Source organism: Phyllobacterium sp. P30BS-XVII (assembly GCF_014138335.1).
GTDB lineage: Bacteria > Pseudomonadota > Alphaproteobacteria > Rhizobiales > Rhizobiaceae > Phyllobacterium > Phyllobacterium meliloti.
Map to the genome: position 1 here is coordinate 628,940 of NZ_JACGXO010000002.1, position 45,584 is coordinate 674,523.

Consider the following 45,584-nt stretch of genomic DNA (forward strand, 5'->3'; position numbering starts at 1 on the left):
AACAGGCCGGCTGGAAGGTAAGTCTGTGCGATAATGTGGATGCTATTGCGCATACGGCAAAAGTGGCTGTCATCGTTAATCCGAACAATCCCGATGGCCGTACTGTTGCGAAAGATGCGCTGGTTAATCTTGCCGAGACGTTGCGCATGCGTGGAGGGTTTCTGATTGTCGATGAAGCCTTTGCCGATCCACACCCCGAAACCAGTATTGCGTTCCATTGCGGTGGAGATGGATTGATCGTGCTCAAATCCTTCGGTAAGTTTTTCGGGCTGGCGGGACTGCGGCTCGGCTTTGCCCTGACAAGCCCCGATATCGGGGCGCGGCTGACAAGGCGGATGGGTCCATGGGCGGTGTCGGGCCCCGCACTTGCCGTCGCCAAACACGCGTTCACGGACAAGGCTGGTCTGCGTGCCTTCACCGACCGGTTGACACATCGTCGTGGACTGCTGAGTGCGGTTTTCACCAAGTTGGGTTTGAAGGAAATTGGTGGCACGCACCTGTTTGCACTGGTCGAGCATGAGCGTGCCCATGCGCTGTTTGAAGCGCTGTGCGCGCAGCATCTATTGGTGCGAAAGTTTGCCTATGCGCCGCATTGGTTGCGTTTTGGTCTTTCATTGGATGAGAATGATGCAGAGACTTTTCGGCAGCGCACCCTTATAGCTCTGGATGTTATCCGAAGCTGATATTTTGATTCAACGGGATCGAATAATCCATGGAAATCAACCTTTTGATTCTGTTTCTTGCCTTGCTCGCAGACCGCTATGTCGGCGATCCGGATTGGCTTTGGCAAAGAATCCCCCATCCCGTCGTGCTGTTCGGCAAGGCAATTTCCTTTATCGACAAGCGTTTCAACAAGGCTGGCAATACGGAGCAGGACAAGCGGCGTGACGGCTTTTTTAGCGTGCTTGCGCTGCTGCTGCTCGCGGCTGGTATCGGCGCGCTCATCCATTGGCTGCTGACGATGATCCCGCCCTTTGGCGGCCTGATCGAAGCTTTGATCGTGGCGGTATTCCTTGCGCAAAAGAGCCTTGGTGAGCATGTGGCGCGGGTTGCAGATGCCTTGCGCAATGACGGGCTGGTGGGCGCGCGCCGTGCGGTGTCGATGATTGTAGGGCGCGATCCGCAGGTGCTTGATGAACCGGCGATTACACGCGCTGCGATTGAAAGCCTTGCCGAGAACACGTCTGACGGGATTATCGCGCCCGCCTTCTGGTATGCGCTGCTCGGGCTACCGGGGCTGCTTGCTTACAAAATGCTGAATACGGCGGATTCGATGATCGGCCATCTCAATGATCGCCACCGCGATTTTGGCCGGTTTGCCGCCCGGCTCGATGATGTTGCCAACTGGATTCCCGCACGGCTGACTGGCCTCCTGATTGCTGCTGCGGCATGGATTTTGCGTGGCGGCAAAGCGGCAAGCCGTTCGTTCAATGTGATGATGCGCGATGCACGGTTGCATCGCTCGCCCAATGCGGGCTGGCCTGAGGCGGCCATGGCAGGAGCTATCGACGTTGCCCTTGCCGGTCCGCGCATCTATGGCGGTGTGATCGCCAATGAACCGATGCTCAATGGTGCCGGGCGCCGTGATGCGGGTGGTGAAGATATCGATGCGGCGCTGCGGGTTTACAGTGTTGCGACGGCGCTTTTCATGGGCGTATTGCTGGTGTTCTTCTTCCTGGGATTATTTTAGCCCTGTTCGCCGATACGGCGGGCGAGGGCCTTGTGCAAATCCGGTGACGCCTTCACCAGCGCCCGTCCTGCCTCGGATCGCGGGTGAAGCAGAATTTCTTCGGTCTTGCCATGCTCAACAATCTTGCCTTCCGACATGACCATGACCGTATCGGTGATCGCCCGCGCGACGGCGAGATCATGGGTGATGAACAGATAGGCGATGCCAAGCCGGTCATTCAGATCGGCGAAAAGGTCAAGGATCTGCGCGCGGATTGATACATCAAGCGCCGAAACCGGCTCGTCGGCGACAATGAGTTTCGGTTCGGTGATGATGGCCCGCGCGATGGCAAGCCGTTGGCGCTGGCCGCCCGAGAATTCATGCGGATATTTGTCCCTGTCGGCAGTCGGGATGCCGACGCGTTCCAATGCGCGGTTTACCCGGTCGCGCTTTTCCTTTTCGCTGAGTTCCCGATCAATCAAAAACAACGGTTCGGAAACCAGCCGCTCGGCCTTGTGCCGGGGATTGAACGAGCCATAGGGATCCTGAAAGACCACCTGCATATTCTGCCTGACCGGGCGCAGATCGTCTTGCGCAAGCTGATCAATCCGCCGCCCGGCGAAATGGATCTGGCCTGATGTGGGCCGGTCGAGCGCAAGCACCATGCGGGCGAGGGTGGATTTGCCGCAACCGGAGCGCCCGACCAGCGCCGTCGATTGCCCCGGCTTGATATCAAAGCTGACGTCAGTCACGGCCTTGAATTCCGCGTCACGGCCAAACAGGCCGATGCGGCGGCCGGGATAGGTGCGCGACAGGTTACGGATGGCGAGCAAAGGCCCGTTATTGCCAGCGTGATGCGGATGTTCAGGCGAACGCTCCGGCACATGCATGGAAGCCTGCGCCAGCTGGCGGGTATAGGGATGTGTCTGTTCGGTGAGGATTTGCGTGGTTTCGCCATTGTCCATCACCTCGCCGTGGCGCAGGACTGTGATGGAGTGGGCCATGTCAGCAACAACAGCCAGATCATGGCTGATCAGCAGCAGGCCCATGCGTTCCTCATCGACGAGGCTTTGCAGAAGCGCAAGAATCTGCGCCTGCAGAACGACATCAAGCGCGGTTGTCGGCTCATCGGCGATCAGCAAACGGGGTTTGAGCGCGCAGGCAATGGCAATCACCACACGCTGGCGCTGACCGCCGGAAAGTTCGTGCGGATAGCGGCTGAGCGGGAATTTTGCGGAGGGCAGGCCAACGCGATCGAGAATGGCGCGGGTCTGCTCCTCGGCAATGGCGCGGGTTGCGCCCGTATGCAGCCTTATGCCTTCGGCCACCTGCTCGCCGATTGTTTTGACCGGGTTGAGCGCTGTCATCGGCTCCTGAAACACCATGCCGATCTCATTGCCGCGCAGGCGGCACATATCGGCTTCGCTGGTGGCAAGCAGGTCCTTGCCGTCGAAACGGATTTGCCCTTCGGTTCGCGCGCCTGTTGGCAACAGCTTCATGATGCTGAGTGCGGTCATGGATTTGCCCGAGCCCGACTCGCCGACAAGCGCGCGGATTTCGCCCACATTGACAGAAAGATCGACGCCTTTCAGTGCTTCGACAGCACCGATCCGCAGCAATAGCTTGTTGATTTCAAGCAGGTTCATGAACGCTCCCGCCGCATTTTCGGGTCGAGAACGTCGCGCAGACCATCGCCGAGAAGGTTGAGGCCGAGCACGGTGATAACGATGGCAAGGCCAGGGTAAAGCGCCATATGCGGGGCCATGTTGATCATTGTCTGTGCTTCGAACAGCATCCGCCCCCAGCTTGGCATGGGCGGCTGGGAACCAAGGCCAACATAGGAAAGGCCAGCCTCCGCCAGAATGCCAAGGGAAAACTGGATGGTGCCCTGTACCACAAGGATGTTCATCATATTGGGCAGAATGTGCTCGACGGTGATGCGCGCACTGCCTTTGCCTGAAGCGCGGGCCGCCAGAATATATTCACGCGGCCAAAGCGACAGCGCCGAGCCGCGCGCGACACGGGCGAACACCGGAATGTTGAAAATGCCGATAGCGATGATGGCGTTGATGGCACCCGGCCCAAACACGGCGGTGATCATCACGGCTGAGAGCAGCGCGGGAAAGGCAAAGACCAGATCGTTGAAACGCATCAGGGCTTCATCAATGATGCCGCCTCTTGCCGCTGCCCACAGGCCGAGCGGCACGCCGACACCCGCACCGATGACGACCGAGACGAAGGCAACGGCGATGGAGTTGCGGCTGCCAACCATGATCATCGACAGGATATCGCGGCCAAAATGGTCGGTGCCGAGCCAATGGGCCGATGATGAGCCTTTCAGCTTGCCGAGAATATCGAACGAACCGACGGCATAGGGCGTCCAGAAAAGCGAAAGCATTGCCATCAGAACAAACAGGACGGTGATGATCAGACCGATCACAAAAGAGCGGTTGGAAAAGGCTTTCGAGATATTGGCTTGCCATTCGGTCGGTGCGTTCATGACCGGCCTCGCAGCCGCGGATCGACAAGCGCATAGGAAAGGTCAACAAGCAGATTGACCAGAATGACCGTGGCCACCAGCAGCATGACCACGCCTTCAACCACGATCAGATCGCGCTGGGTGATCGCCTGAAACACCAGGCGGCCCAGGCCGGGTAGGTAAAACACATTCTCGATGATGATTGTACCGGCCAGCAGAAATGCAAATTGCAGGCCGAGAATGGTGAGTACAGGAATAAGGGCGTTGCGCAGCGCATGGCGGTAAAGCACCTTGCGGCGGGAAAGCCCCTTGGCGCGGGCGGTGCGGATATAGTCCTCGCCGAGGACATCGAGCAGGGCGGAGCGGGTAACACGGGCAAGAATGGCGGCCTGCGGCAGGCCAAGCGCGATGGAGGGCAGGATCAGCGATTTGAACCCGGCCCATAGTCCCGCATTCCATCCCGGAAATCCTCCGGCAGGAACAAGCCGCAAGGTGACGGCAAAGACGTAGACCAAAAGCAGCGCGAACCAGAAATTGGGTATGGCAACGCCGATCTGCGCAATGCCCATCGTGCCGCTATCGGCAAGCGTGCCGCGCCGCGCGGCGGCAAACAGGCCGACCGGAATGGCAATGATGGTGGAGAGAAACAGCGAGATCAGCGCCAGCGGCAGGGAAACGGCGATACGTTCGGTGATGAGATTGAGAACAGGGACTGAATAGGTGTAGGACTTGCCGAAATCTCCAACAAGAAGTCCGCCGATCCAGCTGAAATAACGGGTCAGCAGGGGCTGATCGAGGCCCATCCGCTGTTGCAGCGCCTGAACAGCATCCTCCGTCGCATTCATGCCGAGCATCAACCGTGCCGGATCACCCGGCACGATTTCAAGCATGATGAAAACAACGATAGAAGCGGCTAGCAGCGTGAGAATGCCGATCAGAACGCGCTTTGAGATGTAGTTCAGCATATGGGGCGGGGATATCGGTGCTCACCCCCCTCTGTCCTGTCGGACTCCGGGGCGAGCCACGGGTCTCGCCCGTCCTTCGGACCCCCCACAAGGGGGGAGATCACATTGGCATCAACGCCTTTGCACAACCGGAAATGTTTCAAATTTTGCAAGGACAGTAATGTAGGCTGATCTCCCCCCTTGTGGGGGAGATGTCCGACAGGACAGAGGGGGGTGAATGCCTCGCGTCCAACCATCAATCGATCACTCTGCCCATTTCACCGCTGTCAGATCATTGGCGGGGATTGGTCCATTTTCCCAGAGTCCTTCGACCTTGGCATCCCATATCCCGGTTTTGGGAAGCTGGAACAAAAACGCAGCCGGAACATCGGCGGCGAGGATTTTTTGTGCCTGCTGATAGAGTTCAGTCCGTTTGGCCGTATCAGACGTTGCCTCGATCTGTTTGATCACATCGCGGAAGGCCGGGCTGTTATAGTTGAAGTAGTAATTGTCCCGGGCGAAGATATTAAGATCGTTTGGCTCCGTATGGGACACGATGGTCATGTCGTAATCGCGGCCCTTGAACACCTGTTCCAGCCACTGCGCCCATTCAACCGGAATGATCTCGGCTTCAATGCCGATTTCGCGTAGTTCGGCGGCAATGATCTCACCGCCACGGCGGGCATAGACGGGTGGTGGCAGTTTCAGCGTGGTCTTGAAGCCATCGGGGTGGCCAGCCTCGGCCAGAAGCTTTTTGGCCAGTGCCGGATCGTAGGCGGACTCTCCGGTCAGGTCGATATAGGCAGGGTGATGCGGCGGGAAGAACGAGCCGATCGGCGTCCCCAAGCCAAACAGGGCGCCATCAATCAACGCTTTGCGGTCAATGGCGTGGGTGATTGCCTGCCGGACCTTGAGATTGTCAAAAGGCGGTTTCTGGTTGTTCATGCCAAGAACGGTCTCGCCCTCGGTCGTGCCGATGACCACCTTGAAACGCGGATCGGCCTGAAATTGCGGCACGGCCTCATAGCTCGGAAAGACGGGGAAGGCCTGCACATCGCCCGCAAGCAGCGCGGCGGTGGCGGCTGCCGGATCAGGAATGATGCGGAAGGTTGCCTTGTCGAGGGGAGCGGGTGTGCCCCAATAGGCAGGGCTTTTGGAGATGGTGATCTGCGAGCCCTTAGCCCAGTTGTCGAGCTTGAAGGGGCCGGTTCCAACCGGCTTTTCCTTGTTGGTGTCAGCACTCTCAGGCGCAACGATAACCGCAGCGGCCCAGCCCATATTGTAGAGGAAGTCGCCATTCGGCTGTTTGAGCGTGACCTTGACCGTCAGCGGATCGACAACCTCTATGGTATCGATGGATGCAAAGAGTGGCTTTTGCGGATTGGTGGATTTCTCATCGCGCGCCCGGTCGAGCGAGAATTTGACATCCTGCGCATCAAAAGCCGTACCATCGTGAAATTTCACATCCTTGTGCAAGTTGAAGGTATAGGTCTTGCCATCCTCGGAGACGGTCCAGCTTTCCGCGAGTGCAGGCAGAACCGCGCCCTTGGAGTCAATCCGTGTCAGCCCCTCGAAAACATTGGCATAGACGACTTCGCCAATGGCTGTCGCAGCGCCAGCGGTCGGGTCAAGATGCGGAGGTTCCAGCACGATGCCCAGCACCAGATCGGTTTTCGAGGCAAAGGACGCGGTGGTGGAAAGCAGGACAATTGCACTCGCCGCGAAGGCCGACTTCCAGAATCTGTTCATTCACCATCTCCCAAAGACTTTGCCGTAAACCCCATGCAGATCAGCATATTTTTATTGTTCTAGATAGAACCTGATAGCAGAACTTTCAGCCCGAGCGCCATGACCTTCGCTGACTCGATCATGTCTTCAATCCCCACATATTCGTCAGGCCGGTGCGCGAGATCGAGAATACCGGGGCCGTAGGCGATGCAATCATGCAGCAGGCCGATGCGGGCGATGTGCTTTTGATCATAGGTGCCGGGGGAAATGACATATTCCGGTTCCTTGCCAAAAATCTCGCGAATGCCCTGCGCAACCGCTGACACCACTGGCGCATCGCGCTCGGTCATCAGTGGTTGCACTTCCATGATGTCGCGGATGTTATAATGGAATTTCGGCCGCTCCCATTGCAGCCGGTCGAGGATTGATGTCACCTCGCGTTTGACCTCGGCAATATCTTCCTCCAGCAGAAAACGCCGGTCGATGGTCAGGCGGCAGCTATCAGGCACATTGGGCGAGGGCAGGCCGGAATAATCATCGGTCTGGCCGCCATGGATCGAATTGATGTTCATGGTGGAGCGCTTTGCACCCTCCGGCACCACGGGCATACGGGTCTGTTTTTTATCGAGCGCTGGAAACAGCTCTTTCTCAAAGGCATCAAGCACCGCACCCATATGGCGCACAGCGCAATCGCCGAGAAATGGCATGGAGCCATGGGCGATCTCGCCCTTGGTTTCGATCTCCGCCCACCAGACGCCGCGATGGCCAAGGCAAATGCGGTCCTTGTTCAGCGGTTCGGGAATGATGACGTGATCAACGCGTGGTTTGGAGAAAAACCCCTTGCTGGCAAGATAGGCGACACCGCCAAAGCCGCCGGATTCCTCATCCACCGTGCCTGATATTTCAATGGAACCGGCAAAATCCGGATAGACCTCGAGAAAGGCCTCGGCGGCGATGATCGAAGCGGCAAGTCCGCCCTTCATGTCGCAGGCGCCGCGCCCATAGACCTTGCCGTCTTTCACAACACCTTCGAATGGATCAACAGTCCAGCCTTCGCCCGTATCGACCACATCGATATGCGAGTTGAAATGCACGGTCTGGCCATCTGTCCTGCCGTCAAAGCGGGCGATGACATTGGTGCGCGGATAGCGATCCGTATCGCCGGGCGTGCCTTCACCGCGAATCAGTTGCGTTTCGAAACCGCTCTTCTTCAACCGCTGCGCGATATATTCGGCGCAGGGCGTATAGGCCTCACCGGGTGGATTGACGGTGGGAAAACGGATGAGATCACGGGTCAACGCAACCAGGTCGTCACGTCGTTTTTCAATCGCGCGGGAGAGTTTTTCGTCCATTGGTATATCAAATCAGGCGATATCCCGATTTGGCAAGAGGCAAGTTGTTGCTAAATGTGTCGCGGCGATTTGCCTGTGCAATGTCGCTTGTGTGTTTGGCGGATTAGAATTGTTCTTATAAAACAGGCAGGCCTGTTCTCGTAAAACAGGATTCTGTGACGTGACCAGCGAGGCAATCACCCGATGCAATCCGAGCCGCCCATTGCCCTGTCGGAGCCGGTTGGTGATGAGGTTCGCAAGACGACCTGCTATATGTGCGCCTGCCGCTGCGGCATTGATGTGCATCTGAAGGACGGCAAGGTCCGCTATATTGAGGGCAATCGCGATCACCCGATCAATAAGGGTGTGCTGTGCGCCAAGGGGTCGGCGGGAATCATGCAGCATTATTCACCTGCACGGTTGCGCGCGCCGCTTTTGCGCACGGGACCGCGTGGATCAGGAGAATTCAAGGAAATCAGCTGGGAAGAGGCGCTTTCGCTGGCTGTCGACTGGCTGCAGCCTGTTCGTGAGACTGCGCCGCAGAAACTCGCCTTCTTTACCGGACGTGACCAGTCGCAAGCGCTGACCAGTTTCTGGGCACAGAATTTCGGCACGCCCAATTATGCCGCCCATGGCGGGTTCTGCTCGGTGAATATGGCCGCAGCCGGTATTTACACGATTGGCGGGGCATTCTGGGAGTTCGGCGCGCCTGACTGGGACAAAACCAAACTGTTTGTGCTGTTTGGCGTGGCGGAGGATCATGATTCCAACCCGATCAAAATGGGCATCTCAAAGCTGAAAAAGAACGGCGCGCGGTTTGTGTCGGTCAATCCGGTGCGCACGGGCTATTCGGCGGTGGCTGACAACTGGATCGGTATCCGGCCCGGAACCGATGGGCTGTTGATTCTCGCAATCATCCACGAGTTGTTCCGCAACGGGCAGATCGATCTTGATTATCTCCAGCGCTACACCAATGCGCCGTGGCTGGTGATTGATGCGGAGGGCAGTGAGGATCACGGGCTGTTCCTGCGCGATGATCTCGGCAAGGCCTTGGTGCGCGACCGCAAGACGGGTGCGCTGGTACGTTTTGACGAGCCCGGTCACATGGCTGATCTCAATGCGGATTTCACCACGCCAGAAGGCCGGAAAGTGCGCAGCGTGCTCCGGCTGATGGCGGAAAAATATCTCGACCCGCAATATTCACCCGATGCTGTCGCGGCTGAAACGGGCATATCCGCTGCAACAATCCGGGGATTGGCGGCGGAAATAGCGCGGGTGGCGTTTGAAGAGGAGATCATCCTCAACCAGCCATGGACCGATATGAAGGGCGAGCAGCACGAGGTGATGATCGGTCGCCCGGTGACGTTCCATGCGATGCGTGGCATTTCGGCCCATTCCAACGGGTTTCAATCGGCGCGTGCGCTGCATGTGCTGCAAACGATCATTGGCTCCATCGATTGCCCCGGCGGCTATCGCTACAAACCGCCCTATCCGAAGCCCGCCACGGCGCATCCGCGCCCGCACGGGCGGGCGGAGCATGTGACACCGGGCAAGCCACTGGCCGGGCCGCATCTTGGCTATCCCCTTGGGCCGGAAGATTTGCTTGTTGATGCCGATGGAAAGCCGCAGCGCATCGACAAGGCGTTTTCGTGGGAAGCGCCGCTGTCGGCTCACGGCATGATGCATATGGTGATCGCCAATGCCCATGCGGGCGATCCGTATCCGGTTGATGTGCTGTTCCTCTATATGGCGAACATGGCGTGGAATTCGTCAATGAACACGCGCGGCACCATCAAAATGCTGGAGGCGCGGGACGAAGCGACCGGCGCGTACAAAATCCCCAAGATCATCTATTCCGACGCCTATTCCTCGGAAATGGTTGCCTATGCGGATCTGGTCCTGCCGGATACGACTTATCTTGAACGCCACGATTGCATTTCGCTGCTCGACAGACCGATTTCCGAGCCGGAGGCTGCCTGTGATGCCATTCGCTGGCCGGTGCTGGAGCCGGATCGCAATGTGCGCGGCTTCCAGTCGGTGCTGATTGATCTTGGCGCGCGGCTCAAGCTGCCGGGATTTGTCAATGAACAGGGCGGGGCACTCTATAGGGATTATGCCGACTACATCGTCAATCACCAGCGCAAGCCGGGTATCGGTCCGCTATCCGGCTGGCGCGATACGGATGGAACCGGTGAGGGGCGTGGAACGCCAAACCCCGAGCAGCTGAAAAACTATGTCGGCAATGGTGCCTTCTGGATGAAGCACATTCCGGAGGAAGCGCTCTATTTCAAGCATCACAATGCGGCGTACCAGCAATTTGCCATTGATACGGGCTTTTTCGATACGCCGCAGCCGGTGACGATCCAGCTTTATGTGGAGACGCTGCAAAAATTCCGCCTGTCAGCACAAGGTGTACGCAAGCCCGTCGCGCCGGAGCAATATCGCCAGCGGTTGCTCGAGTGTTTTGATCCGCTGCCGCTGTGGTATCGCCCGTTCGAGGAGCAGGGTGTCGATACCGAAGCTTTTCCCTATCACGCAATCACCCAGCGACCGATGGCGATGTACCATTCATGGGGCTCACAAAATGCGTGGCTGCGGCAAATCCACACCAAGAACCCGCTTTATGTCCCCGGCGGCATTTGCGATGAGTTGGGTTTGAGGGACGGCGATTGGGTATGGGTGACTTCCCATCATGGCCGGATCAAATGCGAGATTGCGCGCACGGATGCGGTGAATGGCAAGACCATGTGGACATGGAATGCCATTGGCAAGCGCAGCGGCGCATGGGCGCTCGACAAGAACGCGCCTGAGGCTACCAAGGGTTTTCTGCTCAACCATCTCATCCATGAGTTGTTGCCGCCGAAAGCCGACGGCATGCGCTGGTCGAATTCGGACCCGATTACCGGGCAGGCCGCTTGGTATGATTTGCGTGTGCAAATTGAAAAGGCTGAGGCGGGTGAGGCCATCAGCGAGCCGCATTTTAGCACGCTCAAACGTCCCGGCAGTCAGCCCGCGCCTGTCGATGTATTGCGCTACGGACAGGAGTGGGCGAAATGACCAGCCTTCCGCAAACCCGCAGCACGAAAAAGCTTGGCCTTGTAATTGACCTTGATGTCTGTGTCGGCTGCCATGCCTGTGTTATCAGCTGCAAGGAATGGAACACCGGTGCCTATGGCAATGCGCTATCGGATCAGGACCCCTATGGCGATGATGTTTCCGGGACCTTTCTCAACCGCATTCACAGTTTTGAGGTGGTGCCCGATGGCGGGCAGGTGATTGGCGAGGCTGGCGATGCGCGGGTGGTGCATTTCCCGAAATCCTGCCTGCACTGCGAGGATGCACCCTGTGTTACCGTCTGTCCAACCGGCGCCTCCTACAAGCGCGCCGAGGATGGCATTGTGCTTGTCGATGAGGACAAGTGTATCGGCTGCGGTCTCTGCGCTTGGTCCTGTGCCTATGGCGCGCGCGAGATGGATCTGGCGGCGGGGGTGATGAAGAAGTGTACCCTGTGTGTCGACCGCATCTACAACGAGACCCTGCAAGAGGTGGACCGCGTACCGTCCTGCGTGCGCACATGCCCGGCCAATGCGCGCCATTATGGCGATCTTGGCGATCCATCGTCCGAGGTTTCGATCATGGTTGCCGCGCGGGGTGGTTTTGACCTGATGCCGGAGCAGGAAACCCGGCCGACGAATAAATATCTTCCGCCACGCGCCCGCACCTCATTGGCCAGTGCTGCACCGATGATCCCGCTTGCCGAGAATACAGAAGGCGCACGCGGGTTTTTTGCCTGGCTCGATAAGACACTGGACCGGATTTGAGGATGATGTTGAGTTTGCAGTTGTTCATCCCCTTTGTGGGGAGTCCGAAGGACGGGCGAGACCCGTGGCTTGCCCCGGAGCCCGACAGGGCAGAGGGGGGTGAACGCCCAAGGCTGTCACCAATGCATCCAGCCTCTCAGTTGCATGATAGGCCCGTGGTTCGACAGGCTCACCATGAGGGAGATGGGTGGATGCAATGCTGATCGGCAACCTTGTAGAACATGACTCCCCGCGAGCCACAGTCCTCCCTCATGGTGAGCTTGTCGAACCACGCGTGATGCTTTTGCAGGCTTCACATCTGCCATCCCCAAGGCTGTCATAAATGCATCCAGCCTATTCCATCATCATCTTCACCACCTTGTCAGGGCTTGGCTATGGTCTTGCCGTTATTCTGGGGGTTGGGTTTCTCGATCCATCCGCATTGCCAACCAAAATTGCCTACATCACGGCGCTGGCGCTCATCTGCATTGGCCTTCTGTCATCCCTGTTGCATCTGGGTAATCCGCAGCGGGCGTGGCGGGCACTGAGCCAATGGCGATCAAGCTGGCTATCGCGGGAAGGTGTGATGGCGATTGCCACCTTCGTTCCACTAACGTCAAACGCCGCACTTTGCCTGTTCATGAACCGGCAGGACACGGTTCTAGGCCCGATCACTGTTTTCGGCGCTATCATCACCGTTTACTGCACATCGATGATCTATGCATCGCTCAAAACCGTGGATTCATGGCATACGAAACTGACGCCGCTGTGTTTTTTGCTGTTTTCGCTGGCTGGCGGTTTGCTGCTCGGGGCACTGTTTGCTGGGGGTGGCAATGCCTTGCCGCTGCAATTGCTGGCGGTGCTGTTTTTGTTGCTGGCGCTTGTTGCAAAGATGATCTGGCGCAAGCGTGCAAGGACGCTTGTTTCCCTGTCAACGCCGGAAAGTGCCACGGGCCTGGGCGGCATCGGCAAAGTGCGGCTGCTGGAGCGCCCCCATGCGCTTGATAATTATCTGACGCGGGAAATGGGGTTTCGCGTTGCCCGCAAACACGCGCAAAAGCTTTGGGTCATCGCGTTTGTCAGCGGGATTGTACTGCCAATTCTGGCGGTGCTGCTCGCCATGGCCATTGGCGGCGGTGCATTGAGCACCTGCCTGATGGCCATGGGCGTGCTTGCACATATGCTCGGTCTGTTCGTTGAGCGCTGGCTGTTTTTTGCCGAAGCGAAACATGCGGTGATGAATTATTACTAGGCGTTCCAGCGTTTGTGGAACCACATCCACTGGCCGGGATATTCGCGCACCCAGCTTTCCACCTTGTCATTGACCAGCTGAACCGTGCGGGCAATATCGACGGCGCCGGTTTCATCGCGTGGCAGTTCCATCTTCTCTTCCAGCTCCAGCCTGAAACGGCCACCGGGCAGGCGGACGCAGCGCGCGGGATAGACATCGCAATCATACTGTCGGGCGAGCTTTGCCAGCAGCGGGTTGGTTTTGCATGGGCGATCAAAAAAGGTCGAGGGCAGGCCGCGATGAAATTTCTGGTCAACCAGCATGCCGACATTGCCATTGGTATTCAAAACGCTGGCAAGTGACCATGCGGCGCCGGCTTTTGACGGAACAAGGTGGCCCATATTGGTGCGGCGCGCGCCAAGGATTTTCTTGGCAACATAGGGATTGTTCGGCGGGCGGAACAGCGCTGTGACATTCAGATCAAACGTTGCGGCGCAAATGGGCAGAAGCTCGAAATTGCCGGTATGGGCGGTGAAGAATATATGCGGGCGGTCGCTCTCGTCGCGGATGCGCTCAAAGATTTCGCGGCCCTGAACCTCAATCAGCCCCGGCGTGTCACTGTGCGGATCATAGTCAAAAATCGCGTCGAGGAAGACATATTCGGCGGTAAGGCGCGCCATGCTGCCCCACATATCGCGGGCGATCAGCTGCAATTCCTCCTCCGGTTTTTCCGGATAGGCTTTGCGCAGATTGATCATCGCCACGCGGTGACGCCCCATCAGCGGTCCGATTTTACGTGCCGCAGCGTCGATGAAATTGGTCGCGGCTTCCGCCGGTAGCAACCGGAGGACGCGCAATATGCCGAAAATGACATGAGCCGATAGCCAGTAGTTGAATGTCTTCAACTTCTGGCTCCAGCGGAACAGAGCAAGTTTAAATTTGAGGTTCATGCTCGGCTCAGTTGACGCGCAGGATAATCTTGCCGAAGACGTCCCGGCCTTCCATGCGCTTCAGCGCGGTATCGATATCGTCAAAGCCGACTTCCGTATCGATGACCGGATGCACGAGACCGCGCGCCATTTTCTGCATGGCATCGGCCATGTTCTCCATACGGCAGCCGAAGGAGCCAAGCAGCTTCAGCTGCTGCTGGAACAGCATCATCAGGTTCATGCTGGTGGAAACGCCCGAGGTCGAACCGCAGGTGACGAGCCGTCCGCCGCGCCGCAATGACAGCATGGAACCAGCCCATGTATCCGCGCCGACATGCTCGAAGACCACATCAACGCCCTTTTTCTTGGTCAGCTTGCGCACAACGCCTTCAAAGCGGTCTTCGCGATAGTTGATGACGTGATCGGCACCGAGCGCCTTGGCCTTTTCGATCTTCTCATCGGAACCGACAGTGGTGATGACGGTGCAGCCGATCTTCTTGGCAAGCTGGATGGCCGCCGAGCCAATACCCGAACCGCCGGCATGAACAAGGATGGTTTCACCCGGCTCAAGCTTGGCATTGTCGAACAGCATGTGCTCGACCGTTCCAAAGGTAACGGGCGCAACGGCAGCGCCGATCTCGTCAACGCCGGGAGGTGCCGGAACGAGCAGGCGCGCCTTGAGATTGACCTTCTCCTGCGCAAAACCATCGAGATGGAAACCATATACGCCCGAAACATGCTCGCAAAGATTGTCGCGGCCTTCACGGCAGGGGCGGCATAGACCACAGGTCTGCGCACCATAGATCGACACAAGCTGGCCGGGCAGAAGGTTGGAGACGCCGGGGCCGATCGCATCGACCACACCGGATGCTTCCGCACCGATGGTCAGCGGCAGCTTGCGCTTGGCAAAGGCCATGCCGCGCCAGCCCCAGACGTCGATATGGTTGAGAGCGACAGCCTTGATATTGACAGTTACTTCACCGGGACCGGGTGGGGGTGGGGGAGCAACATCGACAATCTCGAGCTTGCGATCTTCAATCAGCTGTAATGCGCGCATATCCGTTTTCCTTTTCGGAGAGGGATTAGTGCGGTTCTGCCGTCATGACAAGACACGTATTTTGTCCACCGAAGCCAAATGAGCTTGAGAGCACCGATGAAACGCTTGCTTCACGCTTCACATTCGGCACAACGTCAAGGATAATTGCCGGGTCCGGATTGTCATAGTTGATCGTCGGCGGAAGTGTTCCGGTCTCGATCGTCAGCATAGAGAATACGGCTTCAATCGCACCGGCAGCGGTCAGTGTATGCCCGATCATCGACTTGTTGGATGAAACAGGCAGTGATGAAATGCGCTCGCCAAACACGGTCGAGAGCGCGAGATACTCCATCTTGTCGTTCTCGGGTGTCGACGTGCCATGGGCGTTGATGTAATCAATCGCATCTTCCTTGATACCCGCATCGTCAAGCGCTGCACGCACTGCGCCAATGGCGGGCGAACCGTCAGGCTTTGACCGGGTGCGATGGAAATCATCAGCCTTTTCGCCGCAGCCATGCATGATGCCGAGAATTTTTGCGCCGCGTGCGACTGCTGCTTCGAGTGATTCCATGACCAGCGCGCCGGAGCCTTCCGCCATGACAAAACCATCACGGTCCTTGGAGAAGGGCTTTGCCGCCTTATGGGCAGGATTGTTCTGGGTGGAAAGGGCGGAGAGCAGCGAGAAGCGCACGAGGGCTTCGGCGGAAACTGAACCATCGGTGCCGATGGACAGAACCTTGTCGCTTTCGCCGCGCCGGATGGCTTCAACGCCAAGCTGGATCGCGGTGGCGCCGGACGCACAAGCGGTGGAAAGCGTGATCGGCAGGCCGCGCGTGCCGAATGTATCGGCAAGGCGCTCGGCGATATAGCCAAATTCGGTGGTGTGGAACATGGCTTCCTGCGTGCCACGGCGGCATGCGGCGAGAAGCAGATCATAGCCAGGTTCACCCTCGCTCTTTACCAGAGCATCAAGGGCAAAGCGGTTGCGCCATTCCAATTCAACCGGCGGGGCGGCGAGAAACAGCGGGCCGCCAAAATTCTCCGTGTCAAAACCGGCCTGCGCAATGGCTTCTTCGGCGGCGAGCGATGCCAGTTTTTCCGACAGGGCCGAAGCGCCTTCATTGCTCTCCTTGAGGAAATCAACGGTCCCGGCGATCTGCGTGCGCAGATTATCGAGCGCAAAGCGTGTGATCGTGTGAATGCCCGATGTGCCTGAGGTCAGCGCGGCCCAATTGTCCTTCTTGCCCTGTCCGAGCGAGGAGACAACGCCAAGACCGGTGACGGCAACGAGCGGGCGGCCAAGATGGTCAGTGTATTTTGACATGGGCTAGAGCCTTTCCTGCCTAAATAGAACTCGTTCTGTTTCTCGGATGGTGAGACAATCCACGAGGAAGGTAGCGAGGTCGATGTGGTTCATCGGACGAAGCTGCCTGACAAAGTGAGTGTCCGCTAGCCGGAAACCCGAAGGGCCGGATGAATTTGGCCCAAATCCTTCGGGCTTTGGTGTCGCCCGATGGAAAAACATCGGTCTCACCAAACCCCTCGACCTTGAGCCAAATTCCTACCGGCAGAACGATTCTATTCAGGCAGGAAAGGCTCTAATCTCTCAAACTTTGACGAGGCGAGCGACGCCTTCGCCCCGGGTTGCGCCGATTGCGGTCGCCAGTGCCGTATCGAGGCTGCCGGAAGCGGCCTTTTCATTCTTCGCATCAATGGGCGGGAATGCTGTTCCGTGGAACAGGCTGAGCGCAGCCAGACCGACAGCCAGCGGAAACTGTGCTTCGCGCAGATGGCCGATTTTACCCGCAACACCGCGAATAGCGGTGGAAGCGAAGACGTCAAGCGCAGCTTTTTCCGTCGAGGTAACACCATGGGCACCGGTTGCACCCGAAACGATCAAACCGGCTGGCTTATCAGCGCTTGCCGCAGCAACCAGTTTCGCAATGGTTTCCTGCAAATCTTCGCGCTTGCGGCGGATCTGCGCGCTGTAAATGCCGTCAATTGCCGCATAGACGCGGGCACCGCGCTTGGCCGCATGGTCAGCACTCTCCAGCACGAGGAAAGCGCCGCCGGAACCGGTGACAACACCGCCGCCCACCGTGCCTTCGCGCTGCCAGAGCGGTGCCCAGCCATCGGTCTTCAACATGCCGTTCAGCTCATAGCCGAGCAGCATGTCAGGGTGTTCGGAATTGTAGGAGCCGCCGACGAGCGCATGGGTGCTCTGGCCGGAGCGGATGCGCGCTGCGGCTGTATCAAGCGCGGAAATACCCGCGCCTTCTTCGCCCATGAATGTGCGCGACGAGCCAGTGACCTTGTGGACGATCGAGATATTGCCCGCCAGAAGATTGGACAACTGCGCCAGAAACAGGGTCGGGCGCAGTTCGGTCGTCAGCTTCTCATTGAGCATTGTGCCGAGATCATTGCGCACGCGCGCTTCGGCAAGGATTTGCGTGTCAACGGTGACATCACGCTCACCGCCACCGGCAGCAACCACCATGTCCATCGTCGTGCAAAGCGCTTCATCGTCCTTGATCCCGGCGTCCTGCAGGGCAAGACCGGCGGCGTAGGTACCCAGACGCTGCCAGGTCTCCATCTGCCGCTGATCGCCGCGCTTCGGAATCTGGTTGTTCCAGTCAACTTCACCGAGCGGATGAACCGTATAGGGCTTGAAAGTCTCACTATCGATGCGTGGATCGGCTTTGCCATTCAGGGCCTGCCAATGGGCATCGGCGCCTTCACCCAGTGATGAGATCAGTCCGATGCCAGTGATAACGACGGTGTTGTTCTGCATTTTCTCGCAGCACCTTTCATACGGTGCGCCCGGTTAGGTGAAGATGATCAGTCCGGACGTTGCGTCCGGAAATCAGGCTTTTTTGGCGGCGACGAGTTCGTCGATCTTGGCGCAAAGGTTCTTCAGAACGAAGTATTCTTCGGTCGGAGCCTTGCCGTCATTGACTTCCTGCGTCCACTGCTCGAGCGGGATCTTGATACCGAAGGCCTTGTCGATCGCGAAAACGATGTCGAGAAAGTCAAGACTATCGATGCCGAGATCGTCGATCGTGTGGCTTTCCGGCGTGATGGAATCGCGGTCGATTTCGCTGGTTTCAGCGATGATATCGGCGACCTTGTCGAATGTTGAGGTCAATTCAGTTTCCTTTTGCTTCCGGTGCCTCCGTAAAGGCACTGATGTCTAATGAGCCGGTATCTAGCGTTTTTCATGGCTAAGGGAAAGACCGAAATACCCTATCCATTGTTACTCCAGCATATTCCGTCGTCAGTCGAAAATAATCCTGCCTGCAATATGAACCGTTTCTCCAGCTTCTGGAGGTGAGACCACCACTGCTTCTGTCGGGCGCGGGGTGATGCCAGTCAGTGCTGTTATATTGGCACGGTCAGTCATCATTACCAGATTGCCCGAACTTTTGAATTCGGCAATCAGGTCGCGAATTTGATCAATCTGCGATTTTTGCGCGGTTTCGTCTTCGGCCAAAGGTCCAAGAGCACTTACGACCTCCGCCGGTGCCGAGCCAAAGGCCAGCCGTGCGGTTTCCTGTGCATTGCAGACGGGACTGGTCAGCACCTTATCGATTCGCACAGCTTTTGCGGCAAAGCGCGCGCCGAGCTTTTGCGCCAGTTGATGGCCGCGATCCGAAAGCGTGCGTATCTGCGTGCAGTCAGCCGAATTATCTGTGGAAGGACTCAAGGTCCCCGAAGAGTCAGCACCCTGCAGAAGGACCGTATAGCCGCCGCGCGCCAGTCTCGCCCAGGCGGCGTCGGTGGCGTATGCAGTTGGAATATAGAGGGAAACGCTTGATGCAAGCGTCAGTGTCAAAAAGGTAAAAAGTCGCAAAGGCTTCAACATTCATTCTCCTTAGCGTGGAGATGGTGGTTTGGCGAAGAAAAATAAAGTGAAAAGCTGTGATTGCCTTGCATGGGCGTTATCGCGGGATTATTCCCGTAGCAATGGGTCTCGTTCAAACAATCATCGTGGTTTTTGGAGTGATAGGCGTTGCTTATGCCGCGGCGCATTTCAAGCTGCTTGACGAGCGCGTGGGTGACGGGCTTTCCGAGTTTGTTTTCATGATCGCCGCGCCGCTTCTGCTGTTCCGCACCATGGTGACGGCAGATTTCCACGGCACGGCACCTTGGGGACTGTGGACGGCTTATTTCACCGGCTTGGCGCTGGCCTGGGCTCTTTCTGATCTTGCAATCAAAGTAATCTTCAAGCGGGATAATCGGGCAGGGGTGGTGGCAGGGGTTTCCGGTGCCTTTTCCAACCTTGTGTTTCTGGGCATGCCACTGATGTTAAGCGTTTATGGTCAGGACGGGTTTGCCATCCTGTCGCTGATTGTCGCTATTCATATGCCAAGTGTCATGGCCGCTTCGATTACCCTGCATGAGATTGCCCTGCGCCGTGATGGGGTGTTTGAAGGAGAGACCCGGATTGGCACAGTTGTCGCCTCGTTTTTCAAAAGCCTCCTGCGCAATCCCTTCGTCCTCGGTATTCTCGCGGGATGGCTGTGGCGCTTTACCGGGCTGCAATTGCCTGTTGTTGTCGATTCCCTCGTCCAGTTGCTGGGGAGTGTGGCGGGGCCGGTGGCGCTTTTTGCTATGGGAATGGGCTTGAAGAAGTTCGGCACGTCGGGGCATCTCGCGCCTTCGCTTGTCATTGCGGGTATAAAACTGTTTGTCATGCCTGCAATCGTGCTGGCTGTCGCGCTCCTCATCGGTCTTACGCCGTTTACTGCCAAGATCGCCGTGGTGTCGGCAGCGCTGCCTGCCGGGGTTAATTCCTATCTCATTGCCACCAAATTCAGAACCGCCGAGGCGCTGGCTTCCAATTCCATGGTTATAGCAACGGCGCTTTCCGCGGTGACAGTGGTGTTTTGGGCAAGTGTGGCTGTACACCTTTTTGGGTAACTTAACGCTGTTGCAGCTTTGACCAAAAAAGAGCAGGGTAGCGGCATCGCTTCCATAGGACATCCATGGCATCTTGCGATGCGGGATTGTCCTTTCACGGAAATCACAAAATCAGTGGACCAAACGCTCCGCCTAGAATTTCAGGGAGAATTATGATGTTGCAGAAATCCAGCCAGTTCATGAAACAGGCCAATCTGATCAATGGCGAATGGGTGGCCGCAGATTCTGGCAAGACGATTGACGTCATTAACCCTGCAACCGGTCTGAAGATCGGTACTGTTCCCAATTCAGGCAAAGCCGAAACGCAGCGCGCTATCGAGGCGGCTGCGGAAGCGTTCAAGACATGGCGCAAGACATCGGTACTGGAGCGCTCGAAACTGATGCGCAAGCTGCACGATGCGATCCTCGACAATCAGGATGCGCTGGCAGAACTTTTGACGCTGGAACAGGGCAAGTCGCTGACCGAAGCCAAGGGCGAGGTCGGCATGTCTGCCGCCTATATCCTCTGGTATGCGGAAGAAGCACGCCGCACCTATGGTGATGTGGTTCCATCCCCGTGGGCTGACCGCCGCATTCTGGTAACGAAAGAGCCGCTCGGCGTCATCGGTGCGATCACACCATGGAATTTCCCATCCTCCATGCTTGCCCGCAAGATCGGTCCGGCACTGGCATCGGGCTGTACGGCGGTGGTCAAGCCTGCAACACAGACACCCTATTCGGGTCTTGTCTGGGGTGCGCTGTGCGAGGAAGTCGGTATTCCAAAGGGCGTAGTCAATATTCTGACCGGCTCTGCCTCGGAAATCGGCGGCGAAATCACCAGCAATCCGCTGGTTCGCAAGATCACTTTCACTGGCTCAACAGAAATCGGCAAGATTCTCATCAAGCAGGCTGCTGATACGGTGAAGAAAGTTTCGATGGAACTGGGCGGCAATGCGCCGTTTATCGTGTTCAATGATGCAGATCTGGACCGCGCCGTTGATGGCGCTATTGCAGCGAAATTCCGCAATTCCGGCCAGACTTGCGTGTGTACCAACCGCTTCCTCGTGCAGTCAGGCATCTATGACAAGTTTGTCGAAAAGTTTGCCGCGGCAACGGAAAAGCTGAAGATCGGCAATGGGCTTGATGCCGGAACGCAGCAGGGGCCGCTGATCGATGAGAAGGCCGTTGCCAAGGTGGAAGAGTTTATCGCCGATGCGAAGCAGAAGGGCGGCAAGATCATCACCGGTGGCAAGCGCCATGCGCTGGGCGGTAGCTTCTTTGAGCCGACTGTAATTAGCGATGCCAAGCCTGATATGCTGTTCACAACGGAAGAGATTTTCGGACCCGTTGCGCCCGTCTACAAGTTCGAAACCGAACAGGAAGCCATTGATCTGGCCAACAATACCCAGTTCGGTCTTGCCTCCTATTTCTACACGCAGGATCTCGGACGGGTGTTCCGTGTTTCTGAAGGCCTAAAATATGGCATGGTCGGCGTGAATGAGGGCATGATCACTACGGTGGAAGCACCGTTTGGCGGCCTGAAGGAATCCGGTCTTGGCAAGGAAGGCGGTCATCAGGGCATCGAAGACTATCTCGACACAAAATATGTCTGCGTCGGCGGTCTGGGACTCTAGGAAACATGAATACCGAAATTTTCGGCCATACGCCCGATGGCGAGGCAGTTCATCGCATTACGATCTCTGGCGGTGGGCTGACCGCCAATGTCCTCACATGGGGCGCGGTTATTCAGGATTTGCGCCTCAAGGGGCACGATCATCCGCTCGTGCTCGGCTATCAGGATTTTGCCGATTATCCCGCGCATTCGCCCTATATGGGTGCAACGGTGGGGCGATCGATCAACCGGATTCGCGACGGCGAGCTTGTCATCGATGGCCAGACTTTTGAACTCCAGCGCAATTTCCACGGCATCCATAACATTCACGGCGGTGATCATGGCGCAGGACGGCGCGTCTGGAATGTCGTGGCTGTCGGCCCTGATTACGTCACGCTGACGATCATGCTCGGCGATGGTGAAATGGGCTTTCCCGGAAATCTCACCATCACCTGCACCTATATGCTGGAGTCGAAGGGCACGCTGGTGGTGCGTCTTGATGCGGTGACCGACAAGCCGACGATCTGCAATCTGGCGCATCACAGCTATTTCAATCTCGATGATGGCGGGTTGACCGATGCGCTTGATCATCAGGTCAAGATCGGGGCGGATGCCTATCTGTCCGTCAACAGCGATCTTCTGCCCGATGGCCGGGTTATTCCCGTTGCCGGAACAACGCATGATTTCCGCCAATACCGCACCATCCGGCGCGAGGAGAATGGCAAGCAGATTGTCTATGACAATAATTTCTGTGTTGCGAGCCAGCGCCATCCCTTGCAATGGGTGGCCTCAGCCAAGGGCGCAAAGAGCGGTGTTGAACTGAATGTGCTGACGACGGAGCCGGGTGTGCAGCTTTACGCTGGCAATACGCTGGGCGGGCGCCCGCCGCTTGGCCTGACAGGCCAGACCTATGGCAATTATGCCGGTTTCTGCTTTGAAACGCAGAACTGGCCTGACTCAACGCATTTCCCCTATTTCCCGCAGGCTATCCTGAGACCGGGGCAGGGATACAGCCACCTGACGCATTATGCGTTCAAGAAGAATAAAACCTAGTCTTTGAAGGCCTTGCGGGCTTCGTCCATTGGGGCGAGCGCGCCGTGAAACTCGACAACCCGCGCCGCAACCTTGTGCGCGCGGGCTGCCGCGGCCACTGGTTCAAGACCGGCGAGACGCGAGGCGATGTAACCGCCATTAAAGCTATCACCAGCACCCGTCGTATCCACGGCATTGGCGCGCACGGCCGCTACCTGCTCATGTCTGCCATCGGCAACGACAAGAGCGGGCTCCGTGCCATCCTTCACGATAATTTCCTTCACGCCATAGGTGGTGATGCGTGCGGCGGTTTCTTCAGGCGTTGTATCGCCGAAGAGCGCATTTTCATCGGGGAATGTCGGCAGGGCAATGTCTGCGACATGGTAGGCGTCAATGAGGGCCTGTCTTGCGGTTTCGGCGTTTTCCCACAGACGTGGACGGTAATTCGCATCAAATGCCACAAGTGTGCCCTGCCTGCGGGCATTGCTGACGGCGTTCAGAACATTCTGGCGGCTTTTGGGGCTGAGAATGCCCATGGTGATCCCGGAAAAATAGATGATTTTTCGTCCATCCAGACTATGGGCGAGGGCCAGTGGATCATCGCCCAGATGACGGGCTGCCGAATCATTGCGCCAATAGGTGAAGGAGCGTTCGACACCCGTCAGCGTGATGGCATAAAGGCCGGGACGCGCACCGACAACGACAGGGCTATAGGCGGTGTGGATACCGTTTTCCTTGAGGAATGCCCGCTGTTTGACGGAAAATGGATCGTCGCCGAAGGCTGTAACATAATCGACGGCGAAATCCGGATCGGTGAGGGCGCGCACATACCAGCTGGTGTTGAGCGTGTCACCGGCAAAGCCCATGCGCCACTGGTCGCCATTGGCTCCTGACAGTTCGATCATACACTCGCCGATGGCTGCAAACCCGCCCATGAAATCCTCCCAAACATACGCCTGCCGCGAACTGATATACGAGTGCAATGCCGCTGTCATTTGCTAAAAATGCGGGCTGTCATCATAGCTTAAACATGCAATGTTAGGCGGCAAAGACATTTGAACAATCCAAAAGGAGGTTTCGTTGTCTCGCGTTACGACAATCGAAGAACTTGAAGCCATTTATGGCAACGGAATGATTGCGGAAGCATCGACCGCCAAGGTAACAAACCGCATTATTCCGGAATATAGGGCCTTGATCGAAGGCTCACCCTTCGTGGCACTTGCAACAAGCGGGCCCGAGGGCCTCGATTGCTCGCCGCGCGGTGATCTTGCTGGCTTTATCCGCATCCATGACGAGCGGACACTGATGATGCCTGACCGGCGCGGTAACAACCGCGTCGATTCCCTGCGCAATATTGTGCGTGATCCGCGCGTGGCGCTGCTGTTCCTGATACCCGGACTTAACACGACATTCCGCGTCAATGGCCGGGCATTTATCGATACGACGCCCGAGTTGCTCGACAGTTTCATCATGGATGGCAAAGCACCGCGCTCGGTCATCACCATGGAAGTCGAAGAAGCTTATTTCCAGTGCGCGCGGGCATTGATCCGTTCGGAATTGTGGAACCCAACGAAATTCCGCTCACCAAAGGAGTTTCCGACGCCGGGCCAGATGCTGGCGGCACTCAGCGAGAACCGTGTGGGCGGCGATACTTACGATAATGAATGGGCCGCGCGCGCTGCCAAGACTATGTGGTAGACTGCGCTCAATTCAGGGAGGCATCCAATGGAACCGGCGCGTGCTTTCCAAACCATTACGAAGGGCAGGAACTGGCTGCCATTCCGTTCCATTGCCGGATGGAAACCATCTGACATCAATGGCGATGTCATTGCCGGTCTGACATTGGCAGCGATTGCGATCCCTGAGCAGATGGCAACGGCACGGCTTGGCGGTTTTGCCCCTGAGATCGGCTTTTTCGCGTTCATCGCCGGTTCGCTGGCTTTTGCCATCTTTGGCGCAAGCCGCCACCTTTCTGCCGGCGCGGATTCCACCATCACACCGATCTTTGCCGGCAGTCTGGCATTGCTTGCTACCAGTGGATCGCCTGAATTTGGCCTGCTGGCAGCCGCCCTTGGTTTAATTGTCGGTTTGATCGTGGTGGCGAGCGGTGTTTTCCGGCTTGGCTGGATTGCCGATCTTTTGTCGGTGCCGGTAACAACAGGTTTTCTTGCTGGTATCTCTGTCCACATTATCATTTCGCAATTGCCGGGGCTTTTGGGTATCGCGGCGCAATCGGGCGATGTCTTTCAAAGGATATCGGCAACAATTGCCAGTGCGCCGCAAATCAACCTCTACAGCGTGGCGCTCGGTGCTGGCGTGTTCCTGATTGTGTTTCTCGCCGAACGCATCAATGCGCGGATACCCGGTGCTTTGCTTGGGCTCGTCCTGTCGACCCTTGCGGTTGTGTTGTTTAACCTTGAGAGCCGCGGTGTTTCGGTGCTCGGTGCGCTTCCCAACAGCCTTCCGCAGATTTCTGTACCGAAGGTTGGTTTTGAGGAACTGCGAAACCTGCTTCCCCTTGCTCTGCTTGTTGCGGTGGTCGTGATGGTGCAAACGGCGGCAACAACGCGGTCTTTTGTCTCGAAGGATGGCGAACCGCCCGATGTGAACCGCGATTTCATCGGGGTAGGGGCAGGCAGTATTCTTTCCGGACTTTTCGGTGCATTTCCAGTGAATGCCAGCCCGCCGCGCACAGCAATTGTTGCCGAAACCGGCGGTCGGTCGCAGGTCAGCGGGTTGATTGCAGCGGCGATCGTTCTGGCGCTGGTAGCGTTTGGCGGCCAGTTGCTGGCGCGTGTGCCACATGCGGCGCTGGCGGGTATCCTTCTCTTCGTGGCGCAGCGCATCATCCGCTGGCAGATCATTGGCGCTGTATACCGCGAGGCGCGGGGCGAATTTGCGCTGATCCTCATCACCATGGCCGCCATTGTCGCGCTGCCGATTGAATCTGGTGTAACGATTGGTATCGGGCTTTCTCTGCTGCATGGTCTGTGGGCGGTCATGCGCGCAAGGCCGATTGAATTTGAAAAGGTACCCGGTAGCTCCATCTGGTGGCCTCCCAGTGCAGCAAAGGGCGGCGAAAAGATACCGGGTGTTCTTGTCGTCGCATTTCAGGCGCCCCTGTCGTTCGTCAATGCGGATGATTTCAAGCGCGGCCTGTGTGAGACCATTGATGCCAACCGGGCCGAGCTTAATCTGGTCGTGCTTGAGGCCAGCAGCATCATCGAGATCGACTACACCGCGTCACTGGCTCTCGCCGATGTGATCAACTACTGCCGAACAGCTGGTGTAAAATTCGCCATTGCGCGGCTGGAATCCGTGCGGGCTCAGAATGCCCTGTCACGATTTGGGCTCATCGCGTTGATCGGATCGGACAATATTTTTCACAGTGTTGACGATGCCATCAGGAAACTGGCGCCGAGTGCGGAGGAATGACGATGCAGATATCCGGAGCAAGAGAGCCTATTGTAACCCCGGTTGCGATCAAGGATCTGCGGCCGACACAGATAACCGTCGGCATGCGTGAGGTGGATGAGAAGCGCAAGAAATGGCGTCAGCAAAAGGGCGAGAAGGGTGGGAAATTTCTTGGCGAACATATGATCCCCGTGGTGCTTGGACCCAACCGGCGCAACTATGTGATCGATCATCACCATCTTGCCCGTGCGCTCTATGAAGAGGGTGTGAAGCACATTCTGGTGACTGTCGTCAGCGATCTTTCTTCGCTCGATAAGGATGCGTTTATGGTGGTTCTCGACAATCGCGGCTGGATGCATCCCTTTGACGATGAAGGCAAACGGCGCGACTACGGGGCAATCCCGAAAGCGATCAAGGACCTTGCCGATGATCCGTTCCGCAGTCTGGCGGGCGAACTGCGCCGTGCCGGTGGCTTTGCCAAGGACACGACACCCTTCAGCGAGTTTCTCTGGGCGGATTTCCTGCGGCGCAGAATGAACCGCAAGAGTGTTGAAACGGATTTTGAAACGGCACTCAATCGCGCGCTGAAAGAAGCCAAGGGCGATGCAGCTGATTATCTGCCGGGGTGGTGTGGATCGGTTGTTGATTAGGACAATGGGATTGGGTTCGTGGTTCGACAAGCTCACCATGAGGGAGAGTGAGGATGCAAGGGAGTCAAGTTCTGCAACGTTGGTGATTAACGTTACAGCACCTCTCTCCCTCATGGTGAGCTTGTCGAACCACGGACCACGAACCACGCTTATGCAACATGGACCCTAACCCGCTGTCTTCCCCGCAATCGCGATCTCCATCCGGTCAGCGGCAAAGCGGCTTACGGTATATTCAATCGGGTTGCCGTCCATATCCACATTGATCGCGGTTGATATCAGCACAATGGCGCCGGGTGACAGGCGCAGATGGCGCAAATCCTCGGCGTCGGCGTGACGCGCGGCGATGACGGTTGATTTGCGCAGATAGTCATCGATACCGGCGGCCCGGAGCGCGGCGGTAATTGAACCGGAGGCCTGATAATCCTCAACGATATCGGGAAAGCGTGCCGCATCGAACCAGGTGGTGCCGCAGGAAACGGGGTTGCCATCTGCCGTATGCATGGCATCCATCCTGATCACCTGACCGGACACCATGCCAAGCGCTTTGGCCACATCCTCCGCCGGGTCTTCCACACGATGACCGAGCAATATGCCCTTTGTCTCGCGCACCTGAGTGGAGAGGATTTCGGAAAACCGCGTCCGCTCGCCAATGCGATAGGTCAGCTTCTTGCTGTTGGCAATGAATGTGCCTCGGCCCTGTTCAGCACGCAGAACGCCCTCCTTGGTCAAGGCGGCAATGGCGCTGCGAATCGTGTGGCGATTGACGGAGAAACGTTCGGCCAGCGTCACCTCCGGCGGCAGCTTGGCACCGCTTGGCATTTTGCCCGCTGTAATATCACCGCGGATTTGATCGGCGATCTGCCGCCAGATGGCAACACCACTATTGCGGGTAATGAATCGTGCGGATTTCACGCTTTGTCATGCTCCTGTCATTGACGGCATTTATAGGTAGGTTTATTGTCTAGTTGTATAGATGAATAGACAAATCTGAGCGAGATGTCAATGATCAAAGAAAATAACCAGTCCACGGAAACCGGCAATGTGCCGGATCTGGAGCGTAAGGCAGCCATGGCCTTGCTGGCGCAGGCGACAGCGCCCGAGATAGCGGCCTTCTGGGCTGGATGGGACGATAAGCCCGATGTGGAAACCCTGCGCGGCCCGGAAACCGGCCTCGTCATGCTGCGTGGCCGTATTGGTGGCGGCGGCGCTCCGTTCAATCTGGGGGAGGCGACAGTCACCCGCGCCACGGTGCGGCTTGGCAATGGTTCGGTCGGGCATGCCTATGCTCTTGGACGCCACCGGGAAAAGGTGCGTCTGGCCGCCGTGTTCGATGCGCTGTGGCAGCAGCCGGATTGCCGCGATGCGGTGGAGAAGGCGGTGCTTGCACCCATCGCCGAACGCCTCGAGCAGCAGCGCGCGCTGAAGCATGCGCAGACGGCTGCGACGAAAGTTGACTTTTTCACAATGGTACGGGGTGACGACTGATGCGTGTTGAAACACAGGTCTTTGAAGGTGGTTTCAGCGATAGCGTGCTGAATGCCCAAAATGTTTTCCGTGCGCTGATGGATGCCATGGCCAATCCAGGACGTGTCGTTGAGGTCAGTGATCTCACCACGCCGCCTACGCCATTGACGCCACTGTCAGCATCGATTGCGGCGACATTGTTCGATCATGATGCAACTGTTTGGTGTGACCGAGCCATATCAGGTTCTGCCGCCGCTGTCGGTTGGCTCAAGTTCCACACGGGCCTCGAACTGACTGGCGAAACCGCGGAAGCGGATTTTGCCCTGATCAGCGATGTCAATGCGATGCCGTCGCTGGAATCTTTTTGCCGGGGAACAGCTGAATATCCTGACCGTTCGACCACGTTGATCCTGCAGATCGACGGGTTTGACGGAGCGGATGTTCTGACGCTTGAAGGGCCGGGGATCAAGGGAACACAGTCCTTTTCTCCGAGCCATCTGCCGAAAATGTTCCGGGATCAATGGGCTGCCAATCGTGCTGCTTTCCCGCGCGGCGTCGATCTGGTGTTCGCCGCAAAGGGTGCGCTCGCCGCCTTGCCCCGCACCACCCGCATTACGAAAACGGAGGCCTGAGCCATGTATGTTGCAGTCAAGGGCGGTGAAGCCGCCATCCGCAATGCGCACAAGCTTCTCGCCGACCGCCGTCGCGGCGACCGGGACGTTCCTGCGATTGAACTGAACCAGATTGTCGAGCAGATGTCGCTGGCCGTTGACCGGGTGATGGCCGAAGGCTCGCTCTATGATCCGGAACTCGCCGCACTTGCCATCAAGCAGGCGCGGGGCGATCTGATTGAGGCGATCTTTCTGGTGCGCGCCTACCGGACGACCCTACAGCGCTTTGGCTATTCGACCGCGCTTGAAACATCAAAGATGCAGATTGAACGGCGCATTTCAGCAGCGTTCAAGGATTTGCCGGGTGGCCAGTTGCTGGGACCGACCTTCGACTATACCCATCGTCTGCTCGATCCTGAATTGGCTGAGGATGCCCCGGTTGACGCGCCCGAACAGCGCGAAGAACCGGAGGCTTTCACTCCGCGTGTGACTGACATTCTCGGCCATGATGGCATGATCGAGGAAGATGGCGAGATGCCGGAAGGTGCCATTGCTGGCGATTTGACCCGCGAGCCGCTGACTTTCCCGCTCGAACGCGATCTGCGTTTGCAGGCACTGGCGCGCGGCGATGAGGGCTTTCTGCTCGGATTGGCCTATTCGACCCAGCGCGGTTATGCCCGCAGTCACCCTTTTGCCGGTGAAATCCGCATTGGCGAGGTGGACATTGAGCTTGAAGTGGCGGAACTCGATTTCCCGCTGACGCTCGGCACCATCCGCGTCACCGAATGCCAGATGGTCAACCAGTTCAAGGGCTCGGCAAAGCAGCCGCCGCAGTTCACCCGTGGCTATGGTCTTGTTTTCGGCCAGAGTGAACGCAAGGCTATGTCGATGGCTTTGTGTGATCGCGCTTTGCGGGCGAGGGAACTTGGCGAAGATATCACCGCCACGGCGCAGGACGAGGAATTCGTCATTTCCCATAGCGACAATGTGCAATCCACGGGATTCGTCGAACATCTGAAACTCCCGCACTACGTAGATTTTCAGGCGGAGCTTGATCTTATCAGGCGTATGCGCGCCGAACATGAACGCAAGCATCAGACGGGCGAAGAAACCAAAGAGGCAGCAGAATGACCGATCTAGCGACCTACAATTTCGCCTATCTGGATGAGCAGACCAAGCGGATGATCCGCCGTGCCATTCTCAAGGCCATTGCCATTCCCGGCTATCAGGTTCCCTTTGCTTCGCGCGAAATGCCCATGCCCTATGGCTGGGGTACCGGCGGTGTGCAGGTAACGGCGGCGGTGCTTGGTCCCGGTGATACGCTGAAAGTGATCGATCAGGGCGCCGATGACACCACCAATGCCGTGTCAATCCGGGCTTTCTTCCAGAAAGTCGCCAATGTCCGCGTGACCACCAAGACCTCGGAAGCGACGATTATTCAGACACGCCACCGCATCCCGGAAATGCAACTACAGGCGGGACAGACACTTGTCTATCAGGTGCCGATTCCCGAACCGCTCAGGTTTCTGGAGCCGCGCGAGACCGAAACGCGCAAGATGCATGCGCTGGAAGAATATGGCCTGATGCATGTCAAGCTTTACGAGGACATTGCCCGGCACGGCCATATCGCCACCACCTATGCCTATCCGGTGAAGGTCGAGGGGCGCTATGTGATGGACCCGTCGCCAACGCCGAAATTCGACAACCCGAAGATGCATATGTCTCCGGCATTGCAGCTTTTCGGGGCAGGGCGCGAAAAGCGCATCTATGCCATCCCGCCCTATACGGAAGTTGTCAGCCTTGATTTCGAGGATCATCCCTTTGAAATCCAGACCTTTTCCCAGCCCTGTGCCCTGTGTGGCGCCAAGGGCAGCTATCTGGATGAGGTCATTCTCGATGACAAGGGCGGCAGCATGTTCGTCTGCTCGGATACGGATTTTTGTGAAGATCGGGAGGCCAAGGGGCATCGCGGTGCGCTTGCGCCAGAGACCGCCGTCGGAACTTCGGAGGCAGCAGAATGAATATGAGCGATACACCCCTTTTAAAGGTCAAGGACCTGTCAAAGTTCTACGGAAGCCGCATTGGCTGCCAGAATGTCTCGTTCGAGCTTTGGCCGGGTGAGGTGCTGGCGATTGTCGGCGAATCCGGTTCCGGCAAGACGACCTTGCTCAATTGCCTTGCAACGCGTCTCGCGCCATCGGCAGGCTCGGTGGAATACCGCATGCGCGATGGCCAGTTCCGCGATCTCTACCGTTTGAGCGAAGCCGAACGCCGGTTCCTCATGCGCACCGACTGGGGTTTTGTACACCAGAATCCGGCTGATGGATTGCGCATGACAGTTTCAGCCGGGGCCAATGTCGGTGAACGACTGATGGCTATCGGAGACCGGCACTATGGCAATATCCGCGCCACGGCGACCGACTGGCTTGGCCGGGTGGAAATCGCCTCCGACCGTATCGATGACCAGCCGCGCGCCTTTTCCGGTGGTATGCGCCAGCGTCTGCAGATTGCGCGCAATCTCGTGACCAACCCCCGGCTTGTGTTCATGGATGAGCCAACGGGTGGCCTTGATGTTTCCGTGCAGGCACGCTTGCTTGATCTTTTGCGCGGGCTGGTGAGCGATCTTGGGCTCGCGGCAATTGTCGTCACCCACGATCTGGCCGTGGCACGGCTGCTTTCACACCGAATGATGGTGATGAAGGACGGCCATATTGTTGAGACAGGTCTGACCGACCGGGTTCTTGATGATCCGCAAGCGCCTTACACCCAGCTTCTCGTTTCCTCCATTCTGCAGGTTTAGCATCATGCCAACACCGCTTGTTGTTTCCGATGTCGCCAAAAGTTTCACCATGCATCTGCGCGACGGTATCCGTCTGCCCGTGGTGGCCAATGTCTCGTTTTCCATAAAGGCGGGCGAGTGTGCCGTTCTCGGCGGTCCGTCAGGAGCGGGCAAAAGCTCGATCCTGAAAATGGTCTACGGCAATTATGCCGTGGATCAGGGCCAGATTATCGTGCCCTATGGCGAGCGCCTTGTTGATCTGGCATCCGCCGATCCGCGCACGGTTCTGGGCGTTCGCCGCGATATGATCGGCTATGTCAGCCAGTTTCTGCGCACCGTGCCGCGCGTGTCGGCGCTTGATGTGGTGGCTGAACCGCTGGTGGCGCGTGGCGTCGACCGCACGCAAGCGCGTGACAGGGCAGCTGTTCTGCTTGCGGGTTTGAACCTGCCGGAACGGCTCTGGTCATTGCCGCCCGCAACCTTTTCCGGCGGCGAACAGCAGCGCGTCAACATCGCGCGCGGTTTTATCACCGATCACCCGATCCTGCTCTTGGACGAGCCGACGGCATCGCTCGATGCGAAAAACCGCGAAGTGGTGGTTTCCATGATCCGGGCCAAGAAGGAGGCGGGGACTGCCATGCTCGGCATTTTCCATGATGAGGATGTCCGCACAGCAGTCGCTGACCGTATCATCGACGTGACCGCATTCGCCGTCACCAGCGAGGCAGCATGACCCGGCTTTCCGAAACACCGCTTGTTCATGCTACCGCGCATGTCGAGGATTGCGAACTTGGCCGCTATACGGAAATTTCCGAGCGTTGCCGGATCAGCGAAACGAGGCTCGATGATTATTCCTACATCATGCAGGACGGCGCGGTCTGGTGTGCCACGGTAGGCAAATTTGCCAATATTGCCGCGAGCGTGCGCATCAATGCGACCAACCATCCGACCTGGCGGGCGACGCTGCACCACTTCACCTATCGCGCTGGCGATTACTGGGATGATGCCGGACCGGAAGAGGCCTTTTTCGAATGGCGCCGCACCAATCAGGTGCGCATCGGCCATGATGTCTGGATTGGCCACGGCGCGACCGTTTTGCCCGGTGTTACGGTTGGCGATGGTGCGGTGATCGGGGCAGGTGCGGTCGTCTCACGTGATGTTGATCCCTATACGATTGTTGGCGGCGTTCCCGCCCGCAAAATCCGTGACCGTTTCGACCGGAAGATTGCCGAACGCCTGCAAACACTGGCGTGGTGGGACTGGGACCATGCACGCCTGCGTGGTGCTCTCGATGATTTTCGCGCTCTGGATATAGAGGCCTTTCTCGAAAAACATTCGGGTTGAGTTTTGCTATCAACAGTTGTCACGTAAGTGCAACAAAAGTGCCATCGCACCTTCACAGTAGGGCTTTAGGACAGGGCAATACCAACAAGGATTGGCCTATGCTGAAGATTGAAAACGTGACGCGTCGTTTTGGCAATAATATTGCCATCGACAATGTCAATGTTGAAATTCCGCAGGGGCAGATGGTTGGCGTCATCGGTCGTTCGGGTGCAGGCAAGTCGACTTTGCTGCGCATGATCAATCGCCTGATCGACCCGTCGGAAGGCTCGATCATTTTTGACGGCAAGGATGTGGCGAAGCTCAACGGCTCCGCGCTGCGAAACTGGCAACGCGATTGTGCAATGATCTTTCAGCAGTTTAATCTTGTTCCCCGCCTTGATGTGCTGACCAATGTCCTCCTTGGACGCCTGAACCACCGATCCACCATCAAAAGTATTCTTGGCATTTTCTCACGGGAAGAACGTGCCATGGCAATCGCCGCCCTTGAGCGGCTCGATATCGCCAAAACCGCTTTGCAGCGGGCCGGAACACTCTCCGGCGGACAACAGCAGCGCGTCGCCATTGCCCGTGCGCTTATGCAGAACCCCAAAGTCATCCTTGCTGATGAACCCATCGCTTCACTCGACCCGCGCAATGCGCAGGTGGTGATGGAGTCCTTGCGCGATATCAATGAAAAGGAAGGCCTTACGGTTATCACCAACCTGCATACGCTCGATACGGCGCGGCATTTTTGCGAGCGCATCATCGGTATGCAGGGCGGCAAGGTCGTTTTCGATGGCGGCCCGGATGATCTGACAGAGGCTGCCGCCCGCCGAATCTATGGTGCTGATGGCCTGAAGGACGCTTTTTCGGAAGCCATCACATCGACAAGCATTGCGCGTCAAGCGCCGACACCAATCCCCGAATTGGAGGCCATATTGGCCGCGCGTTAAGCGCAAACGGATCGGCTTGCCCACGTAACGGGCTCAAGTCACATAAAAAACTTTGAAGCTTTGACAGGAGAGATAGTCATGTTGCTTAGGAAAGCCCTTATGGGTGCGATTGCGATCAGCGCCATATTTACCGGTACAATGGCCCGCGCTGAAAACCTTGAAACGTTTCGCGTTGGTATCATCGGCGGCGAAAACGAAGCAGACCGTCTGCGCAACTACCAGTGCATCGTCGACAAGCTGCCGAAGGTTCTCGGCGTCAAGGACGTCAAGCTGTTCCCGGCGACGGATTATGATGGCGTCATCCAGGGCCTGCTCGGCGGCACCCTCGATTATGCGGAATTGGGCGCTTCTGGCTTTGCCAAGATCTACCTGACCAATCCGAACGCTGTTGAACCAATCCTGACCACCGTTCAGACCGATGGCGCGACCGGCTATTACTCGATCATGGTTGCCCGCAAGGACAGCGGCATCAAGACACTTGCTGACATGAAGGGCAAGAAGCTTGGTTTTGCCGATCCGGATTCCACGTCCGGCTATCTCATTCCAGTGACCTCGCTGCCAAAAGACATCAAGACGTCGGTCAAGGATTATTTCTCCGAAACCGGTTTCGGTGGCGGTCATGAAAACCTCGTTCTCGCCGTCAAGGATGGCAAGTTCGATGCTGGCACGACATTCGGCTCCGGCGTTGGCAAGTTCGATGAAGGCTATACATCCGGCAATCTGCGCAAGATGGTTGACAAGGGCCTGATCGACATGAAGGATTTCGTCGAACTGTGGAAGTCGCCGCTGATCCCGAACGGCCCGATCGTTATCCGCACCTCGCTGGATTCTGGCCTCAAGAGCAAGTTCAAGGCATTCATGCTTGACCTGCCAAAGAGCGATCCAGCCTGCTTTGCTGCTACCATGGGCGGCGATTTCAAGAGCTATACTGAGGTGAACACCCAGTTCTATCAGCCCATCATCGACGCCCGCAAAGCGCAGATCGGCGGATAAGCCAGACACGCATTATCACGGCCAGTTCTTGCAACTGGCCGTGATTCTGTTTGCCGGCACCTTGAAGGATTTGTGCAATGAGCAAAACCGCTTCCGCTGAGTTGTCGCCCGACGGCATTCAGATCGAACGGCACTGGCAGGAGCTTGCCGGACGCCGCCGTGTCTATAGCTGGATTATTGCTATCGGGCTGCTGGCAACCATTTCGGGGTCCCTTTGGTTTGCCAATGAATCCAATGCCGGGAAGTTCTTTGACCGTTTGCCACATCTGTTTGATTTTGCTGGCGATCTGATCCCGCGCGACGGCTGGGAAGTCTGGCGCGCCATGTTCGATCTGCCGTCGCCTTATTTCGATGGAAGCCTGAAATATGACTATCCCGAAGGGCGGGTCTATCTGTTCGGCGGCTTCTATATGCCCGAATATTTCTACAAGATGCTGGAGACGCTGAATATCGCGATCCTGTCGACGCTTGTGGGTTTCATCTTCGGCTTCATGATCTGCTTTCTCGCGGCCAAGAACCTCGTCAAAAACCGCTTCATCCGGTTTGCTGCGCGCCGTTATATGGAAATCCTGCGCGCCTTTCCCGAGATCGTCATTGCCGGTTTCTTTGCCGCTATCCTGTCGCTCGGGCCAATCCCGGCGATGTTTGCCGTGGGTATTCACACCATCGGTGCTCTCGGTAAACTCTTCTTCGAAGTGGTCGAGAATGCCGACATGAAGGCAGGTGAGGGCTTGCGTGCTGTCGGTGCCAATTGGATCGAGCGCGTTGGCTTTGGCATCGTGCCGCAGGTCATGCCGAACTTCATGTCCTATGCGCTGTTGCGGCTTGAAATCAATGTGCGCGCATCGACCATCATCGGTGCTGTCGGTGGCGGTGGTATCGGCGAGGAACTACGCCTGTCCATCGGTCGCGGTCATCAGGCCAAGACACTTGCGATCATTCTGCTTCTGTTCGTCACCATCATTGCCGTGGACCAGTTTTCCGCATGGCTGCGCCGCCGCCTCGTTGGCGAGCAGGCCTTTGCCTTCGGCGGTTAGGATCTCATTATGAATGCCATGACAGCCGATGCCATTGCCGATTTTGAGTTGCGGCATCCCGCCGTGTTCAATCCGCCATTCTGGCGCCGTTTCATGCCTCTGGTGATTGCAGCGGGCATTGTGCTTTACGTTTTCTACTGCTGGTGGTTCTTTTCCATCGGCACAGTGCTGGCAAGCGGTCAATGGCAGCGCGCCGAGCTTTATGCCCGCGATTGGGTGTCCTATGCGATCCGCACAACAGTTCGCCCGACGCCAACGGGAACAACTGTCAGCTATCCGCGCTTTTCTGAACTCGGCGATAACCCCAACCCAAGCTGGGTTGTCAAGGACGGCAACAATGTCACCATCGCTTTCGGTTCGGACAAGAAGCTCGATATCAGCGATCAGCGGGTCATCGCGACACGTGGGTCCGAGAGCCTGACGGTTCTTCTGGCAACCGATGGTGCCAAGCCGCAAGGGCCGCTGCCTGATTGGGCGACGCTCAAGGAAGATCAGGTCACTGTGACCTTCGGCTTTGCCGGGCAGGCGGATATTATTCCGCAGCGCGTTGTGGTGAGCCGCCGTTTCTTCGGCTGGGCGAATTTTGTGTTCGACACGGCGTCACCATTCTGGGGCAAGTCCTTTGGTGAAGTGACTTCCATGATCGTCAGCGGCGAGCGGATCAAACCCGAAATGTCGAATGCGGCATTGGCCTTTGACAATATCTGGTTCAACTCGTCATGGCAGCATGGCGATGTCTGGACCAAATTGTTGCAGACTATCGTCATGGCCTTTATGGGCACGCTCATGGCGTCACTGCTGGCGTTTCCGCTGGCATTCATGGCAGCGCGCAACATCACGCCGAATTTCTTTGCCAACCAGATCACCAAGCGCTTTTTCGACTTCCTGCGCTCGGTGGATATGCTGATCTGGGCACTGTTCTTCACCCGCGCTTTCGGTCCCGGACCGCTTGCCGGTATTTCCGCGATTTTCTTCACCGACACCGGCACGCTCGGCAAGGTCTATTCGGAAACGCTTGAAAATATCGATGACAAACAGCGCGAGGGCGTCAAATCCGTCGGTGCGTCACCGGCCAATGTGCAGCGTTATGGTGTCATGCCGCAGGTGCTTCCGGTTTTTGCGAGCCAAGCGCTGTATTTCTGGGAATCCAATACGCGCTCGGCCACCATTATCGGCGCAATGGGCGCTGGTGGTATCGGTCTCAAACTGTGGGAGGCCATGCGCACCAATACAAACTGGCACAATGTCGCCTATATGGTCGTCCTCATCCTTGCTGTGATATTCATTTTCGACGGCATATCGAACGCGCTACGTTCCCGTCTGGCCGGAAAGTCGCACCATTAATTCGTGACCTTCAAAGGCTTGTCATATTCGGGGCGTAACGCGAGACTGTTCCAGAGGAATCACCCATGCGCTATGCAATCTATTTCACGCCGCCATCGGCCGACCCGCTATTGAAAGTGGCGGCGAACTGGCTTGGCCGCAATGCTTTTAGCGGGCAGCCGGTCAAGCCGCCGCAGATTCGCGATCTGGCGCATGAGGATTTTGCCCAACTTACCGAGTCCGCGCGCCGCTACGGTTTTCACGCGACGCTGAAGGCACCGTTCCATCTGGCTGAAGGGATTGAAGAGCGTGAGCTTTTGTCTGCCATGATGCATTTTGCATCGTCGATTGAGCCGGTGGAAATTCCAAAGCTGATGATCGCCAATCTGGATGGTTTTTTTGCGCTGGTTCCTGAAGAACCTGTTGAGCGGCTGAACCAGCTTGCCAATGATGTGACGGTTGCTTTCGACCGTTTTCGCGCCCCACCGAGCGAAGCCGAAATTAAGCGCCGCAACCCGGAAAAGCTGTCTCTGGCCCAGCGGCGCAATCTCGAACAATGGGGCTATCCCTATGTGTTCGAGGAATTCCGCTTCCATATGACGTTAACAGGCCCGGTTCCCGAGCGTGACAGGCCCAAAATCGAACGCATTTTGGGTGAATTCTTGGAGCCAGTCCTCGAAGAACCAGTTGAAATCAACAATCTCGCTTTGTTTACGGAAGCCGAGCCGGGCTTTCCCTTTGAAATTCACTCGCTGCATCCGCTGGCCGGAACCAACCGTAGAAAGACTGCCTGATCATGTCCGCCGAATTGAGCCTGAACAATGCGCAAATCGTTCTCGAAAACGAGGTTATCAACGGATCGGTCCTGATCCGTGATGGCAAGATTGCCGATATCTCAACCGGCACAATTGCGGGCGGCGAGGATTTTGACGGCGATTATCTCATTCCCGGTCTCGTGGAACTGCACACGGATCATCTGGAGGGGCATTATGCACCGCGTCCGCGCGTGCGCTGGAACCCGATTGCCGCCGTGCTTGCCCATGATGCGCAGATTGCCACGTCAGGCATTACCACGGTTCTCGATGCGCTGCGGATCGGTCTTGACCGCGATGCGGATATGTCAGCCGAGGAAATCCGCAAGCTGGCCGATGCGATTGAAGACAGCGTGCAGCAGGACCGCTTGCGCGCCGACCATTATTTTCACTTGCGCTGCGAAGTATCGGAAGCCGATTGCCTCAATGGCTTTCACTTCTTTGATAATGACAGCCGCGTCCGGCTGGCATCGCTGATGGATCACGCTCCCGGCCAGCGCCAGTTCGTCAATCTCGAAACCTATGCCTATTACTATCAGCGCAAGCTGAAGCTTTCCGACGTGGAATTCGCCGTGTTCTGTGAAAAGCGTATGGAAGAATCTGCGCGTAACTCCGCACCCCAGCGCAAGGCAATTTCCGATATGTGCCGGGAGCGCGGCATCGTATTGGCCAGTCATGATGACGCGACATCAGCCCATGTCGATGAAGCGATCGAGCAGGGCATTCATGTGGCTGAATTTCCAACGACACTGGAAGCCGCCGCTGCTTCGAAAGCAGCGGGTCTCGCCGTGCTGATGGGAGCGCCCAACGTTGTTCGTGGCGGCTCGCATTCCGGCAATGTTTCGGCACGCGAATTGGTCGAGCATGGCCACCTCGATATTCTGTCCTCCGACTATATTCCGTTCAGCCTGATCCAATCGACCTTCTTCCTCAGTGAAGTTGTCGATGGCATCAGCCTGCCCGATGCGGTGCGGTTGGTCACGAAAAACCCGGCCGAAGCTGTTGGTTTTGATGATCGCGGTGTTATCGAAATTGGCAAGCGTGCCGATCTGGTCCGGGTTCGTGTTGATGAGCACATTCCTGTTGTGCGCACCGTTTGGCGTGAAGGCCGCCGGGTAGTCTGATGGCGGCGGCAACGATCGAACGTGCGCTTAACCCTGCGTCAGCCCCATTGCGCAACGGCGTGTTTGTCGCCGTTGTCGGCCCAAGCGGCGCGGGCAAGGATACAATCATGGATTTTGCGCGGGAGGCCCTGCGCGGCCAACCGGATTTCCATTTCGTGCGCCGCGTGGTGACACGGCCATCGACTGTCGATGCGGAAGATCACGACAGCTTGAGCGAAGAGGCGTTTCTGACCGCGCAACGGGAAGGGGCGTTCTGCCACTGCTGGGAAGCGCATGGCCTGCGCTATGGCTTACCTGTTTCGGTTAACCTGAAGGTGGAACAGGGTACTGTTGCCATTGCCAATGTCTCGCGGGGAATTCTGCCTGCCTTGCGGGAGTCCTATGCCAATTTCATCGTGGTGCATATTACGGCATCGCATGAGGTTCTGGCGCAGCGCCTTGCCGCGCGCGGACGGGAAGATGCTGAGGAAATCAAGCGCCGCCTGATGCGGGCAGCACCGAACCCTTGTGATCCCGCTGATGCCGTGGTGATCGACAATTCTGGTGTTGTCGCCGACGCTGGTGCTGCGTTTGTTACTATTTTGAAGAAATCCGCTGCGTTTGCGGCTGTTTCGGAACAAATCTGAACTGAATTCAATTCATACATACAAAAACCGGGGGCAAGCCCCCGGTTTTTGTATGCTTTTCAGGTTCTTTTAGAAATTGCGCTGGAAACGCAGCGTGCCACCGAATGCATCGTCACTACCACCATGGGCAATTGAATCCGCCTTACGGTCGCCGTCAAACTTGGTGTAGTTCAGTTCGGGTGTGATCACAAACCCTGGAACGATTTCGTAGCCAACATTCAGAGCCGCAGCAATGGTGCCCTCCGACTCGTAGCCGATAAGTCCGTTGATCGTCGCCTTGTCAGAAACCTTGGCGGCAAGTCCGCCCCAGGCAGCCCAATCACCATGCCAAGGCGCAAGGAAGTTGCGCTTGACGCGGCTGTCGTCATAACCGGACTGATAGCCGCCCATGAGGAAGGCAGAGAACGTATCGGTGAATTTGAGATCGAAGCGCAACTTGCCAGCGAATTCTTCAACGTTGGAGTCATAGCCCCCAATTGCGCTGACACCGCCCCAACCCTGTTCGAACTTCACACCTGCCATAAGATGCGGCAGGTAGTCATCGATAACATAATCGGAGTAACCTTCATTGACCGAGCCCTGTTCGGCAGCAATAATTGCCGAGATACCATTGCCGGCAGCATAGGTATAGCTGACCTGATTGCTCGCCCAACTGTTGTAGTTGATCACATCGTCATTAACGATATCGCCCGCATAGTTGGTCCATGAACCGAAGATTTCATCGGCAACACCGATGCGGAAACCACCAAGCTCAATAAACGCCTGCGGAATGGAGCCGCCGCTGTTTACGCCGTCGGTATATTCGAAACGGGTCTGGATGTAAGAGCGCAGGGTGCCTAGCTCGGTTTCGGAACGGGCATCAAAGCGAATTTCCGTACGCAAATGCTTGTTCCATGTGTCGCGGTCGCCGCCATTATAAACATCATCGCCCGCTGATGCATCGTAACGCAGGTAGCCGCCAATCTTCAGGCAGGTTTCGGTGCCGGGGATGTAGAAGAAGCCTTTGCCATAAGCATCGCAAATGCGAACATACTCAACCGGTTCCGGTTCTGCGACAACGATAGCATCTGCCGCACGCGCGCCAGTAACGGCAACAAGTGCTGCAGCGGAACCGAAAAGAAAACCTTTGATGTTCATTTGGAAGCCTCCATTCAAATCAGTGAATCATTTCTAGGCCGGTTTTTATGATGACGTAAGACTGAAATAATGTCGAACCACCGGTTCGATAAAGCTTGTTGCGGTTTTATCACGCTACCGCATCTGGCTTTTATGCATCGGGTTTAACAAGCCAAATCCTCGGTTTGGTAGACAAAATCGGCATGGCGGATTATGAGGGGCGGCGTGATGTGCAAGAGGTGGGCAGGCCCGCTTGGCTGCCCCTGTTCGTTTTTATCAATCATGACTGACGCCAATGGGTGTCAGATAACCAATCGAAAGAACTGAGACGTGGCTGAGTTGGCTGAACAGGACAAGGGATATGGGCACAATCGCTTTGCCGTTGCGCCGATGATCGACTGGACCGATCGCCACTGCCGGACCCTGCACCGGCAGTTCACACGCCATGCCCTGCTCTATACGGAAATGATTGTTGCCGATGCCGCGATCCATGGCAATCGTGACCGGCTTCTGGGCTTCTCCAGCGACGAGCATCCGGTAGCGCTTCAGCTCGGCGGGTCCAATCCCGTGAAGCTGGCGGAAGCAGCGCGGGTGGGGGAAGCGTTTGGCTATCGCGAGATCAATCTGAACGTCGGCTGCCCCTCTGACCGTGTGCAATCCGGCACGTTCGGTGCCTGTTTGATGAAAACGCCCGCTCTGGTGGCGGATTGCGTTGCTGCCATGAAACAGTCAGTCTCCATTCCCGTCACGGTGAAATGCCGGATCGGCGTCGACGATCAGGATGTTGAACCCGCGCTTGATGATCTGGCGGGCGGGGTGTTCGCCGTTGGAGCCGATGCGCTGTGGGTCCATGCCCGCAAAGCCTGGCTCAAGGGACTGTCACCCAAAGAGAACCGGGATATTCCGCCGCTGGACTATGATCGTGTCTACCGCCTCAAGCGGCAAAACCCGAGTCAATTCATTGGGATCAATGGTGGTATTCAGACGCTCGATGAAGCGCTTCATCATTTGAATCATGTGGATGGGGTGATGCTTGGCCGCGCCGCCTATAACAATCCGATGATACTGCTTGATGTGGATGCGGCGATTTACGGCGATGCGCCGCAAGCCGCGTCGATTGATACGATCATCGATTACATGTGTGCCTATGCGGATAATCATATCCGTCAGGGTGGCCGCGTCTCCCATGTGGCGCGCCATATGGTTGGGATGTTCCACGGTGCCGCCGGTGCGCGGCGCTGGCGCCAGATACTCTCCACCGAAGCAAACAAGCCGGATGCGGATAGCAATGTTATCCGCCGCGCCTATGAGGCCGTGCAAACGGGAATGGCCGATCAGGCTGCCTGAGGCTTTGGGTTAATCCGACAGGATCAGCCGGTCGCCGCGCACGGAAAATCCGTTCAAGGTGTTGAGGAAATTCATGCCGAGAAGGCTGCCATTCATGCGGCCATCCTGCGCGACCATGGCGCGGATATTGCGCCGCGTAATGGCACCGATCCTGATCTCATCAAGAGTGACAATCGCTGCGGTGGTTGAGCCGTTGGCGGTCATGATCGGTGTTCGGTAGGACAGCGTATCCGGATTGAGCCCGGCACGCCGGGCATCGTCATAGGACAGCACAATGGATGAGGCTCCCGTATCAACCATGAAGCTTATCGACGTATTGTTCACCGAACCATTAACCTCGAAATGACCGCTTTCGGCCTTGGCCAGCGTAACGGTCACAGCGCCATCACCATCGCGCGCGGAAATCGGACTGCCGGGGATGAGGCCAGCCGTGATGCGGTGGCCGACATCCTGCAATTCATAACGATATTGATACCCCGCAACCAGTGCGAGCAAAATGATCAGCCACACCGCCATATTGCGCAGGAAGTGGCTGAGCGGAATGCCGGAGCCGAGAAGACCGGCAGCAAGCACGATGCCCCAGATGCTCATATAGGCAAAGCGCGCAAATTGATCATTGGCCAGGCCAAGCGTCGTCCCGCTGCCATTGTTGGCAATAAGGAGCAATACGGTTCCGGCCATGAGTGCAATGATGATCCAGAACAGGCGCGGCATCAGATACCCTGTTCTTTCTCGCGCGCCATACGGCCCCTGCGCGTTTCACGGCGCGGGCGGCGTTCGATGGCTTCCATGCGGGCGGGGAGATCAGCCATGACGGTGCGGCGTGTTTCAGGTGACATCACCGACCAGGCACCGATTTCCTCACGCGTGCGCCCGCAACCGAAGCAGTAGCCGGTCTTCATATCGATGGCGCAGACGAGGATGCAGGGTGACTCGATGGTGCTCATATCCCAAATTTGGTGCGGTTAGAGAATAATCACAAGCCCGAGCAAAAGCGAATTTGTCGCCAGTTGCTGCATGGCGCCCAATGTATCGCCGGTCTGCCCGCCTATTTTCTCGCGGCATAGGGCCGAAAAGCCATAAAAGACCAGTGCGGCCAGACATGCAGGAACAATCACGGCAAACGGTCCTCCGGCTGCGCCATAGGTTAAAATAAAGGCCGCTGCACCAATGGCGAGGGCGAAATTGGCGGCATTCGCCGTTGGCGTGCCTGCCCGGTCGGCGACGCCGCCTTCGCGGGCCGAAGGGAGTGTTTGCCAGAATTTGACCAGAACTGCGCGGCTTGCCGCTTCTGTTCCAGCGAGAACGGCGATGGAAGCGGCGGGGCTAAGCTCGGAAAGAATATCCATATAGAAGGCGATGCGCATGAGAACGGAGATGATCAGTGCAAGTGTCCCATAGGAGCCGATGGCCGAATCCTTCATGATTTCAAGCCGCCGCTCGCTGGTTTTACCGCCATAAAAACCATCGGCCACGTCGGCAAGGCCATCCTCATGCAGGGCGCCCGTCACGATGATCGACGTGGTCACGAGAAGCAATGCCGTGACGAATTCAGGCAAATCGAGTACCGAACCCGCAAGGATGACAATCGCCGAGGGCAGGGCGATCAGAATGCCAGCCAGCGGAAAGCCACGCACCGTGTCATGCAGCGAGCCTTCGTAACCATCGAACCATTGCGGCGAAACCGGCCAGCGCGACAAAAAGGCCAAAGCGCGCATCGTTTCCTTCACCAGATCCATGACATGTTCCCGTAAGCTGAGGGGCGCGACATTCAATGCCGTCCGATAGCCTTTGCGTTTCCTTCGTCAGAGCTTATAGGACGTGCATTGATAATTTGCCATGAAGACCTGGTTGCAAGGAATATCATGACCACTGGCCTGCCATTTGACGATTTCCGTACTCTGATTGAAACCCTGCCCGGACCGGATGAAGCCGCCGTTGCTGCCGTGCGCAAGCGCGATTCGACCCTGACCAAGCCACCAGGCGCGTTGGGGCGTATGGAAGAGATTGTCGAATGGCTGGCCGCATGGACCGGTCGTTCGCGTCCACAGATAACGCGGCCACTGGTTGCCGTCTTTGCGGGTAATCATGGTGTGACCGCCAAGGGCGTTTCGCCTTATCCGTCATCGGTCACGGCGCAGATGGTCGAGAACTTTGCCGCTGGCGGCGCAGCCATCAACCAGATTTGCATCGCCAATGATCTTGGCCTGAAAATTTTTGATCTCGCACTTGAGTATCCGACCGCCGATATCACCGAAGAAGCGGCGATGGATGAAAAGACCTGCGCTGCCACCATGGCGTTTGGTATGGAATCCATTGCCGGGGGAACGGACCTTTTGTGCATTGGCGAGATGGGGATTGGCAATACGACCATTGCTGCGGCGATTTTCCATGGCCTTTATGGCGGAACAGCCGAGGAATGGGTCGGACCCGGCACCGGTGCAACCGGCGATGGCTTGAAGCGCAAGGCCGATGCCGTGCGCACCGCCGTGGCATTGCACGCCTCGCATCTGAAGGACCCGCTGGAATTGCTGCGCCGTCTGGGCGGACGCGAAATCGCGGCCATGGTCGGGGCCATCCTCGCCACCCGTGTGGAAAAAATCCCGGTTATTATCGACGGCTATGTGGCAACATCAGCTGCTGCGATCCTGCATGCGGCCAATCCTGAAGCCATTGACCATTGCCTTTTCGGTCATGTGTCGGCTGAGCCCGGCCATCGCAAAGCACTGGAAAAGCTTGGCAAAATGCCATTGCTTGATCTCGGCATGCGGCTCGGCGAGGGCACCGGCGCCGCGCTTGCTGCTGGTATCGTCAAGGCGGCCGCGCTTTGCCACAGCGGCATGGCAACATTTGACCAGGCCGGTGTCAGCAACCGCGATTAGCGGCTGATCTGGCCATTCAGCTCTCCTTGCTGGTCAGACTTCAGGGATGCGCTGGACCTTGCAGTCTTGCCCCTGCTTCGGAATGAACCCGGTGCCTGACGGCTGAAATAGACAGGCATTTTGCCCTGACGAGGAGTTTTTGACAGTGAAGACAGTCGAACTCCTCGGGGATTTGTCCGTGGTAGGTGAAGCACGACATGCGGAATGTGACCATATGCAGGGTACTGCACTGCATTCGACCAGTTGCGTGGCGATCTGATGTGGCATGACCAAACCCATCATTTCCGGGGCTGGCGAGGTCTATCCCCGCCAGCCTGTTGATTTGCGTTTCCCCTTTAGAACCTTACCGTCAGATCGGCCTTGACGGCGTTGTCGCGGGTCTGTTGCGAGAACTGGCCGGTATAGCTGATGCCAAGCGTGGTGGCCTTGCCGATGCCAAA

At 57.2% G+C, this 45,584-nt stretch carries 44 protein-coding genes (1 of these 44 cut by a window edge); 27 read left to right on the forward strand and 17 right to left on the reverse strand.

All coding sequences use genetic code 11. The annotated features are described in order from the left end of the window. Both cobD and cbiB read left to right on the forward strand, forming a co-directional pair. Positions 1–683, forward strand: the 3' portion of a protein-coding gene (gene cobD / locus FHW17_RS08915; RefSeq protein ID WP_182509680.1) for a threonine-phosphate decarboxylase CobD. Its footprint begins 328 nt before the window's first position; the window shows 683 of its 1,011 coding nt (coding positions 329–1,011); the start codon falls outside the window, past its left edge; it ends in the stop codon at positions 681–683. 29 nt (positions 684–712) lie between these two features. After that, positions 713–1,690 (forward strand): adenosylcobinamide-phosphate synthase CbiB, encoded by a 978-nt coding sequence (gene cbiB, locus FHW17_RS08920; RefSeq protein WP_112527371.1) that lies wholly within the window; start codon positions 713–715, stop codon positions 1,688–1,690. On the opposite strand, the gene FHW17_RS08925 is transcribed toward cbiB, so the two are convergent. From FHW17_RS08925 to FHW17_RS08945, 5 genes are all read right to left on the reverse strand, one after another. Next, on the reverse strand, positions 1,687–3,315 hold the full coding sequence (locus FHW17_RS08925) for a dipeptide ABC transporter ATP-binding protein (RefSeq protein ID WP_182509635.1): 1,629 nt from the start codon (positions 3,313–3,315) through the stop codon (positions 1,687–1,689). The two genes, cbiB and FHW17_RS08925, sit on opposite strands and share 4 nt — an antisense overlap. Then, entirely contained in the window at positions 3,312–4,169 is an 858-nt protein-coding gene (locus tag FHW17_RS08930; RefSeq protein ID WP_182509636.1) for an ABC transporter permease, read from the reverse strand. Before FHW17_RS08930 ends, FHW17_RS08925 begins: the two co-directional genes overlap by 4 nt. After that, positions 4,166–5,113 (reverse strand): ABC transporter permease, encoded by a 948-nt coding sequence (locus FHW17_RS08935; RefSeq protein WP_182509637.1) that lies wholly within the window; start codon positions 5,111–5,113, stop codon positions 4,166–4,168. Before FHW17_RS08935 ends, FHW17_RS08930 begins: the two co-directional genes overlap by 4 nt. Positions 5,114–5,356: 243 nt before the next feature. Then, positions 5,357–6,841 (reverse strand): ABC transporter substrate-binding protein, encoded by a 1,485-nt coding sequence (locus tag FHW17_RS08940; RefSeq protein WP_182509638.1) that lies wholly within the window; start codon positions 6,839–6,841, stop codon positions 5,357–5,359. Between the two features lie 59 nt (positions 6,842–6,900). Then, positions 6,901–8,172 (reverse strand): acetylornithine deacetylase/succinyl-diaminopimelate desuccinylase family protein, encoded by a 1,272-nt coding sequence (locus FHW17_RS08945; RefSeq protein ID WP_182509639.1) that lies wholly within the window; start codon positions 8,170–8,172, stop codon positions 6,901–6,903. Between the two features lie 183 nt (positions 8,173–8,355). On the opposite strand from FHW17_RS08945, the gene FHW17_RS08950 reads away from it, so the two are divergent. The 3 genes from FHW17_RS08950 (at position 8,356) to FHW17_RS08960 (ending at position 13,203) form a co-directional block, all read left to right on the forward strand. Continuing rightward, positions 8,356–11,208, forward strand: a complete 2,853-nt coding sequence (locus tag FHW17_RS08950) for a molybdopterin oxidoreductase family protein (RefSeq protein WP_182509640.1) — start codon at positions 8,356–8,358, stop codon at positions 11,206–11,208. After that, positions 11,205–11,972, forward strand: a complete 768-nt coding sequence (locus FHW17_RS08955) for a 4Fe-4S dicluster domain-containing protein (protein WP_112527358.1) — start codon at positions 11,205–11,207, stop codon at positions 11,970–11,972. Before FHW17_RS08950 ends, FHW17_RS08955 begins: the two co-directional genes overlap by 4 nt. 322 nt (positions 11,973–12,294) lie before the next feature. Continuing rightward, the gene (locus FHW17_RS08960) at positions 12,295–13,203 is read left to right on the forward strand and encodes a DmsC/YnfH family molybdoenzyme membrane anchor subunit (protein ID WP_182509641.1); all 909 of its coding nucleotides are present in this window, start codon (positions 12,295–12,297) and stop codon (positions 13,201–13,203) included. Here the strand turns inward: FHW17_RS08960 and FHW17_RS08965 are convergent. The 6 genes from FHW17_RS08965 to FHW17_RS08990 all read right to left on the reverse strand — a co-directional run bounded on the left by FHW17_RS08965 (position 13,200) and on the right by FHW17_RS08990 (position 19,009). Beyond that, the gene (locus FHW17_RS08965) at positions 13,200–14,132 is read right to left on the reverse strand and encodes a lipid A biosynthesis lauroyl acyltransferase (protein ID WP_113095633.1); all 933 of its coding nucleotides are present in this window, start codon (positions 14,130–14,132) and stop codon (positions 13,200–13,202) included. The two genes, FHW17_RS08960 and FHW17_RS08965, sit on opposite strands and share 4 nt — an antisense overlap. 7 nt (positions 14,133–14,139) lie before the next feature. Further along, on the reverse strand, positions 14,140–15,168 hold the full coding sequence (locus FHW17_RS08970; protein ID WP_112527352.1) for a zinc-binding dehydrogenase: 1,029 nt from the start codon (positions 15,166–15,168) through the stop codon (positions 14,140–14,142). A 25-nt stretch (positions 15,169–15,193) separates the two neighbouring features. Then, entirely contained in the window at positions 15,194–16,471 is a 1,278-nt protein-coding gene (locus FHW17_RS08975) for a beta-ketoacyl-ACP synthase (protein ID WP_113095631.1), read from the reverse strand. 282 nt (positions 16,472–16,753) lie between these two features. After that, complete coding sequence (locus FHW17_RS08980) at positions 16,754–17,938, reverse strand: beta-ketoacyl-ACP synthase (protein WP_182509642.1); 1,185 nt, start codon at positions 17,936–17,938, stop codon at positions 16,754–16,756. Positions 17,939–18,010: 72 nt separating this feature from the next. After that, positions 18,011–18,292: an acyl carrier protein gene (locus FHW17_RS08985; protein WP_091877687.1), complete on the reverse strand. Its 282-nt coding sequence runs from the start codon at positions 18,290–18,292 to the stop codon at positions 18,011–18,013. A gap of 129 nt (positions 18,293–18,421) precedes the next feature. Further along, on the reverse strand, positions 18,422–19,009 hold the full coding sequence (locus FHW17_RS08990; protein WP_112527346.1) for a histidine phosphatase family protein: 588 nt from the start codon (positions 19,007–19,009) through the stop codon (positions 18,422–18,424). Between the two features lie 56 nt (positions 19,010–19,065). On the opposite strand from FHW17_RS08990, the gene FHW17_RS08995 reads away from it, so the two are divergent. From FHW17_RS08995 to FHW17_RS09005, 3 genes are all read left to right on the forward strand, one after another. Beyond that, positions 19,066–20,067, forward strand: coding sequence for an AEC family transporter (locus FHW17_RS08995; protein ID WP_348643718.1), 1,002 nt, complete (start codon positions 19,066–19,068; stop codon positions 20,065–20,067). 155 nt (positions 20,068–20,222) lie between these two features. Next, positions 20,223–21,680, forward strand: coding sequence for an NAD-dependent succinate-semialdehyde dehydrogenase (locus FHW17_RS09000; RefSeq protein ID WP_112527342.1), 1,458 nt, complete (start codon positions 20,223–20,225; stop codon positions 21,678–21,680). 5 nt (positions 21,681–21,685) lie between these two features. Then, complete coding sequence (locus FHW17_RS09005; protein WP_113095629.1) at positions 21,686–22,711, forward strand: aldose epimerase family protein; 1,026 nt, start codon at positions 21,686–21,688, stop codon at positions 22,709–22,711. Here FHW17_RS09005 and FHW17_RS09010 read toward each other — a convergent pair. Then, positions 22,708–23,625 (reverse strand): sugar kinase, encoded by a 918-nt coding sequence (locus tag FHW17_RS09010; protein ID WP_182509643.1) that lies wholly within the window; start codon positions 23,623–23,625, stop codon positions 22,708–22,710. The two genes, FHW17_RS09005 and FHW17_RS09010, sit on opposite strands and share 4 nt — an antisense overlap. Before the next feature lie 145 nt (positions 23,626–23,770). Here FHW17_RS09010 and FHW17_RS09015 point away from each other — a divergent pair, with 145 nt between their 5' ends. From FHW17_RS09015 to FHW17_RS09025, 3 genes are read left to right on the forward strand one after another with little or no spacing between them, the layout of a single operon-like run. Continuing rightward, positions 23,771–24,388: a pyridoxamine 5'-phosphate oxidase family protein gene (locus tag FHW17_RS09015; protein WP_112527336.1), complete on the forward strand. Its 618-nt coding sequence runs from the start codon at positions 23,771–23,773 to the stop codon at positions 24,386–24,388. 27 nt (positions 24,389–24,415) lie between these two features. Next, positions 24,416–26,125: a SulP family inorganic anion transporter gene (locus FHW17_RS09020; protein WP_182509644.1), complete on the forward strand. Its 1,710-nt coding sequence runs from the start codon at positions 24,416–24,418 to the stop codon at positions 26,123–26,125. 8 nt (positions 26,126–26,133) lie between these two features. Beyond that, positions 26,134–26,754 (forward strand): ParB-like protein, encoded by a 621-nt coding sequence (locus FHW17_RS09025; RefSeq protein ID WP_112527447.1) that lies wholly within the window; start codon positions 26,134–26,136, stop codon positions 26,752–26,754. A gap of 165 nt (positions 26,755–26,919) precedes the next feature. Here FHW17_RS09025 and phnF read toward each other — a convergent pair whose 3' ends face one another. Then, the gene (gene phnF, locus FHW17_RS09030; protein ID WP_113095625.1) at positions 26,920–27,666 is read right to left on the reverse strand and encodes a phosphonate metabolism transcriptional regulator PhnF; all 747 of its coding nucleotides are present in this window, start codon (positions 27,664–27,666) and stop codon (positions 26,920–26,922) included. A gap of 90 nt (positions 27,667–27,756) precedes the next feature. Between phnF and phnG the strand changes: the two genes are divergently transcribed. From phnG to phnN, 14 genes are all read left to right on the forward strand, one after another. Further along, a complete protein-coding gene (gene phnG / locus FHW17_RS09035) occupies positions 27,757–28,239 on the forward strand; it encodes a phosphonate C-P lyase system protein PhnG (RefSeq protein ID WP_246706764.1) in 483 nt (160 codons plus the stop codon). Continuing rightward, on the forward strand, positions 28,239–28,850 hold the full coding sequence (gene phnH / locus FHW17_RS09040) for a phosphonate C-P lyase system protein PhnH (RefSeq protein WP_182509646.1): 612 nt from the start codon (positions 28,239–28,241) through the stop codon (positions 28,848–28,850). The genes phnG and phnH overlap by 1 nt, the downstream gene beginning before the upstream one ends. Before the next feature lie 3 nt (positions 28,851–28,853). Beyond that, on the forward strand, positions 28,854–29,960 hold the full coding sequence (locus tag FHW17_RS09045; RefSeq protein ID WP_182509647.1) for a carbon-phosphorus lyase complex subunit PhnI: 1,107 nt from the start codon (positions 28,854–28,856) through the stop codon (positions 29,958–29,960). Then, positions 29,957–30,850: an alpha-D-ribose 1-methylphosphonate 5-phosphate C-P-lyase PhnJ gene (locus tag FHW17_RS09050; RefSeq protein ID WP_182509648.1), complete on the forward strand. Its 894-nt coding sequence runs from the start codon at positions 29,957–29,959 to the stop codon at positions 30,848–30,850. The genes FHW17_RS09045 and FHW17_RS09050 overlap by 4 nt, the downstream gene beginning before the upstream one ends. Before the next feature lie 2 nt (positions 30,851–30,852). Then, positions 30,853–31,629, forward strand: coding sequence for a phosphonate C-P lyase system protein PhnK (gene phnK / locus FHW17_RS09055; protein ID WP_091877674.1), 777 nt, complete (start codon positions 30,853–30,855; stop codon positions 31,627–31,629). A gap of 4 nt (positions 31,630–31,633) precedes the next feature. Further along, entirely contained in the window at positions 31,634–32,341 is a 708-nt protein-coding gene (gene phnL / locus FHW17_RS09060) for a phosphonate C-P lyase system protein PhnL (RefSeq protein WP_182509649.1), read from the forward strand. Further along, positions 32,338–32,952 carry a DapH/DapD/GlmU-related protein gene (locus FHW17_RS09065; protein ID WP_112527320.1) on the forward strand — a complete coding sequence of 205 codons (615 nt, stop codon included), beginning with the start codon at positions 32,338–32,340 and terminating at the stop codon, positions 32,950–32,952. The genes phnL and FHW17_RS09065 overlap by 4 nt, the downstream gene beginning before the upstream one ends. 98 nt (positions 32,953–33,050) lie before the next feature. Next, a complete protein-coding gene (phnC, locus tag FHW17_RS09070) occupies positions 33,051–33,884 on the forward strand; it encodes a phosphonate ABC transporter ATP-binding protein (RefSeq protein WP_112527318.1) in 834 nt (277 codons plus the stop codon). A gap of 81 nt (positions 33,885–33,965) precedes the next feature. Further along, on the forward strand, positions 33,966–34,877 hold the full coding sequence (phnD, locus tag FHW17_RS09075) for a phosphonate ABC transporter substrate-binding protein (protein WP_091878445.1): 912 nt from the start codon (positions 33,966–33,968) through the stop codon (positions 34,875–34,877). Between the two features lie 77 nt (positions 34,878–34,954). Beyond that, positions 34,955–35,914, forward strand: coding sequence for a phosphonate ABC transporter, permease protein PhnE (gene phnE, locus FHW17_RS09080; RefSeq protein ID WP_182509650.1), 960 nt, complete (start codon positions 34,955–34,957; stop codon positions 35,912–35,914). Between the two features lie 9 nt (positions 35,915–35,923). Then, positions 35,924–37,258: a phosphonate ABC transporter, permease protein PhnE gene (gene phnE / locus FHW17_RS09085; protein WP_112527314.1), complete on the forward strand. Its 1,335-nt coding sequence runs from the start codon at positions 35,924–35,926 to the stop codon at positions 37,256–37,258. A 65-nt stretch (positions 37,259–37,323) separates the two neighbouring features. Next, positions 37,324–38,031 carry a DUF1045 domain-containing protein gene (locus FHW17_RS09090; RefSeq protein ID WP_182509651.1) on the forward strand — a complete coding sequence of 236 codons (708 nt, stop codon included), beginning with the start codon at positions 37,324–37,326 and terminating at the stop codon, positions 38,029–38,031. Positions 38,032–38,033: 2 nt separating this feature from the next. Continuing rightward, positions 38,034–39,173, forward strand: coding sequence for an alpha-D-ribose 1-methylphosphonate 5-triphosphate diphosphatase (locus FHW17_RS09095; RefSeq protein WP_182509652.1), 1,140 nt, complete (start codon positions 38,034–38,036; stop codon positions 39,171–39,173). Beyond that, complete coding sequence (phnN, locus tag FHW17_RS09100) at positions 39,173–39,799, forward strand: phosphonate metabolism protein/1,5-bisphosphokinase (PRPP-forming) PhnN (RefSeq protein WP_162700202.1); 627 nt, start codon at positions 39,173–39,175, stop codon at positions 39,797–39,799. The genes FHW17_RS09095 and phnN overlap by 1 nt, the downstream gene beginning before the upstream one ends. A 69-nt stretch (positions 39,800–39,868) precedes the next feature. Here phnN and FHW17_RS09105 read toward each other — a convergent pair whose 3' ends face one another. Next, the gene (locus tag FHW17_RS09105) at positions 39,869–40,936 is read right to left on the reverse strand and encodes a porin (protein ID WP_112527306.1); all 1,068 of its coding nucleotides are present in this window, start codon (positions 40,934–40,936) and stop codon (positions 39,869–39,871) included. A 309-nt stretch (positions 40,937–41,245) separates the two neighbouring features. Here FHW17_RS09105 and dusA point away from each other — a divergent pair, with 309 nt between their 5' ends. Continuing rightward, on the forward strand, positions 41,246–42,262 hold the full coding sequence (gene dusA, locus FHW17_RS09110) for a tRNA dihydrouridine(20/20a) synthase DusA (RefSeq protein WP_182509653.1): 1,017 nt from the start codon (positions 41,246–41,248) through the stop codon (positions 42,260–42,262). A 9-nt stretch (positions 42,263–42,271) separates the two neighbouring features. On the opposite strand, the gene FHW17_RS09115 is transcribed toward dusA, so the two are convergent. Genes FHW17_RS09115 through cobS form a run of 3 tightly spaced genes read right to left on the reverse strand, consistent with a single transcriptional unit; the run spans position 42,272 to position 44,001 of the window. Continuing rightward, a complete protein-coding gene (locus FHW17_RS09115; protein WP_112527302.1) occupies positions 42,272–42,976 on the reverse strand; it encodes a TIGR02281 family clan AA aspartic protease in 705 nt (234 codons plus the stop codon). Then, complete coding sequence (locus FHW17_RS09120) at positions 42,976–43,209, reverse strand: DUF1289 domain-containing protein (RefSeq protein WP_113095614.1); 234 nt, start codon at positions 43,207–43,209, stop codon at positions 42,976–42,978. Before FHW17_RS09120 ends, FHW17_RS09115 begins: the two co-directional genes overlap by 1 nt. Positions 43,210–43,227: 18 nt before the next feature. Next, positions 43,228–44,001: an adenosylcobinamide-GDP ribazoletransferase gene (gene cobS, locus FHW17_RS09125; protein WP_112527298.1), complete on the reverse strand. Its 774-nt coding sequence runs from the start codon at positions 43,999–44,001 to the stop codon at positions 43,228–43,230. 123 nt (positions 44,002–44,124) lie between these two features. Here cobS and cobT point away from each other — a divergent pair, with 123 nt between their 5' ends. Next, positions 44,125–45,144 (forward strand): nicotinate-nucleotide--dimethylbenzimidazole phosphoribosyltransferase, encoded by a 1,020-nt coding sequence (gene cobT, locus FHW17_RS09130; protein WP_112527445.1) that lies wholly within the window; start codon positions 44,125–44,127, stop codon positions 45,142–45,144. The last annotated feature ends 440 nt before the right edge of the window (positions 45,145–45,584 follow it).

Coding starts and splice junctions, on each gene's coding strand:
- FHW17_RS09050 (WP_182509648.1), top strand. CDS start 29,957: ATGACCGATCTAGCGACCTACAATTTCGCCTATCTGGATGAGCAGACC.
- phnL (WP_182509649.1), top strand. CDS start 31,634: ATGCCAACACCGCTTGTTGTTTCCGATGTCGCCAAAAGTTTCACCATG.
- phnN (WP_162700202.1), top strand. CDS start 39,173: ATGGCGGCGGCAACGATCGAACGTGCGCTTAACCCTGCGTCAGCCCCA.
- FHW17_RS09115 (WP_112527302.1), bottom strand. CDS start 42,976: ATGCCGCGCCTGTTCTGGATCATCATTGCACTCATGGCCGGAACCGTA.
- FHW17_RS09065 (WP_112527320.1), top strand. CDS start 32,338: ATGACCCGGCTTTCCGAAACACCGCTTGTTCATGCTACCGCGCATGTC.
- FHW17_RS08950 (WP_182509640.1), top strand. CDS start 8,356: ATGCAATCCGAGCCGCCCATTGCCCTGTCGGAGCCGGTTGGTGATGAG.
- FHW17_RS09020 (WP_182509644.1), top strand. CDS start 24,416: ATGGAACCGGCGCGTGCTTTCCAAACCATTACGAAGGGCAGGAACTGG.
- FHW17_RS09010 (WP_182509643.1), bottom strand. CDS start 23,625: ATGGGCGGGTTTGCAGCCATCGGCGAGTGTATGATCGAACTGTCAGGA.
- phnE (WP_182509650.1), top strand. CDS start 34,955: ATGAGCAAAACCGCTTCCGCTGAGTTGTCGCCCGACGGCATTCAGATC.
- FHW17_RS09005 (WP_113095629.1), top strand. CDS start 21,686: ATGAATACCGAAATTTTCGGCCATACGCCCGATGGCGAGGCAGTTCAT.
- FHW17_RS08960 (WP_182509641.1), top strand. CDS start 12,295: ATGCATCCAGCCTATTCCATCATCATCTTCACCACCTTGTCAGGGCTT.
- FHW17_RS08955 (WP_112527358.1), top strand. CDS start 11,205: ATGACCAGCCTTCCGCAAACCCGCAGCACGAAAAAGCTTGGCCTTGTA.
- FHW17_RS08970 (WP_112527352.1), bottom strand. CDS start 15,168: ATGCGCGCATTACAGCTGATTGAAGATCGCAAGCTCGAGATTGTCGAT.
- phnC (WP_112527318.1), top strand. CDS start 33,051: ATGCTGAAGATTGAAAACGTGACGCGTCGTTTTGGCAATAATATTGCC.
- cbiB (WP_112527371.1), top strand. CDS start 713: ATGGAAATCAACCTTTTGATTCTGTTTCTTGCCTTGCTCGCAGACCGC.
- FHW17_RS08965 (WP_113095633.1), bottom strand. CDS start 14,132: ATGAACCTCAAATTTAAACTTGCTCTGTTCCGCTGGAGCCAGAAGTTG.
- FHW17_RS08935 (WP_182509637.1), bottom strand. CDS start 5,113: ATGCTGAACTACATCTCAAAGCGCGTTCTGATCGGCATTCTCACGCTG.
- FHW17_RS08945 (WP_182509639.1), bottom strand. CDS start 8,172: ATGGACGAAAAACTCTCCCGCGCGATTGAAAAACGACGTGACGACCTG.
- FHW17_RS09105 (WP_112527306.1), bottom strand. CDS start 40,936: ATGAACATCAAAGGTTTTCTTTTCGGTTCCGCTGCAGCACTTGTTGCC.
- FHW17_RS09045 (WP_182509647.1), top strand. CDS start 28,854: ATGTATGTTGCAGTCAAGGGCGGTGAAGCCGCCATCCGCAATGCGCAC.
- cobS (WP_112527298.1), bottom strand. CDS start 44,001: ATGGATCTGGTGAAGGAAACGATGCGCGCTTTGGCCTTTTTGTCGCGC.
- FHW17_RS08975 (WP_113095631.1), bottom strand. CDS start 16,471: ATGTCAAAATACACTGACCATCTTGGCCGCCCGCTCGTTGCCGTCACC.
- FHW17_RS08980 (WP_182509642.1), bottom strand. CDS start 17,938: ATGCAGAACAACACCGTCGTTATCACTGGCATCGGACTGATCTCATCA.
- FHW17_RS09090 (WP_182509651.1), top strand. CDS start 37,324: ATGCGCTATGCAATCTATTTCACGCCGCCATCGGCCGACCCGCTATTG.
- FHW17_RS09095 (WP_182509652.1), top strand. CDS start 38,034: ATGTCCGCCGAATTGAGCCTGAACAATGCGCAAATCGTTCTCGAAAAC.
- phnK (WP_091877674.1), top strand. CDS start 30,853: ATGAGCGATACACCCCTTTTAAAGGTCAAGGACCTGTCAAAGTTCTAC.
- FHW17_RS09000 (WP_112527342.1), top strand. CDS start 20,223: ATGTTGCAGAAATCCAGCCAGTTCATGAAACAGGCCAATCTGATCAAT.
- FHW17_RS09120 (WP_113095614.1), bottom strand. CDS start 43,209: ATGAGCACCATCGAGTCACCCTGCATCCTCGTCTGCGCCATCGATATG.
- phnE (WP_112527314.1), top strand. CDS start 35,924: ATGAATGCCATGACAGCCGATGCCATTGCCGATTTTGAGTTGCGGCAT.
- FHW17_RS08930 (WP_182509636.1), bottom strand. CDS start 4,169: ATGAACGCACCGACCGAATGGCAAGCCAATATCTCGAAAGCCTTTTCC.
- FHW17_RS08940 (WP_182509638.1), bottom strand. CDS start 6,841: ATGAACAGATTCTGGAAGTCGGCCTTCGCGGCGAGTGCAATTGTCCTG.
- phnG (WP_246706764.1), top strand. CDS start 27,757: ATGATCAAAGAAAATAACCAGTCCACGGAAACCGGCAATGTGCCGGAT.
- FHW17_RS08925 (WP_182509635.1), bottom strand. CDS start 3,315: ATGAACCTGCTTGAAATCAACAAGCTATTGCTGCGGATCGGTGCTGTC.
- FHW17_RS08990 (WP_112527346.1), bottom strand. CDS start 19,009: ATGTTGAAGCCTTTGCGACTTTTTACCTTTTTGACACTGACGCTTGCA.
- phnH (WP_182509646.1), top strand. CDS start 28,239: ATGCGTGTTGAAACACAGGTCTTTGAAGGTGGTTTCAGCGATAGCGTG.